The organism is Zoogloea sp., from assembly GCF_023150065.1.
GTDB lineage: Bacteria > Pseudomonadota > Gammaproteobacteria > Burkholderiales > Rhodocyclaceae > Zoogloea.
Window position 1 is genome coordinate 1 of the sequence record NZ_JAKLLN010000011.1, and the last position, 54,260, is coordinate 54,260.

At 67.1% G+C, this 54,260-nt stretch carries 56 protein-coding genes, 2 tRNA genes and 1 riboswitch (1 of these 59 running past the window's edge); of the genes, 32 read left to right on the forward strand and 26 right to left on the reverse strand.

Annotation, left to right across the window (positions count from 1 at the left end):
• Positions 1 to 156 precede the first annotated feature (156 nt).
• Positions 157 to 363 (reverse strand): cold-shock protein, encoded by a 207-nt coding sequence (locus L6Q67_RS13240; RefSeq protein WP_296570061.1) that lies wholly within the window; start codon positions 361 to 363, stop codon positions 157 to 159.
• Positions 364 to 797: 434 nt separating this feature from the next.
• Here L6Q67_RS13240 and L6Q67_RS13245 point away from each other — a divergent pair, with 434 nt between their 5' ends.
• Genes L6Q67_RS13245 through L6Q67_RS13255 form a run of 3 tightly spaced genes read left to right on the forward strand, consistent with a single transcriptional unit; the run spans position 798 to position 3,000 of the window.
• Positions 798 to 2,060: an ATP-binding protein gene (locus L6Q67_RS13245; protein ID WP_296570063.1), complete on the forward strand. Its 1,263-nt coding sequence runs from the start codon at positions 798 to 800 to the stop codon at positions 2,058 to 2,060.
• Entirely contained in the window at positions 2,057 to 2,602 is a 546-nt protein-coding gene (locus tag L6Q67_RS13250) for a response regulator transcription factor (protein ID WP_296570065.1), read from the forward strand. The genes L6Q67_RS13245 and L6Q67_RS13250 overlap by 4 nt, the downstream gene beginning before the upstream one ends.
• Positions 2,599 to 3,000: an RNA-binding S4 domain-containing protein gene (locus tag L6Q67_RS13255; RefSeq protein WP_296570066.1), complete on the forward strand. Its 402-nt coding sequence runs from the start codon at positions 2,599 to 2,601 to the stop codon at positions 2,998 to 3,000. The genes L6Q67_RS13250 and L6Q67_RS13255 overlap by 4 nt, the downstream gene beginning before the upstream one ends.
• 19 nt (positions 3,001 to 3,019) lie before the next feature.
• On the opposite strand, the gene L6Q67_RS13260 is transcribed toward L6Q67_RS13255, so the two are convergent.
• The 12 genes from L6Q67_RS13260 to dksA form a co-directional block, all read right to left on the reverse strand.
• Positions 3,020 to 4,303, reverse strand: coding sequence for an OmpA family protein (locus L6Q67_RS13260; protein ID WP_296570068.1), 1,284 nt, complete (start codon positions 4,301 to 4,303; stop codon positions 3,020 to 3,022).
• Between the two features lie 129 nt (positions 4,304 to 4,432).
• Positions 4,433 to 5,305: an AEC family transporter gene (locus tag L6Q67_RS13265; RefSeq protein ID WP_296570071.1), complete on the reverse strand. Its 873-nt coding sequence runs from the start codon at positions 5,303 to 5,305 to the stop codon at positions 4,433 to 4,435.
• Between the two features lie 93 nt (positions 5,306 to 5,398).
• Positions 5,399 to 6,736, reverse strand: a complete 1,338-nt coding sequence (gene hslU / locus L6Q67_RS13270; protein WP_296570074.1) for an ATP-dependent protease ATPase subunit HslU — start codon at positions 6,734 to 6,736, stop codon at positions 5,399 to 5,401.
• Positions 6,733 to 7,272 carry an ATP-dependent protease subunit HslV gene (gene hslV / locus L6Q67_RS13275; protein ID WP_296570076.1) on the reverse strand — a complete coding sequence of 180 codons (540 nt, stop codon included), beginning with the start codon at positions 7,270 to 7,272 and terminating at the stop codon, positions 6,733 to 6,735. The genes hslU and hslV overlap by 4 nt, the downstream gene beginning before the upstream one ends.
• 74 nt (positions 7,273 to 7,346) lie before the next feature.
• Positions 7,347 to 8,582: an STAS domain-containing protein gene (locus tag L6Q67_RS13280; RefSeq protein ID WP_296570078.1), complete on the reverse strand. Its 1,236-nt coding sequence runs from the start codon at positions 8,580 to 8,582 to the stop codon at positions 7,347 to 7,349.
• 71 nt (positions 8,583 to 8,653) lie between these two features.
• Complete coding sequence (locus L6Q67_RS13285) at positions 8,654 to 9,445, reverse strand: metal ABC transporter permease (RefSeq protein WP_296570084.1); 792 nt, start codon at positions 9,443 to 9,445, stop codon at positions 8,654 to 8,656.
• Positions 9,442 to 10,029, reverse strand: coding sequence for an ATP-binding cassette domain-containing protein (locus tag L6Q67_RS13290; RefSeq protein WP_296570086.1), 588 nt, complete (start codon positions 10,027 to 10,029; stop codon positions 9,442 to 9,444). The genes L6Q67_RS13285 and L6Q67_RS13290 overlap by 4 nt, the downstream gene beginning before the upstream one ends.
• A 9-nt stretch (positions 10,030 to 10,038) precedes the next feature.
• Complete coding sequence (locus L6Q67_RS13295; protein WP_296570088.1) at positions 10,039 to 10,947, reverse strand: zinc ABC transporter substrate-binding protein; 909 nt, start codon at positions 10,945 to 10,947, stop codon at positions 10,039 to 10,041.
• A gap of 11 nt (positions 10,948 to 10,958) precedes the next feature.
• Positions 10,959 to 12,416 (reverse strand): TonB-dependent receptor, encoded by a 1,458-nt coding sequence (locus tag L6Q67_RS13300; protein ID WP_296570090.1) that lies wholly within the window; start codon positions 12,414 to 12,416, stop codon positions 10,959 to 10,961.
• An 84-nt stretch (positions 12,417 to 12,500) separates the two neighbouring features.
• A complete protein-coding gene (locus tag L6Q67_RS13305; protein ID WP_296570091.1) occupies positions 12,501 to 12,860 on the reverse strand; it encodes a hypothetical protein in 360 nt (119 codons plus the stop codon).
• Positions 12,857 to 13,924, reverse strand: coding sequence for a GTP-binding protein (locus L6Q67_RS13310; protein WP_296570092.1), 1,068 nt, complete (start codon positions 13,922 to 13,924; stop codon positions 12,857 to 12,859). The genes L6Q67_RS13305 and L6Q67_RS13310 overlap by 4 nt, the downstream gene beginning before the upstream one ends.
• A 37-nt stretch (positions 13,925 to 13,961) precedes the next feature.
• Entirely contained in the window at positions 13,962 to 14,396 is a 435-nt protein-coding gene (gene dksA / locus L6Q67_RS13315) for an RNA polymerase-binding protein DksA (RefSeq protein WP_296570094.1), read from the reverse strand.
• A gap of 309 nt (positions 14,397 to 14,705) precedes the next feature.
• On the opposite strand from dksA, the gene ybgC reads away from it, so the two are divergent.
• The 13 genes from ybgC to infA all read left to right on the forward strand — a co-directional run bounded on the left by ybgC (position 14,706) and on the right by infA (position 23,188).
• Positions 14,706 to 15,146, forward strand: a complete 441-nt coding sequence (ybgC, locus tag L6Q67_RS13320) for a tol-pal system-associated acyl-CoA thioesterase (protein WP_296570096.1) — start codon at positions 14,706 to 14,708, stop codon at positions 15,144 to 15,146.
• Between the two features lie 4 nt (positions 15,147 to 15,150).
• The gene (gene tolQ / locus L6Q67_RS13325; protein ID WP_296409038.1) at positions 15,151 to 15,825 is read left to right on the forward strand and encodes a protein TolQ; all 675 of its coding nucleotides are present in this window, start codon (positions 15,151 to 15,153) and stop codon (positions 15,823 to 15,825) included.
• 19 nt (positions 15,826 to 15,844) lie between these two features.
• Positions 15,845 to 16,258 carry a protein TolR gene (gene tolR, locus L6Q67_RS13330; protein WP_296570097.1) on the forward strand — a complete coding sequence of 138 codons (414 nt, stop codon included), beginning with the start codon at positions 15,845 to 15,847 and terminating at the stop codon, positions 16,256 to 16,258.
• Positions 16,259 to 16,266: 8 nt separating this feature from the next.
• Complete coding sequence (locus tag L6Q67_RS13335) at positions 16,267 to 17,160, forward strand: energy transducer TonB (protein WP_296570098.1); 894 nt, start codon at positions 16,267 to 16,269, stop codon at positions 17,158 to 17,160.
• A gap of 21 nt (positions 17,161 to 17,181) precedes the next feature.
• Positions 17,182 to 18,465: a Tol-Pal system beta propeller repeat protein TolB gene (gene tolB / locus L6Q67_RS13340; RefSeq protein ID WP_296570100.1), complete on the forward strand. Its 1,284-nt coding sequence runs from the start codon at positions 17,182 to 17,184 to the stop codon at positions 18,463 to 18,465.
• Positions 18,466 to 18,526: 61 nt separating this feature from the next.
• Complete coding sequence (pal, locus tag L6Q67_RS13345) at positions 18,527 to 19,084, forward strand: peptidoglycan-associated lipoprotein Pal (RefSeq protein ID WP_296570101.1); 558 nt, start codon at positions 18,527 to 18,529, stop codon at positions 19,082 to 19,084.
• Entirely contained in the window at positions 19,084 to 19,836 is a 753-nt protein-coding gene (gene ybgF / locus L6Q67_RS13350; protein ID WP_296570103.1) for a tol-pal system protein YbgF, read from the forward strand. Before pal ends, ybgF begins: the two co-directional genes overlap by 1 nt.
• Positions 19,837 to 19,889: 53 nt before the next feature.
• The gene (gene queE / locus L6Q67_RS13355; protein ID WP_296570104.1) at positions 19,890 to 20,549 is read left to right on the forward strand and encodes a 7-carboxy-7-deazaguanine synthase QueE; all 660 of its coding nucleotides are present in this window, start codon (positions 19,890 to 19,892) and stop codon (positions 20,547 to 20,549) included.
• 69 nt (positions 20,550 to 20,618) lie between these two features.
• Complete coding sequence (gene queC, locus L6Q67_RS13360) at positions 20,619 to 21,302, forward strand: 7-cyano-7-deazaguanine synthase QueC (protein WP_296570106.1); 684 nt, start codon at positions 20,619 to 20,621, stop codon at positions 21,300 to 21,302.
• Between the two features lie 13 nt (positions 21,303 to 21,315).
• Positions 21,316 to 22,422 carry a YeeE/YedE family protein gene (locus L6Q67_RS13365; protein WP_296570107.1) on the forward strand — a complete coding sequence of 369 codons (1,107 nt, stop codon included), beginning with the start codon at positions 21,316 to 21,318 and terminating at the stop codon, positions 22,420 to 22,422.
• A 40-nt stretch (positions 22,423 to 22,462) separates the two neighbouring features.
• Positions 22,463 to 22,538: transfer RNA gene (locus L6Q67_RS13370), tRNA-Lys, on the forward strand.
• 38 nt (positions 22,539 to 22,576) lie between these two features.
• Positions 22,577 to 22,652 (forward strand) — tRNA-Lys (locus L6Q67_RS13375).
• Between the two features lie 272 nt (positions 22,653 to 22,924).
• Positions 22,925 to 23,188 (forward strand): translation initiation factor IF-1, encoded by a 264-nt coding sequence (gene infA, locus L6Q67_RS13380; RefSeq protein ID WP_296409047.1) that lies wholly within the window; start codon positions 22,925 to 22,927, stop codon positions 23,186 to 23,188.
• An 81-nt stretch (positions 23,189 to 23,269) separates the two neighbouring features.
• Here infA and L6Q67_RS13385 read toward each other — a convergent pair whose 3' ends face one another.
• Positions 23,270 to 24,832 carry an ATP-binding protein gene (locus tag L6Q67_RS13385; RefSeq protein ID WP_296570109.1) on the reverse strand — a complete coding sequence of 521 codons (1,563 nt, stop codon included), beginning with the start codon at positions 24,830 to 24,832 and terminating at the stop codon, positions 23,270 to 23,272.
• Between the two features lie 220 nt (positions 24,833 to 25,052).
• On the opposite strand from L6Q67_RS13385, the gene L6Q67_RS13390 reads away from it, so the two are divergent.
• Positions 25,053 to 25,559: a phasin family protein gene (locus L6Q67_RS13390; protein WP_296570110.1), complete on the forward strand. Its 507-nt coding sequence runs from the start codon at positions 25,053 to 25,055 to the stop codon at positions 25,557 to 25,559.
• A 51-nt stretch (positions 25,560 to 25,610) separates the two neighbouring features.
• On the opposite strand, the gene L6Q67_RS13395 is transcribed toward L6Q67_RS13390, so the two are convergent.
• Entirely contained in the window at positions 25,611 to 26,327 is a 717-nt protein-coding gene (locus L6Q67_RS13395) for a uracil-DNA glycosylase family protein (protein ID WP_296570112.1), read from the reverse strand.
• Positions 26,328 to 26,351: 24 nt separating this feature from the next.
• A complete protein-coding gene (locus tag L6Q67_RS13400; RefSeq protein ID WP_296570114.1) occupies positions 26,352 to 27,614 on the reverse strand; it encodes an AmpG family muropeptide MFS transporter in 1,263 nt (420 codons plus the stop codon).
• A gap of 113 nt (positions 27,615 to 27,727) precedes the next feature.
• On the opposite strand from L6Q67_RS13400, the gene L6Q67_RS13405 reads away from it, so the two are divergent.
• Together L6Q67_RS13405 and L6Q67_RS13410 are read left to right on the forward strand one after the other, a co-directional pair.
• Positions 27,728 to 28,042 carry a hypothetical protein gene (locus tag L6Q67_RS13405; RefSeq protein ID WP_296570116.1) on the forward strand — a complete coding sequence of 105 codons (315 nt, stop codon included), beginning with the start codon at positions 27,728 to 27,730 and terminating at the stop codon, positions 28,040 to 28,042.
• A gap of 24 nt (positions 28,043 to 28,066) precedes the next feature.
• On the forward strand, positions 28,067 to 28,555 hold the full coding sequence (locus tag L6Q67_RS13410; protein WP_296570118.1) for an isoprenylcysteine carboxylmethyltransferase family protein: 489 nt from the start codon (positions 28,067 to 28,069) through the stop codon (positions 28,553 to 28,555).
• Between the two features lie 9 nt (positions 28,556 to 28,564).
• Here the strand turns inward: L6Q67_RS13410 and L6Q67_RS13415 are convergent, their stop codons facing one another.
• Complete coding sequence (locus tag L6Q67_RS13415) at positions 28,565 to 29,503, reverse strand: diguanylate cyclase (RefSeq protein ID WP_296570119.1); 939 nt, start codon at positions 29,501 to 29,503, stop codon at positions 28,565 to 28,567.
• A gap of 144 nt (positions 29,504 to 29,647) precedes the next feature.
• On the opposite strand from L6Q67_RS13415, the gene L6Q67_RS13420 reads away from it, so the two are divergent.
• The 4 genes from L6Q67_RS13420 to L6Q67_RS13435 all read left to right on the forward strand — a co-directional run bounded on the left by L6Q67_RS13420 (position 29,648) and on the right by L6Q67_RS13435 (position 32,327).
• Complete coding sequence (locus L6Q67_RS13420) at positions 29,648 to 30,241, forward strand: cytochrome c oxidase subunit 3 family protein (protein ID WP_296570121.1); 594 nt, start codon at positions 29,648 to 29,650, stop codon at positions 30,239 to 30,241.
• Positions 30,238 to 30,510: a cytochrome C oxidase subunit IV family protein gene (locus L6Q67_RS13425; protein WP_296570123.1), complete on the forward strand. Its 273-nt coding sequence runs from the start codon at positions 30,238 to 30,240 to the stop codon at positions 30,508 to 30,510. The genes L6Q67_RS13420 and L6Q67_RS13425 overlap by 4 nt, the downstream gene beginning before the upstream one ends.
• 8 nt (positions 30,511 to 30,518) lie before the next feature.
• On the forward strand, positions 30,519 to 31,304 hold the full coding sequence (locus L6Q67_RS13430) for a CbbQ/NirQ/NorQ/GpvN family protein (RefSeq protein WP_296570125.1): 786 nt from the start codon (positions 30,519 to 30,521) through the stop codon (positions 31,302 to 31,304).
• A 171-nt stretch (positions 31,305 to 31,475) separates the two neighbouring features.
• Positions 31,476 to 32,327, forward strand: coding sequence for an L-type lectin-domain containing protein (locus tag L6Q67_RS13435; RefSeq protein WP_296570126.1), 852 nt, complete (start codon positions 31,476 to 31,478; stop codon positions 32,325 to 32,327).
• A gap of 96 nt (positions 32,328 to 32,423) precedes the next feature.
• Here L6Q67_RS13435 and L6Q67_RS13440 read toward each other — a convergent pair whose 3' ends face one another.
• Positions 32,424 to 33,086, reverse strand: coding sequence for a PEP-CTERM sorting domain-containing protein (locus L6Q67_RS13440; RefSeq protein WP_296570128.1), 663 nt, complete (start codon positions 33,084 to 33,086; stop codon positions 32,424 to 32,426).
• A gap of 572 nt (positions 33,087 to 33,658) precedes the next feature.
• Between L6Q67_RS13440 and L6Q67_RS13445 the strand changes: the two genes are divergently transcribed.
• Positions 33,659 to 34,450: a PEP-CTERM sorting domain-containing protein gene (locus L6Q67_RS13445; protein WP_296570130.1), complete on the forward strand. Its 792-nt coding sequence runs from the start codon at positions 33,659 to 33,661 to the stop codon at positions 34,448 to 34,450.
• A 75-nt stretch (positions 34,451 to 34,525) separates the two neighbouring features.
• Here L6Q67_RS13445 and metH read toward each other — a convergent pair whose 3' ends face one another.
• Positions 34,526 to 38,227, reverse strand: coding sequence for a methionine synthase (metH, locus tag L6Q67_RS13450; RefSeq protein ID WP_296570132.1), 3,702 nt, complete (start codon positions 38,225 to 38,227; stop codon positions 34,526 to 34,528).
• Positions 38,228 to 38,304: 77 nt separating this feature from the next.
• Positions 38,305 to 38,376: riboswitch (S-adenosyl-L-homocysteine riboswitch) on the reverse strand.
• A 38-nt stretch (positions 38,377 to 38,414) separates the two neighbouring features.
• Positions 38,415 to 38,666, reverse strand: coding sequence for an oxidoreductase-like domain-containing protein (locus tag L6Q67_RS13455; protein WP_296570134.1), 252 nt, complete (start codon positions 38,664 to 38,666; stop codon positions 38,415 to 38,417).
• Between the two features lie 145 nt (positions 38,667 to 38,811).
• Between L6Q67_RS13455 and L6Q67_RS13460 the strand changes: the two genes are divergently transcribed.
• From L6Q67_RS13460 to L6Q67_RS13495, 8 genes are read left to right on the forward strand one after another with little or no spacing between them, the layout of a single operon-like run.
• Positions 38,812 to 40,131, forward strand: coding sequence for a DUF805 domain-containing protein (locus tag L6Q67_RS13460; protein ID WP_296570136.1), 1,320 nt, complete (start codon positions 38,812 to 38,814; stop codon positions 40,129 to 40,131).
• 55 nt (positions 40,132 to 40,186) lie between these two features.
• The gene (locus tag L6Q67_RS13465; protein WP_296570137.1) at positions 40,187 to 40,801 is read left to right on the forward strand and encodes a CDP-alcohol phosphatidyltransferase family protein; all 615 of its coding nucleotides are present in this window, start codon (positions 40,187 to 40,189) and stop codon (positions 40,799 to 40,801) included.
• Positions 40,802 to 40,809: 8 nt separating this feature from the next.
• On the forward strand, positions 40,810 to 42,567 hold the full coding sequence (locus L6Q67_RS13470; protein WP_296570139.1) for a bifunctional alpha/beta hydrolase/class I SAM-dependent methyltransferase: 1,758 nt from the start codon (positions 40,810 to 40,812) through the stop codon (positions 42,565 to 42,567).
• Positions 42,564 to 43,901, forward strand: a complete 1,338-nt coding sequence (locus L6Q67_RS13475) for a phosphatase PAP2/dual specificity phosphatase family protein (RefSeq protein WP_296570141.1) — start codon at positions 42,564 to 42,566, stop codon at positions 43,899 to 43,901. Before L6Q67_RS13470 ends, L6Q67_RS13475 begins: the two co-directional genes overlap by 4 nt.
• Positions 43,891 to 44,364, forward strand: coding sequence for a hypothetical protein (locus tag L6Q67_RS13480; RefSeq protein WP_296570143.1), 474 nt, complete (start codon positions 43,891 to 43,893; stop codon positions 44,362 to 44,364). Before L6Q67_RS13475 ends, L6Q67_RS13480 begins: the two co-directional genes overlap by 11 nt.
• A 14-nt stretch (positions 44,365 to 44,378) precedes the next feature.
• On the forward strand, positions 44,379 to 45,002 hold the full coding sequence (locus tag L6Q67_RS13485) for a 1-acyl-sn-glycerol-3-phosphate acyltransferase (RefSeq protein ID WP_296570144.1): 624 nt from the start codon (positions 44,379 to 44,381) through the stop codon (positions 45,000 to 45,002).
• A gap of 15 nt (positions 45,003 to 45,017) precedes the next feature.
• Complete coding sequence (locus L6Q67_RS13490) at positions 45,018 to 45,962, forward strand: phosphatidate cytidylyltransferase (protein WP_296570146.1); 945 nt, start codon at positions 45,018 to 45,020, stop codon at positions 45,960 to 45,962.
• The gene (locus tag L6Q67_RS13495; protein ID WP_296570147.1) at positions 45,959 to 47,377 is read left to right on the forward strand and encodes an AAA family ATPase; all 1,419 of its coding nucleotides are present in this window, start codon (positions 45,959 to 45,961) and stop codon (positions 47,375 to 47,377) included. Before L6Q67_RS13490 ends, L6Q67_RS13495 begins: the two co-directional genes overlap by 4 nt.
• A gap of 113 nt (positions 47,378 to 47,490) precedes the next feature.
• Here L6Q67_RS13495 and L6Q67_RS13500 read toward each other — a convergent pair whose 3' ends face one another.
• From L6Q67_RS13500 to L6Q67_RS13525, 6 genes are all read right to left on the reverse strand, one after another.
• Entirely contained in the window at positions 47,491 to 47,814 is a 324-nt protein-coding gene (locus L6Q67_RS13500) for a hypothetical protein (RefSeq protein WP_296570149.1), read from the reverse strand.
• A 51-nt stretch (positions 47,815 to 47,865) separates the two neighbouring features.
• Entirely contained in the window at positions 47,866 to 49,155 is a 1,290-nt protein-coding gene (locus tag L6Q67_RS13505) for an ammonium transporter (RefSeq protein WP_296570151.1), read from the reverse strand.
• Between the two features lie 255 nt (positions 49,156 to 49,410).
• A complete protein-coding gene (locus L6Q67_RS13510) occupies positions 49,411 to 50,790 on the reverse strand; it encodes a cbb3-type cytochrome c oxidase subunit I (RefSeq protein WP_296570152.1) in 1,380 nt (459 codons plus the stop codon).
• A gap of 27 nt (positions 50,791 to 50,817) precedes the next feature.
• A complete protein-coding gene (locus L6Q67_RS13515; protein WP_296570154.1) occupies positions 50,818 to 51,243 on the reverse strand; it encodes a cytochrome c in 426 nt (141 codons plus the stop codon).
• Positions 51,244 to 51,371: 128 nt separating this feature from the next.
• Positions 51,372 to 53,411: a response regulator gene (locus tag L6Q67_RS13520; protein ID WP_296570156.1), complete on the reverse strand. Its 2,040-nt coding sequence runs from the start codon at positions 53,409 to 53,411 to the stop codon at positions 51,372 to 51,374.
• Positions 53,412 to 53,643: 232 nt separating this feature from the next.
• Positions 53,644 to 54,260, reverse strand: the 3' portion of a protein-coding gene (locus L6Q67_RS13525) for a NapC/NirT family cytochrome c (RefSeq protein WP_296570157.1). Its footprint extends 43 nt past the window's final position; the window shows 617 of its 660 coding nt (coding positions 44-660); the start codon falls outside the window, past its right edge; its stop codon occupies positions 53,644 to 53,646.

Below are 54,260 nucleotides of genomic sequence, written 5' to 3' on the forward strand. Positions count from 1 at the left end.
GCTTCACTTCGTTCGCTGTGATCAACTTACGGCGGGACTTCCACCCGCAGGAGGGCGCCCATGCTGGGCGCACAAAGCAAAAAGCCCGGCATATGCCGGGCTTTTTGTGGAGCTCCTTCCTGCCCGGCGAAACGCCAGGCAGGCATCGGACGGTGATTACTCAGCCGTGCGGATGTTGGAAGCTTGCTGACCCTTCGGGCCGGTGGTGACGTCGAAAGTCACGCGCTGACCTTCGGTCAGGGTCTTGAAGCCGGAGCCTTGGATAGCGGAGAAATGAGCGAAGAGGTCTTCACCGCCAGCTTCCGGGGTGATGAAACCGAAGCCCTTGGAATCATTGAACCACTTCACGGTACCAGTTGCCATTTTGAATATCCTTTAAAAGAAAAAGCAGGGACGTGCCCTGAGGGTAGGGCGAAGCTCAAGATGGCGGGGTGATGAAGGAAAGACTGCCGCAGGACTGCGGGTACTGAACCAGACAACAACAACACTACTTGAAGATCGCGATCCGTACTGTGCACTGTATTTACAGCCAACGCAAACACTATTTGGATGCCCAAAACAGGCAGACCCGCGCGCGTGCCTCATCGCCGGGCTTCAGGGCGCCCCGGACGCAGGCGAAATAATGACATTGGACTTACCCTGCTTGCGAATGGCAACCGGAATGGCCGCCCCGGTGCCTAGGAAGCCCCAGCTGCGACAATCCACCGCATTCCACCGCGGGGAGGGAGGCGCTAAATTCACGGATCAGTCGGCCGCTGCCGGCTCCTGTCGTCCCGCGCTGCGGGGATAATCACCCGATGCCCCTGCCCCTCGCCACCCACGCCCCGTCCAGCCCCGTCGATGCCCTGCGCCGCCTGATCAACCTGCGCTGGCTGTCCATCAGCAGCATGCTGCTGGTCGTGGTGCTGGTGCCCTGGCTGCTGGACATCCCCATCCCGGCCCGGGCGCTGCTGCCGGTGGCCGGGGCCCTGGTGCTGATCAACCTGCTGTCGCTGCTGCGGGTGGGTGGCCTGCGCGACGTTCATCCGGCCGAGCTGTTCCTGCAGCTGAGCGCCGACCTGGCCGCCTGGAGCGTATTCCTCTATTACACGGGCGGTGCCACCAACCCCCTCATCTCCCTGCTGCTGCCCCTGGTGGCCATCGGCGCGGCCACCCTCACCGCCCCCTTCGCCTGGGCCATGGCCGCCTTGGCCGTGGCTGCCTACTCGGTACTGTGGGATTTCAACGAGCAGCTCGACATCTACGACTCGGGCCTCGCCGTGCACTGGCACCTGGCCGGCATGTGGCTCACCTTCGCGCTCTCTGCCGGGGTGATCGTGTGGTACGTGGTGCGCATGACCGCCGCCATCCGCAGCCGCGACCTGGCCCTGGCCGAAGCCCGCGAGGCCCGCCTGCGCAACGAGCGCATTGTGGCCCTGGGCAATCTGGCCGCCGGCGCCGCCCATGAGCTGGGCACGCCCCTGGGCACCATGGCCATCCTGGCCGGCGAACTGGCGCGCAACCCGAGCCTGGATGACGAGGTGCGCGCCGACGCCGAACTCCTGCGCGAGCAGGTGGGAAACTGCAAGGCCATCCTGGCGGGCCTGACCCTGCGCGCCGGCAGCCTGCGCGCCGAAGGCGGTGAGGTGCTGGCCACCGACCAGTGGCTGCGCGGCATCATCGAACGTTGGCGCCGCCTGCGCCCCCATGTTCCGCTGACCACCACCTGCCAGTGTGGCGACCCGGCCCCGCGCCTGGTCGCCGATGCAACGCTAGAGCAGGCCATCCACAACATCATCAACAATGCCGCCGACGTGAGCCCCAACGGCGTCGAATGCGAGGTCGGAGTCGAAGAGGCACAGATCGTGGTCCGCGTGCTCGACCGCGGCCCCGGCCTGCCCCCCGGCTTTCGCCCGGGGCCGGAGCGCCCCCTGGACGGCAACAGCGACGGGCTGGGGATCGGCCTGCTGCTGGCCTTCGACGCCGTCGAGCGCTGCAGCGGCAGCATCGCCTTCTCCCCGCGCCCCGGTGGCGGCACCATCGCCACCCTCACCCTTCCCCTCTCAGCCCTTCGCCCATGAGCCCGCAGGACGCCCCCCACATCCTCGTCATCGATGACGACCCCGCCTTCAACCGCGTGCTCACCCGCGCCCTGGGCCAGCGCGGCTTTGCCGTCTTCGGTGCCCAGGAGCCCGAAACAGCCCTGAGCCTCGCCCGGGAACACGAGCCGGAATACGTGATCCTCGACCTCAACATCGCCGGCAGTTCCGGGCTGCGCCTGATCGCTCCGCTGCTGGCCGTCAATCCGGACTGCCGCATCCTGGTGCTGACCGGTTACGCCAGCATCGCCACCACTGTGGACGCCATCAAGCTGGGTGCCACCCAGTACCTGGCCAAGCCCGCCGACGTGGACGCCATCCTGAAAGCCCTCAACGCCACCGATGTGGTCATCGCCGACGACGAGATGGCGGCTGGCCCGATGTCGGTGGACCGCCTCGAGTGGGAGCACATCCAGCGCGTGCTGGCCGAGAACGAGGGAAACATCTCGGCCACCGCGCGAGCGCTTAAAATGCACCGTCGCACATTGCAACGGAAGCTGGCCAAGCGGCCGGTCAAGGAATGAAACCAACGGAAGACCACGACGCACGCGTCCGCCTCGACAAATGGCTGTGGGCAGCACGCTTCTACAAACATCGCACCCAGGCCACCGAAGCCGTGGACGGGGGAAAGATCCAGCTCAACGGCATCCGGGTGAAGCCGGCCCGGGACGTGAAGATCGGCGACCGCATCGACATCCAGATCGGTGACAGTCATTTTTGCGTCGAAGTGAAGGGCATCGCCGACAAGCGCGGCAGCGCCACCATCGCCCAGAGCCTCTACGAGGAGACGGCCGACAGCGTGGCCGCCCGGGAAGCCCAGCGGGAGCAGCGCAAGCTCGCCGCCACACCGGGCTCCGACATCCACGGCCGCCCCACCAAGCGTGACCGCCGCCAGATCGGGCGCATGATGGGCGGAGACTGAGCGCCCATCGGCACCGCGCTCAGCAACCGATCACCTTGAACTCGACGCGGCGGTCCAGCACATCACTGGCGTCGTCGCGCCCGTTGCCGATCATCATCTGCGTGGATCCCGCACCGCTGGCGATGATGCGCTTGCCCAGGCCCGTCGACGCAGCGTCCAGCCGGCTGCGCACGTACTCGGCCCGCAGCAGGGACAGGCGCTCATTCAAGGGCTCGGGGCCCGTCGCGCTGGTATGCCCTGCCACTTCGAGGCAGGTTCCGGCCGTACTCGCGGTCTGCGTGGCGATGGCCTTCAGCCACCCCGTGTAAGAAGCACTCAGCGGACCGCCCTGCACGAAGGCGGTCGAGCCGGGCCGGAACAGGAACTTGACCGCCAGACGGCGGTTTTCGAGGCCGAAGTCGACAATCCGGTCGAAGGCCGCCGAGGCCTGATCCTTGCGGCCCAGCTTTAGGTTGGCCAGGTAGATGCCATTGAGCACGCGGAATTGCTTGCCCGTGGGCGTCGCCGCCACCCTGGCGTAAAGATCGAGCGCGTCCCGATAACGGCCTGCATCGTAGGCTTCGATGGCCTCCGACACGAGCGCCGCTGACGTGATGCGCTCCAGGTAGGCCGGATTGATGGGGTCTCCCGCCTTCGTTCCCTGGCAGGTGCGGATATAACCGTTCGTCGCCGGGTCTTCGGACCAGGCTGGCGCGTCCCTGAAGAAGGGCAACGGCGTCGGATCGACCCCTTCGGGCAAGGCAAAGGCCAGCCCCTTGCTGACCAGCTTGCCACTGCGCAGATCCGCCAATGCCAGACAGATCCGGTACGCCTGACGCGGGCCCGAGGTCTGACGTTGAGCGTTGACGCCGGTGAAGGTGCCAATCAGCACCAGCGGGCCCTGGGCGACGGTGGCCGCCGAAAAGGGCTGCACCTCATACTGGGGATACTGCGTGCGCATCATCCGGGCAAGGCGCTCACCCATGGACTTTGTCGCCATCGTCTGGGCCCCTGTCATGCCATCGATCAGGGGGTCGATCACCACACGGTACCGCCCCCCGGGCGATGCACTCTCGGGCGGCAGCTTGGCATTGCTGAACAGCGCCGTCGCCGCACTGAGCACGGCCTTGTCGTAGGCCTGGATGGGAGGAGGTGCAGGGGGAGGAACTGCAGCGGCCGGAGGCGGCGGTGCAGTCCCCTGCTCACTACCGGGGGCGGCAGGGGCCGGATCCGGGCTGCGACAGCCCCCTGCCACCAGCACCGCCATCAACACCGTCACCCACAACACATCTCGGCCACGGGACGAACAGAAGCGCGTGCGCATTGCCGATGCTCCTTCTGGTTCGAACGACAGAATGGAATAGCAGACAGAGCCTGCTGCCGGCAGGCTCTCGCCGTCTGAAATTCACTCTAGCATGCAATCCGCGAGGGAGAAGGGCCGGATGCCTGCGTCCTAGAGGCCGATGGCCAGCGCCAGGGGCAGGAAGGCCAGGGCGGCCACATTGCCGATCAGCACGATGGAGGCCACCTTTTCGGGCTCCTGGTGGTAGCGCTCGGCAAAGATGTAGTTGAGCACCGCCGGCGGCAGGGCGCCGAAGACCAGCAGCAAGGCCCGCTCCCGTTCGGGCAGGGGCACCACCAGCATGACGGCGGCCGCCAGCAGCATGCCGATCACCGGCCGGGCCGCAGCCCCGATCAGGCCCAGGCGGATCTCGCCGATGCGCGACTCGGTGAGGCGTACGCCCAGGGCGAAAAGCATCAGGGGAATGGAGATCTCCCCGAGCATGCGGATGGCGATCATCGCCGGCTCCCACACCTCGAAGCCACTCAAGCCCACCGCCAGCCCCGCCATGGTGGCCAGCACGGACGGGACCTTCCAGATGCCGCCGAGCTTGATCTGATGATCCAGCAGCCAGGCGCCGAAGGAAAAGTGCAGCAGGTTGGAGACCATGAACATAACCACCGCCGGCGCCAGGGCCTGCTCACCAAAGGCCAGCACGGCCAGGGGCAGCCCCAGGTTGCCGCAGTTGTTGAACATGATGGGCGGCACCAGGGTCTTCGGGGCGATGCCGAGGAGCCGGGCGGCCAGCAGGCCTAGCAGCCCGGAGCCGACCACCACCGCCAGGGTGGCCGCCAGCAGGGGCAGGAACTCGGTGATATGGAAGGACTTGTTGGCCAGCGCCCCGAACACCAGGGCCGGCACGAACACGTCCATGTTCAGCTTGTTGGCGTGGGACAGATCGGGCTTGGCCCGCCGACCGACCAGAAAGCCGATGGCAGTGATGGCGAACAGCGGAAAGAGGATGGAGACGATGCGCAGCAACATGACCGGAAACCTTGGAGTCCGGACAGGCGCCGGTAGAGACCCGATTGTAGGGCCGACCCCGGGGGGCCGGCGTCGGGGTTTTCCCGAAAGGGCTTACAGCACGTAGCGGGCCAGATCCTCGCGCTGGGCCAGCATCTCGAGGCGGCCATCCACGTAGGCCGCGTCAATACGCACCGTTTCGGTACCGGCCTTGCCGGCCTCGAAGGCGAGCTCTTCGAGGAGCTTCTCCATCACCGTGTACAGCCGCCGGGCACCGATGTTCTCGGTCTTCTCGTTCACCTGGAAGGCGATCTCCGCCAGGCGGCGGATACCATCGGGCGCAAACTCCAGGCTCACGTCGTCGGTGGCGAGAAGCGCCTCGTATTGCCGCGTCAGGCAGGCATCGGTCTGGGTCAGGATGCACTCGAAGTCCTCCACCGACAGGGAGTCCAGCTCCACGCGGATGGGGAAACGACCCTGCAGTTCGGGAATCAGATCACTCGGGCGGGACAGATGGAAGGCACCGCTGGCGATGAACAGGATGTGATCGGTCTTGATCATCCCGTACTTGGTGCTGATTGTGGTGCCTTCCACCAGGGGCAGCAGATCCCGCTGCACGCCCTGGCGCGACACGTCGGCACCATGGGCATCGGAGCGGGTGGCGATCTTGTCGATCTCGTCGAGAAAGACGATGCCGTTCTGCTCCACCATGCGCAGGGCCTCGGCCTTCATCTCCTCCTCGTTGACCAGCTTGGCGGCCTCCTCGTCGGTGAGGAGCTTCATGGCCTCGCTGATCTTCAGCTTGCGGGACTTCTTCTTTCCGCCGCCAATGTTCTGGAACATGCTCTGGAGCTGGCCGGTGAGCTCTTCCATGCCCGGGGGGGCGAGGATCTCGGCGCTCATGCCGGGCACGGACACCTCGATGTCCACTTCCTTGTCGTCCAGGTCGCCCTCGCGCAGCTTCTTGCGGAATTTCTGGCGGGTGGCGTTTTCCTCGGCGCTGGCCGGCTCGGCCCCGAAGCCCACGGTGGAGCGGGCCGGCGGCAGCAGGATGTCGAGCACCCGGTCCTCGGCCGCATCCTGGGCCCGGTCGCGGACCTTCTTCATGGCCTGCTCGCGGTGGGACTTGATGGCGATTTCCACCAGATCGCGGATGATGGTGTCCACATCCCGGCCGACGTAGCCCACTTCGGTGAACTTGGTGGCCTCGATCTTGATGAAGGGGGCGTTGGCCAGGCGGGCCAGGCGACGGGCGATCTCAGTCTTGCCGACCCCGGTGGGGCCGATCATCAGGATGTTCTTGGGGGTGATCTCGCTCTTCAGCGGCTCGGCCACCTGGGCGCGCCGCCAGCGGTTGCGCAGGGCCACGGCCACCGCCTTCTTGGCCTTGCGCTGGCCGACGATGTGCTTGTCGAGTTCGGAGACGATCTCCGGAGGGGTCATCTGGGTCACGGCTTCAGCACCTCGATGGTGTGGCAATGATTAGTGTAGATGCACAGGTCGCCGGCGATGGTCAGGGACTTCTTGACCACGTCCTCCGGCGCCAGCTCGGTGTTTTCGATCAGGCCCCGGGCGGCGGCCTGGGCGTAGGCGCCACCACTGCCGATGGCCACGATGCCCTGCTCGGGCTCGAGCACGTCGCCGTTACCGGTGATGATCAGGGAATTGTCCAGGTCGGCCACCGCCAGCATGGCTTCCAGCCGGCGCAGGGCACGGTCGGTGCGCCAGTCCTTGGCCAGTTCGACGGCGCTGCGCACCAGGTTGCCCTGGTGCTTCTCGAGCTTGGCCTCGAAGCGTTCGAAGAGGGTGAAGGCATCGGCCGTGCCGCCGGCAAAACCCGCCAGGATGCGGTCCTGGTAGAGCTTGCGCACCTTGCGGGCGCTGGCCTTGATGACGATGTTGCCCAGGGTGACCTGGCCGTCGCCGCCAAGGGCAACGTGCCGGCCGCGCCGGACCGAGAGGATGGTAGTGCCGTGATATTGTTCCATGGGATGGATATGGGGATCGAAAAAGCAATTACAAGCCCCACCCGGCGCGCCTCCAGGCGGCCGCCACCGCCCACTCAACCGCGCAGTTCGATGCGCGCCACCTGGTGGAGTCCCATCACCTGCATCAGCGCGGCGACCATGGAATTGACGCCCTTCAGCACCACCAGACGCCCCTGGGCGTGGAGCTGGGAGACGATGTTGAAGAGGGTGCCGGCCGAGACGAAATCCATGCGCCGAAGCTGGCTGCAATCCACCTCCACCTTGGTGCGCCCGCTGGCAAAGGCGGTGATCTTGCGCAGCACTTCGGTATTGGGACCGACGACCTCGCCATCCAGGCGGTAGATATCGCTGATCTGCACGTCCAGCACCTCGGCCCCCGTCTGGCTGGCCGTGAGTTCGGGCGGTGGCTCCCAGGAGGGCGGCGACTCCTCGAAGGTCATGGCGAAATCGACCGCCAGCTCCTCGAAGCGGTCGTTCTGTTCGGTGTACTGCAGCACTTCGAGCAGCAGCAGCCAGACCGGCTTCTGCTCGGCCTTGCCGGGGGTGACCACGCCCCCCAGCACGGAGGCGAGATGTCCGGCCCCCACCAGGGACAGCCGGATCTTGGCCTTGCGCAGCCCGCGCACGGCCCGCAGCAGCAACTCCGCACCGGCGTTGTCCACGCCACGCAGGCGGCTCAGGTCGATGCGCAGGGCGCCGGTGCGCATACCGATCTGGATGAGCTGGGCAAACTGCCCTGCAGCCTGACCATTGAGGATGCCGGAAAGATTGACGGTCTGGACCTTGGCTTCGGTGCCCCTGGCCCCCTGGGGAGAAAGGTCGAGCCAGGCCGGAGGAGAGCGCTCGAACTCGGTGGCGTAGCTGAGGCTGAGCGCCTCGAAGCGCTCCCGGTGGCCGATCAGGCGCAGCAGATCGAGGAGCATGCCCCACAGGGTCAACCGGGCGTCGGCACCCTTGGTGGTGTCGAGGGCATGCTCGAGAACGGCGCGGGCTTCGTCGTAGCCGCCATTGGCGTAAAGGATGGCGGCCTCTTCGGCCGAGGGAGACATTTCATCGACACCCTCCTCCACGTGCACCTTGTCGGCACACTGGGCCATGACACGCTTCAGGTCGCCACCGGCAATGGTGAAATCGAGGGACGAGGTTTCGTTGCGCGCCTTGCCCGGCAGCCGTGACAGCGGCGCCTGGGAGAGGGGCGGGGGTGAAGCAGGCGGGCGGGCGCCACCCTGGACGGGGTCGGTGCCGACCCGGGGACGCGGTGCTGGACTTCCGGCAGGCGCAGGCTTCTTGCCGAAAAACGGTAGCGCCACTCCACTTCCTCCAGTTTGGTTTGATCAGGGATTAAACAGGATAACACTCAACAAAGCATGAGCAGCCTGATTTACAAGCGGTCGGATTTCACACCCAGCAGCAGGATCAGGGCAACCAGAAGCACTGCACAAACCGGGCCGAAAGGCTGATCGAAAGCCAGCGACAACGCAAAGGCAAGGCTGTATCCGCCCATGCCGATGAGCGCCGCCAGACCCAGTCCGAATCGCCAGCTGCGGCCAAAACGGTAGGCCACCAGCGGCGGAACGAACACCAGGGCAAAAGCCGCCATCACGCCGATGCTGACCGTAGCGAGGGCGATCACCACACCGGCCAGCAGATCGAAGAGCATCAGCCGCGGCCGCGCGTCCAGCCCCCGGGCCTGGTGAAACTCGGGGAAGAAGCGCGCCAGCAGCAGGGGCCGGTTGAGACGCAGCAGCACCGGGACGGCCCCGGCGCAGACCAGTCCGACGGCCAGCAGATGCCCTTCGCCGGTAAAGTACAGCTGACCATCGAACAGGGCATGCCCGGCCTGCTCGGCCAGCGGATGGTTGGCCACCAGCAGCACCCCGGCACCCCAGGCGAGGAGCATCATCAGGGCGTAGGCGTTGGCCCCTGCGGCGGCCGCGATACCCTTGGCCAGGGCCGCCAGCAAGGCCGCCAGGGCGCCACCGGCGAGCATCGGCCAGCCGAGCACCATGGCCAGCAAGGCCCCCGCCGAAGCCATCTGGGCGAAGGCCAGCGCAGCCAGCCACTCGCCGCGCAGGCGCAGGTACATGCCGATCAGGGGCAGCAGGCCAGCCAGCAGCAGGCCGGTGAAAAACGGTACCCGGAAGAGCGGGTCGAAAAGCAGTTCGAAACTCATTGCACCGGCACCACCTTGTCGACGCCCACCTCGATCACCCGGGTACACACCCGGTCGATCAGCGCCGGGTCGTGGGAGACGATGACGATGCCCTGGTCAGCATGGGCGCGGCCGAGCCAGTCGGCCAGGTAATCCACCCCGGCCCGGTCGAGATTGTTGCTGGGCTCATCGAGCAGCACGATGTCCGCCGGCGCCGCCAGACAGGCCCACAGCCGCAGAAACTGGAGCTGACCACCGGACAGGCGGTCGAGCCGCCAGTCGAGCCGCTCGGTCAGCCATGGCGGCAGCCCGGCCGGCGCAGCGCCGGTCAGGGCCAGCAGCTCCCTGCCAGTAAGGGGCACGCCGCGCAGGTCGTCAAAACCCTGGGCCTGGTGGGAAATGGCCAGCCCGGGCGCCTTCTCGACACGCCCGCCAAACACCTTCACGCCGCCCCACAGGGCCTTCAGCAGAGTGGACTTGCCGGCGCCATTGGGGCCGGCAAGTCCGAGGATCTCGCCGCGACGCAACTCGAAGGTCAGGGGGCCGGCCACCGGGGTCGCGTAGCCCGCCATCAGCCCGGTCACGCGAAGCAGGATCCCGTCCATCACATCTCCTTACTTGAGGCCGCCGAGCAGGCGCTGCACGGTATCGTCGAACAGCGCCGTCAGATCCCCCGCCGCCGGGTTTCCGCCAACGGTGAAGGGCAGCACCACCACCGGGATGCCGGCCCGCTCGGCAAGCCAATCCGAGGCGGTCGGGCGGGCGTAGGCCGCGCGCAGGATCATCCGTGCCGGCGTCTCCTTCTGGCGCGCCAGCAGGCTGGCCAGATGGGCACTGCCGGGCTCCACGCCGGGCTTGGGCTCCAGGGCGCCCAGCTCCTTCAGGCCGAGCCAGTCGGCCATGTAGGCAAAGGAGCGATGCTGGACCCACACCGGCACGCCGCGCAAGGGCGCGGCAGCCTGTGCCCAGCGGGCCATTGCCGCCTGCCAGCGCGCGCTGAAGCGGGCCAGGTTGGCAGCGTAGGCGCTGGCGCCGGCCGGATCAACCTGGCTCAGCCGGGCGCTCAGGGCTTCGGCAACCTTCAGGATGTTGCGCGGATCGGTCTGGACGTGAGGGTTGCCCCCCGGGTGCACATCGCCGTCGGCGCGATCGAGGCGGGCCGGCACTTCGATCAGCCGGACAGCGCCGGCGGCTTCGAAATAGCCGGGTTGGCCAGGCTGGATGGCGGCATTGCCGGCTTCCCGCAAGACCACCGGCAGCCAGCCGATCTCCAGATCGGCCCCGGTGGCCACCACCAGCTGGCTGCCCCGGGCGCGGGCAATCAGCGACGGTTTGGCCTCGATGCGATGGGGGTCCTGCAGGGCGTTGGTGGCGGCAAACACCTGGACCCGCTCACCACCGATCTCCTTCGCCAGGGCCGCCCATTCGGGCACCGTGGCGAAGACGTTGAGGGCGGCAAAGGCAGGCAGGGCCAGCGCCGCCAGGAAGACAGCGGCAAGATGAAGCATCAGTTTCGCAAACATGGCGGGGCTCCTCAAAACTTATGGGCGCCATGGGCGCCGAGGCTCATGATGTATTGCAGCCAGACCTGGTTGTCGGGCTCGTCCCGGCGGGACTTGTCGCGGGCCAGCTGCAGGCGCAGGCGGGAAAACTCCGACGGAGACCAATCCAGCATCGCCGACTGGCGGCTGGCGTTGTAACCCGCCAGGAGGGGCAGACCCGCCGGGTCGAGACTGCCGAGATTGGCCGTGCCGCTGTCGAGCCAGTCGCCACGCACCCCCACGCGCCAGCGCGGCATGAACTGATACACCGCCTGGAGATAGCTGCCGGACTGGCGGAAACGGGCCGCCGAACTGGCCTCGGCGAGGCCGCCGATGTCGTAGTTCAGATCGCCGCTTTCGCGCCGCTGGAAATACTCCCCCTGCACTTTCAGATTGGTCACGCTACTGTTGCCGTTGGGCGCCCATTTGTAGACGAAATCGGCAATCCAGGTCTGACTGCGCCCCGAGAAACTGTGGGCGAGGGCCGTACCGGCGGCATCGGCGCCATCCTCGAAACCCCGCTCCCGCGGATTGGTGCGCACATGGGACAGGCCCACCTGCCACGCGGACTCGGTGCCGATGTCACCGCCGAGGTGGGCGAAGGCGGTCCACAGGCCCGCCCCATTGCGATTGCGCTCGGCGCCGGGGAATTTCTGCCCGCTGGCCACTTCGGTGCCCAGCTCGAGGAGAAGATCCGTGGGCGCCACCCAGCGCAGTTGCACGCCGTCGTTCTGCAGGCGATAGCCGAAGAAGGCCTTGTAGGCCAGCGGCGCGTCGGCGAAGTCCCATTCGTGGGGGTGCTGCTGGTTGAGGTAACCCACCCCGGACAGGAAACGCCCGGCCTTGACCTTCAGGCCGGAGGACAGACCCAGGGTTTCCACGTTCACTTCCTCCACCTCGACCACCCCGGCACCGTCATCTTCAGCCAGGGCGAAACGGGCGTTGGCGCGGAACAGGTGGTCCACGTTGGCCGAGAAGGCCAGCTCCGACTCACCCAGCGAGAAGCCCTTGCGGGGAGGGCCGACTTCGCCACCCGAGGGGATGAAACCGTCGATGCGGTAGGCGCCCGGATCGCGCTGGAAACGGGTGAACTTGCTGTCGATGATCAGGGAAATGGAGGGATTGAAGGCGCTCTCGGCCACCGGCCGGCGTGCCACGCTGTCGGCGGCGGCCTGGGCCTCGGCGGCGCGGGCCTCGACCTTGGCCACGGACTGGACCGCGGTGCTGGCGGTGGAACCGGCCGCTGCCGCGGCGGTGGCCGCACCGGCGGCACGCTGCTCGGTTTCGGCCAGCCGGCGCTCGAGGGCCTCGATGCGCTGTTGGTAGGTATCGCGCAGCTCACGGATCTGCTGGCGGAGTTGTTTCAGATCGGCATCGGATGCCGCGGAGGCGACGGCCGGAAAGGCCGCGGCGAGGGCGACGCAAAGCGCGCCGGGACGAACGAAAGTCATGGCTCGGATCTCCTGGGATCGGTCCTGAAATGGGGGCTGCCGGCGCTGGCAGAGCCGGCACCGGTCATCACGAAAGGAACGGAGTCAGGAGAAAGTGGGCGGCCCCCGGGCGTGGGGCCGGGGCAGGCGCAGGGCGCCGGGGAGAAGATCAGGCGCAGCGGGAAGCGTAAGCGCCTGGACATCGACATCCAGCACCGGCACCGCGGGCGGCAGCGCCGCCACCAGGTCGGCCGCCGCCAGGCACAGCAGGCAGGCCTCATGGCGCTCGGCGGCAGGCACGCCACCGTCCCGGGTGGCCTGGGCGACCAGCGTGTCGCCCCGGGCCAGGCTTGCCAGATCGCCCACGTGACCGACGGCATGGGCGGCAGCAAAGATCTGCGCACAGACCAGCAGCAACGCTAGGGCGCTGCGCAGCAGGGCCGAGGAGCGGGCCGGCAACTTCATGCAGCACGCTCCGGCTCGGCCGGACAGAAGCAGGCGAAGGCCTGATCGACGATTTCCCGCGGCAGGTCGCGGACGATGAAGACCAGGCGGGTGGCACGCATCTCATCCGGCCAGGCAGGCAGGGCCGCCTCCGGGTAGCGCAGGTGATGCACGCACTGGATGACACGGGGCAACGCTTCACCCCGGACATGGACGATGCCCTTCACCCGCAGCAGCTGATCGCCCTTGAGCCCCTGCAGCATGTCCAGGGCGGTGGAGAAATCGCCCCAGGCCACCGGCGCGTCGATACGCACCACGAAGGCATGGACCGAGGCGTCGTGACGATTCGCATCGGCCACCGCCGTACGCGCCCGCGGCGCATAAGGGTGGGCTGCCGCACGCGCCGCCACGGCCTCGTCGGCCAGCCAGCGGGCAACATCGGTACTCTTGCGGGCCGGGTTCCACAGGCCGCAGTCGAGGACGGCCTCGGGGGCGACGACGCCCTCTTGCACGCGCAGTTGCGGCGCCCCGGGGTTGAGGCCGGCCAGGCGTGCTTCAAGGCTTTCCAGCACTGCGGGGGCAGCCTGGTCGCATTTGGTGATGAGCAGACGATCCGCCATGGCCACCTGCTTGACGGCTTCGGGCTGGCGCGCCAGTTGTTCCGCGCCGAACACGGCATCCACCGCCGTGATCACCCCATCCAGGCGGAAACGCTCGGCGATGAAGAAGTCCTGCATGAGGGTGAACAGCACCGGGGCCGGATCGGCCAGGCCGGTGGTTTCGATGACAATGCGCTCGAGGGCGGGCAGCTCACGGCGCAAGCGGCGCATGAACAGCGCCCGCAGGGTCCGCGTCAGGTCACCACGGACCGTGCAGCACAGGCAACCGGATTCGAGGAGAACGAGGTTTTCGTCGATGTGCTCGACGAGAAGATGATCAATCGGCACGGCGCCGAACTCGTTCATCACCACCACCGTACCCGCCAGCTCGGGCTGGCGCAGCAGGTGATTGAGGACGGTGGTCTTGCCTGCCCCGAGAAATCCGGTAAGCAGGGAGACAGGAATGCGATGCACCGGAACGGTCATGGATTGCGTTGCCGTCCCGGCAAAGCCAGGCCGGGGATTACTCCCCGTACAGCTTCTGGGTACGTTCGCGACGCTCCTGGGCGTCGATGGACAGGGTCGCGGTCGGACGGGCCAGCAGGCGGCCGATACCGATCGGATCACCGGTCTCCTCGCACCAGCCGTATTCGCCTTCGGCGATCCGACCCAGGGCTTCGTCGATCTTCTTGAGCAGCTTGCGCTCCCGGTCACGGACGCGCAGTTCCAGTGCATGCTCCTCTTCCACCGTGGCCCGGTCGGCCGGATCGGCGACGAGTTCGTTCTCGCGCAGATTGGCACCGGTGCTGGCAGCGTTCTCGAGCAGCTCGTCACGCATCCTGGAGAGACGGACCCGGAAGAACTCCAGCTGGGCCGGGTTCATGTAATCGTCTTCCGGCATGGCCAGCATTTCGGCCTCGGTCAGCAGCTTCTCATTGCTTGTCGTGGTTGCAACCATGTCTCATTCCTCCCATGAATCGAATGTCGGGCATCAAGGCCCGGGCCGGCCGGGACTGCAGCCGGTTTCTCGACTCTTACAAGTCCTGCGGGGCATTCTGCCGCAAACAGCTTCGCGATACCTGTGCATCTGTTGTCCGGAACAATGCACAAAACGCACCAGTTCGCGTTCAAGGCCGCGATTCTAGGCACAGGATTGCTGCAATTACAACGTCCCTCAGGCAAACCCGGGCATCGGAGCCAACATTCTGAAACAACGAATGAAGCCCTGCGCTTCGGAACAAGGGGGCTCATACTGTAAAATGTTGCGATGCACGCGCCGAAACACCCCGTAAACAACCCGCACAAACCCGGCTTCACGCTACCGGTGCGGGTTTACTACGAGGATACCGACGCTGCAGGCGTCGTGTACTACGCCAACTACCTCAAATTCTGCGAGCGGGCCCGGACCGACTGGTTGCGCGCCACCGGCTTCGGGCAGAAAGCCCTGGCTGCCGAGCAGCATATCGTATTTGTCGTCCGTACCGTGAAGGCCGATTACCTCCAGGCCGCCGTGCTCGACGACGAACTCGAGGTACGCACCACCATCGAGCGCCTCGGCGGCGCCAGCCTGGTGTTTGCCCAGAAGATCCTGCGCGACGGCCAGATCATCTTCAACGCCCTGATCACCATCGCCTGCATCGACCTCGACTCCCGCAAGGCCGCCCCGATCCCCCCTGCTGTGCGCGCACAGTTCGCCACCCTGGTTTAATCCGATGAACGTCACCGAAGATCTTTCCATCCTGTCCCTGATCGCCAACGCCAGCCTGCTGGTGAAGCTGGTGATGGCCCTGCTGGGCACCGTGTCCTTCATGTCCTGGTACTGGATCTTCCGCAAGTGGTTCGCCATCCGCGACGCCAAGAAGAAGACCGATCTCTTCGAACGCGACTTCTGGAGCGGCGGTGACCTCAACGCCCTGTACCAGAGCGCCGCCACCAGCCGCCACGAGGCCGCCGGCATGGAGCGCATCTTTGAAGCCGGCTACCGGGAATTCGCCAAGCTGCGCGGCAAGAGCCTCGACCACGGGGCGGTGATGGACGGCGCCCGCCGGGCCATGCGCGCCACCTACCAGCGCGAGGTGGACGACCTGGAAGCCCACCTGGCCTTCCTCGCCTCCGTCGGCTCGGTGTCCCCCTACGTCGGCCTGTTCGGCACCGTGTGGGGCATCATGAACGCCTTCCGCGGTCTCTCCAACGTCGGCTCCGCCACCCTCGCCCACGTCGCCCCCGGCATTGCCGAGGCCCTGGTGGCCACCGCCATCGGCCTGTTCGCCGCCATCCCCGCTGTCGTGGCCTACAACCGCTTCGCCCACGACATCGACCGCATCGCCATCCGCTTCGAGAGCTTCACCGAGGAGTTCCTGAACATCCTCCAGCGCCAGCTGCGCTGATCGCCGGAGCCCCGACGCCATGCGCCAACGCCGCCTGATGAACCAGATCAACGTCGTGCCCTACATCGACGTGATGCTGGTGCTGCTCGTGATCTTCATGGTCACCGCGCCGATGATCCAGTCCGGCTCGGTGAACCTGCCCAGCGTGGACAAGGTCCCCGCCCCGCCCACCGACGCCATGGTGGTGCAGGTCAAGCCCGACGGTGAGCTGGCCCTGCGCCAGACCAGCGGCTCCCCCGAGAAGGCCCTCAACCGCAAGGACCTGATCGGCGAGGTGCAGGCCGCCGTGTCCGCCAACCCGGGCCAGTCGGTGATCATCGCCGCCGACAAGAGCGTCAAGTACGAGCTGGTGATGAACACCCTCAACGACCTGCGCAACGCGGGTGTCAATAAAGTCGGCCTGCAGACGCAGGTCGGCAAGTCGTCCCGATGAATCCAGCAATGCCCGCCAACGAGCGGGGCAAGTGGTCGTCCCTGGCCCTGGCTGCGGGGGTGCACATCGCCCTCGGCATGTTCCTGTTCTACGGCGTGCGCTGGCAGAACCGCCTGCCCGACGCCGTGGAAGTGGAGCTGGTGAGCGCGCCCTTGCCCGCCGCCGTGGTGGCGCCTCCGCCCCCCCCTGCTCCGCCCCGCCCAGCCCCCCGGCCGGCGCCCCCCGAGCCCGACGACGAGCCGGAGCCCGCACCGCCGCCGCGCAAGCACCCGGACATCGCCATCAAGGCGCCGGAACCCAAGAAGACACCGCCCAAGCCGGTCAAAGAGGTCGAAAAGCCCCCCAAGCCGGACCCGAAGCCCGAGCCCAGGCCCAAACCGGAACCCAAACCGAAGCCTGAGCCGAAACCCGAACCGGCAAAGGTCGAGAAGCCGGTCAAGCCGGTGGAAAAGCCGGTCAAGACCGACAAGAATGCCAAGGCCGATGCCGAGAAGGCCCGGGAGCTGGAAGATCGCCGCATGCGCGAGCTGATGGCCCGGGACTCGGAAAAAGCTAAGCAAACGGGCGAAATCCAGAAGGAGCTCGCACGACTTGCCAATGAACAGGCCAAGGCGGCCAACAGCAAGGCACTGAGGGCTTACACGAATAAGATTGCTTCGAAAGTGAAGGGCAACATCGTCCTTCCGCCCGGAGTATCCGGCGATCCCTATGCAGTTTTTTACGTAGATCAGCTACCGGACGGCTCAGTAATCGAGGTCCGACTCAGGCGCTCTACAGGAAATCCGCAACTGGATGCAGCTATCGAACGTGCGATCCAGAAATCAAGCCCTCTGCCAAAGCCAGACAAACCGGAACTATTTGAACGAACTCTGAATTTCGAGTTCTACCCGCTCCGCGACTAAACCCACGGTGACCCCACACCCATGACCCAACGCATCCTGACCTTCCTGCGCGGCACGGCCACCGTCTGCGCGCTGGCCCTTGCGTCCCTGGCACAGGCCCAGCTTTCCATCGAGATCACCGGCGCCGGCGCCAACCGCATGCCGGTGGCCATCGCTAGCTTCGAGGGCGAAAGTACCCTGCCCCGCGCCGTCACCGACGTAGTGCGCGCCGACCTGGAGCGCAGCGGCCTGTTCAAGATGGTCGAGCTCGGCCCCTCGCCCATGGGCGCCGATACACCGCCCGACTTCGGCCGCGTGCGCTCCCGCGGTGCAGATGCCTTTGCCGTAGGCACCGTTGCCCCCTCGGGCAGCGGCCGCTACCAGGTGCAGTTCCGCCTCTTCGATGCCGCCAAGCAGGTCAGTCTGGGCAGCCAGGCCATGGTGATGGCCCCCAACCAGTACCGCACCACCGGCCATCGCATTGCCGACTTCATCTACGAGAAGCTCACCGGCGAGCCCGGCGTGTTCTCCACCCGCATCGCCTACGTGCTGAAATCCGGTCCGCGCTACGAGCTGCAGATCGCCGACGCCGACGGCAGCAACGCCCAGACCGCCCTGGCCTCCAAGGAACCGATCATCTCCCCGGCCTGGTCGCCCGACGGCACCCGCCTGGCCTATGTGTCCTTCGAGGCCAAGAAGCCGGTGGTGTACGTGCACTCCCTGGCCACCGGCCAGCGCAACGTGGCTGCCAACTTCAAGGGCTCCAATTCGGCCCCGGCCTGGTCGCCCGACGGCCGCCGCCTGGCGGTGGTCCTGACCAAGGACGGCCAGTCCCAGCTCTACTCGGTCAACGCCGACGGCTCCGGCGTGCAGCGCCTGGCCTCCTCCTCGGGCATCGACACCGAGCCGGCCTGGTCCACCGACGGCTGGATCTACTTCACCTCCGACCGGGGCGGCAGCCCGCAGATCTACCGGGTTCCGGCCGGCGGCGGCGACGCCCAGCGGGTCAGCTTCGAAGGCAGCTACAACGTCAGCCCGCGCCCGTCTCCCGATGGCAAGAGCCTGGTCTATGTGTCCCGTAACGGCGGCCGCTTCCAGGTCACCATGCTCGACCTGGGCTCCCGCCAGACCCAAATCCTGACCGACTCGGCCAAGGACGAATCCCCCAGCTTCGCCCCCAACGGGCGCATGGTGCTCTACGCCACCGAAGTCGGCGGCCGCGGCGTACTGGCCGCCGTGTCGTCCGACGGTCGTGTCAAGCAGCGTCTGTCGGTACAATCCGGCGACGTCCGCGAACCCGCCTGGGGTCCGCAGCCGCGCAACTGACACCTATAAAACCTACACTCCCTTCCCACCCCGCCCCTTGCTTGCTCCCGGAGCCCACACCATGAAGTACACCCGCGTTGCCCTGTCCCTGATCACCGTCGGCCTGCTGGCCGCCTGCACCTCTTCCCCCCCCACCGATGGCCAGAGCGCCGTCGCCGTCGAAGACCGCTCCAGCGGTGCTGCCAGCTCCGGCGTGGATAACAGCCGTGTTGTCCCCGTCGACGCCGGCTCCGCCAATGGCAAGAGCGCCTACCCCGAGCTCAAGGACCCCAAGAGCGTCCTGTCCAAGCGCAGCGTGCTGTTCGACTACGACAGCTACGTGATCAAAGACCAGTACCGCTCGCTGGTTGAAGCCCACGCCAAGTTCCTGACCAGCCACCCCAACGTCAAGATGCTGATCCAGGGCAACACCGACGAACGCGGCAGCCGCGAGTACAACCTGGCCCTCGGCCAGAAGCGTGCCGACGCCGTCAAGAAAGCCCTGACCCTGCTGGGCGTGTCCGAAGGCCAGCTCGAGTCCGTCAGCCTCGGCGAAGAAAAGCCCAGCTGCGGCGATGCCAGCGAGTCCTGCTGGTCCGCCAACCGTCGCGGCGACATGCTTTATTCGGGTGAATTCTGATGTTCCGGCGCCTTCTGCCCCGCCTGACGGCAGCACTGCTGGCGGGGCTGATCATCGCCCCGGCCCAGGCCGGCCTGTTTGACGACGATGAAGCCCGGGCGCGCATCAATGCCATGCGCACCGAGCTCAGCGGCCGTCTCGACAAGCTGGAAGCGAGCGCCCGGGCCCAGCTCGAGCTCGCCAACCAGATCGACCTGCTGAAAACCGAGATCGCCCGCCTGCGCGGTGAAAACGAGGTGCTCAGCAACGACCTGGCCAATGCCATCAAGCGGCAGAAGGACTTTTACCTCGATCTCGACAACCGCCTGCGCAAACTCGAGACCCCCGCCGCCAGCACCGACGCCGCCCCCCAGGCTGCGCCGGCGGCGGCGGCCGTCGACCCGGCAGCGGAGAGCCGCGACTACGAAGCGGCGCTGACCCAGCTGCGCGGCGGCAAGTACAAGGAAGCCGCAGGCAGCTTCATCGCCTTCACCAAGGCTTACCCGAACAGCAGCTTCCTGCCCAGCGCCCACTTCTGGGCTGCCAGCGCCCTGTATCAGCAGAAAGACAACATCGGCGCCGCCGAACACTACGGCAAGGTGGCCAACCAGTGGCCCGACGACAGCCGTGCGCCGGACGCCCTGCTCGGCCTGGCCAGCACCCAGCAGGCCCGCAACGACAACGTCGGCGCCACCCGCAGCCTCGAGAAGCTGGTCTCCCGCTACCCGAGCAGCTCGGCCGCGCAGATTGCCCGGCAACGCCTGAAGAAGTGAAAAACCCGCCAGCCCCGGGCCCGTCGGCCGGGGCTGTCACCGCACGCTCCGCCATGCCCTCTACCGGTCGCCCCGTCACCCTCCGCATCACCGAGATCTTCCACTCCCTCCAGGGTGAAACCTCCCGGGCCGGCCTGCCCACGGTCTTCGTGCGCCTCACCGGTTGCCCCCTGCGCTGCAGCTGGTGCGACACCGAGTATTCCTTCACCGGCGGCACTACCCGCAACCTCGACGACATCCTGGCCGACGTCGCTTCACACCACTGCCAGACGGTCTGCGTGACCGGCGGCGAGCCGCTCTCCCAGAAAAACTGCCTGCCCCTGCTGAGCGCCCTGTGCGATGCCGGCTATTCGGTCTCCCTGGAAACCAGCGGCGCCATCGACATCTCCGGGGTGGACCCGCGGGTGTCACGCATCATGGACCTCAAGGCCCCCGGCTCCGGCGAGGAGGCCCGCAACCTGTTGACCAACATTCCCCTGCTCACCCGGCACGACGAACTCAAGCTGGTGCTGGCCGGAGAGGCCGACTACGCATGGGCCAAGGCCCAGATCGCCGAATACGGCCTGACCGAACGCTGCCCGGTGCTGCTGGCGCCGGTGCAGGGCCAGTTGCAGCCGGCCGACCTGGCAGCCTGGATCCTGCGTGACCGGCTGCCGGTGCGCATGCAGGTCCAGCTCCACAAAATCATCTGGGGCAACGAACCCGGCCGCTGAATCCGTCCGGCGGTCGTGCCCCGTCGACCGCCGGTCGACGTTACTATTTTCCGAGACACCGGAGAAATCATGACTACCCCACGCCCCCGCGCCCTCGTCCTGCTCTCGGGCGGGCTTGATTCCGCCACCTGCCTGGCCATCGCCCGTGCCGAAGGCTTCGACGCCTATGCCCTGTCGGTCGAATACGGCCAGCGCCACGCCGCCGAGCTCGCCGCCGCCCAGCGCGTGGCCAAGGCTCTCGGCGCCAGCGCCCACCGGGTCGCCCACGTGGACCTGGGCCAGTTCGGCGGCTCCGCCCTCACCGACCCGGCCCTGGCCGTACCTACCGACGGCCTGGAAGGCGGCATCCCGATCACCTACGTCCCGGCCCGCAACACCATCATGCTGTCCATCGCCCTGGCCTGGGCCGAGGTGCTAGAGGCCGACCACATTTACGTCGGCGTCAATGCGGTAGACTACTCGGGCTACCCCGACTGCCGCCCGGCCTTCATCAACGCCTTCGAAGCCATGGCCAACCTCGCCACCAAGGCAGGCGTGGAGGGCCACAAGCTGCACATCCACGCCCCGCTGATCGACCTCTCCAAGGCCGACATCATTCGCCGTGGCACCGCCCTGGGGGTGGATTACGGCCTCACCGTGTCCTGCTACCAGGCGGACGACGAGGGCCGCGCCTGCGGCCTGTGCGACGCCTGCCGGCTGCGCCGGGCCGGCTTCGAAGCCGCCGGTGTAGCCGACCCGACCCCATACCGCTGACCCCTGCCCGGCCATGGACGCCAGCACGCCCCTCCCCCTCGCTCCGGCCACCCTGGCCTGGCTGGCGTTTGCCATCGGCGGCGTGTTCGGCCTGGCCGCCCAGCGCAGCAACTTCTGCACCATGGGGGCCATCGCCGACATCCTCATCATGGAGGACTGGACCCGTCTGCGCATGTGGGCCCTGGCCGCCGCCACCGCCATCGCCGGCACCACCGCCTTGCAGATGAACGGGCTGATCGACGTGCATGGCTCCATTTACACCGGCGCCCGCCTGCCCTGGCTGTCCCACATCGTCGGCGGCGCCCTCTTCGGCATCGGCATGACCCTGGCCTCCGGCTGCGGCGCCAAGACCCTGGTACGCCTTGGCGGCGGCAACCTCAAGTCACTGGTGGTCTTCGTCTTCCTCGGGCTTTCCGCCTACATGACGCTCCGCGGCCTTTTTGGCGGCTGGCGCAGCGCCTGGCTCGACCCCTTCGTCGTCCAGTTCGACACCCACCAGGACCTTCCCACCCTGATCGCGACCCGTTTCGCTCTCGACATCCGCAGCGCCTGGCTGGCCTGCGCCGTGGTGGCGGCCGGCGGCCTCGGCCTGTTCGCCCTGTCGAGCCGTGAGATGTGGCGCCCCGCCCCCCTGTTCGGCAGCCTCGCCATCGGCGCCACCATCGTGGCGGGCTGGACCCTGAGCGGCTACCTGGGCTACCTGCCTGAAGATCCGGAGACCCTCGAACCGGCCTTCCTGGCCACCAACAGCGGGCGCATGGAATCCCTCAGCTTCGTCGCCCCCCTCGCTTACTCCCTTGATCTGCTGATGCTGTGGACCGACAAGAGCCGCAGCGTCACTCTGGGTATCGCCCTGACGCTCGGCGTCATTGCCGGCTCCCTGCTGGCCGCGCTGCTCGGCCGCAGCTTCCGGATCGAGAGCTTTCGTGACGCCCCCGACCTGGCCCGCCACCTCGCCGGCGCCATGCTGATGGGCTTTGGCGGCGTCACCGCCCTGGGCTGCACCATCGGCCAGGGACTGAGCGGATTGTCCACCCTGGCCCTCGGCGCAGCCCTCACCGTGGCCGCAATTGTGGCGGGCGCCAGCCTGTCGATAAAAATTCAGCTACGAAACGCTTGACGTAATTTTTGGTAGGGCTATAATGCGCGTCTCTTCCGGGGGGTCGGTAGCTCAGTCGGTAGAGCAGCGGACTTTTAATCCGTTGGTCGCGAGTTCGAATCTCGCCCGACCCACCAACCGTTGGTGGGGCTATAATACCGGCTCCTGTAAGAATGGGTTGTTAGCTCAGTTGGTAGAGCAGCGGACTCTTAATCCGTAGGTCGAGTGTTCGAGCCACTCACAACCCACCAGATTGCAGAGACAAGGCCACCCAACGCGGTGGCCTTGTTTTTTGGTGCATCAGGAGGAAACTCCACGCATCGGGCAGCAGTACAACAGTGTTCATCTTCGCCTGCGATTCTGTTCGTGGGCACCCGTCGCCGGCCCGCCGAACAAAGAGCCGACATTCGATCGCCATCGCCCCTTCAGGCCTCGGCGCAAACTGGCCCACCACGGCGGTGGCGGGCCGCGGCCGACACGCCCCACACAGGGACGCCGCCCGGCCACCCACAAGGAGCCCGACATGGCCAAGGAAGAACTGATTGAAATGCATGGCAGCGTCACCGAAGTGCTGCCCGACGGTCGTTACCGCGTCACCCTCGACAACGGCCACACCCTGATCGCCTACTCCGGCGGCAAGCTGAAGAAGAACCACATCCGCATCATCGCCGGCGATGAAGTGACCCTCGAAATGTCGCCCTACGATCTGTCCAAGGGCCGCATCACCTTCCGCCACCTGCCGGCACGCCCCGGCGGTGCGCCGTCGCCGGCCCCGCGCCGCTACTGAGCGACATGCCCTGAAGCCCCTGCCGGAAACGCCAGGGGCTTTTTTGTATCCGTACGCGCCGGCCGAAAGGGGGCCAAGAGCTCAGCCCGGGGCCTGGCGCGGCAACCACACCCGGAAGGTGCTGCCACGCCCCGGCTCGCTGCGCACGTCGATGCGGCCACCGTGCTTGCTGACAATGTCGTAGGAGATGGACAAGCCCAGCCCCGTCCCCTTGCCGACCGGCTTGGTGGTGTAGAAGGGGTCAAAGATCCGCGCCAGCACTTCCGGGCGCATGCCCCTGCCGCTGTCCTCGACTTCAATCCAGACCTGCTCGGCGTCATGCCCGCTGCGCACGGTGATGACGCCCCGCGCCTCGATGGCCTGGGCGGCGTTGACCAGCAGGTTCATCACCACCTGGTTGATCTGGGCGGGCAGACAGGGCACCCGCGGCAGCGCGGCATCGTACTGGCGCACCACCTCGGCCTTGTACTTGATCTCGTTCCAGACCACGTTGAGGGTGCATTCGATGCCGGCATTGAGGTCGGCTTCCTGCCATTCGGCGCTGTCCAGGCGGGAGAATTCCTTCAGATCGGCAACGATCTTGCGCACCCGGTCGAGACCATCGCGGGATTCGCGGACGAGGTCGACGCTGTCGGCCTTGATGTAGTCGAAGTCCGCCGCAACGAAATCCGCCTCCGTGGCCGTACCGGCCCGGCACGCCTCCAGCAAGCGGACCATGGCCTCGTTGTAGCCCTTCAGGGCCCCCAGATTGGAATTGACGAAACCCACCGGGTTGTTGATCTCATGGGCGATGCCCGCCGCCAGCACGCCGATGGAGGCCATTTTCTCCGACTGGAGCAACTGCCCGTGGGCTTCCTCCAGTTCCCCGATCTTGCCTGCCAGTTCGAACCAGCGCCGACGCAGCAGCTCCAGCAGCCCCCAGCCCACCGCCGTCACCACCAGCAGGGCCACGCCGTGGGCCAGCACGGTCTGCCGGATGCCGTCGCGGGTGGCCGCCTCGATGGGGCCATAGCCCTGGGACACGCTGATACCCCCGCGCACGTCCCCGACCTTGTAGCCCTGCTTGGCATGGCAGGCCATGCAGCTTTCCTGCACGCGCAAGGGCGCCATGTAGCGCAGCATGGTGCCCCGCGGGCCATTCTCGGTGCCCATGGTCTCCGCCACACCCCGCTCGAAGGCCTCCAGGGAGCGGCGCTCCCAGTCATCGGCCAGATTGGCCGGCCGGATCGGCTTCAGGCTGGTCAGGCGAAACTCCACGCCCCCGTCCGATGCCGCCATGCCGGCGATCAGCCGGGTCATGTAGGCCGGGTTGATCATGGTCATGGCCACCCCGTCAGTGGTCATCACGTCCCGCCGGGCGTGCTCCAAATAGGGATTGGGCTGGGTGTCCGGTGTAACCGGCACATACACACCGCCATGGCTGGCGTTCCAGTTGCGGGTCAGCATGACCATGCGGAACATGTTGCGCGCCCCTTCGATGGCCACCCGCGTGGACTGCTCGCGGATCTCGGTGATCTGCAGTTCCAGGGAAGCCAGCACCACCACCGCCCACACTGCCAGGGGCAGCAGCCACCAGGCCCGCGAGCGGATGAGCTTGGGAATCGAACGAAGCCTGGCCGGGCCAAGCGGTGCTGAAGCGGACATGAGCGGATGATCGGAACGGAGTCCAGGCTTATAACGGCGCCACCGCCGTCAAACTGACCCCGGAAGAAACGATCATCCTGCTTTTCCCATCAAGCAGACTCTTGACGGCGGGCAACTACGCCCGATGGCGGAGCGTTTAAGGTACCTGTCTGGGCCGACCTCGGCCCCACCGATACCGGACAACGCGCCGGCGCAAGCTTCATCGAACAGGAGAGACCCCATGCTCACGCTCCAGCAACTGCTCGATTCGTCGGGCAAGGACAACATCGATGCCCTGCGGACGCTTTACGAAGGGACCTTCGTATGCGCCCAGCGCCTGATCGCATTGAACCTCAGGGCCACCCAGTCGATCATGGAGAGCAACGTCTCGGGCATCAAGGCGGTGATGAGCGCCAAGGGCGTGCCGGGTTTCTGCGAAACCCAGTCGGAGATCGCCCACAAGCTGATCCAGCAGACGGTGGGCTACGCCGTGGACTTCAACGAGGTGATCGCCGAAAACCAGAATGAGCTCTCCGGGCTGCTCAAGGCGCGCTCCAGCTCGCTGGAGAAGGTGATCACCAGCAACAGCGCACCGGAGGCCTACGCAGCCGCGGGCGGGACGATGATGGTGGACGTGGTGCGGACCATGCTCGACGCCGCCACCAACTCGCGCAACTACATGCTGGAGATGGCCCGGCAGGTGGATGCCTCGGTGGCAGGTGGCCTCGACAAGACCAGCGAAACCTGAACACACCTGGCGCGGGGAACGCGGGAGGCCGACCCCATGGTCAGCCTGCGGCTATGCCTCGGGCCAGACCCCCTGCTCGGCCAGCTGGCGACTGGCAGCCTCGCTCCAGCCCCGGTTGGCCGCCGGGCTCGCCGGGCTGGGGTGCAGCACCCGCCCCACCTGCACGGGCAAACCCGCCAGGGCCTGACGGGCCCGCTGCTCGGCCCAGGCCCCCACGCCGATCACCCACTCGGGCTGCAGGGTCTCGATGACCTGTCGCAGATGGCGATCACAGGCCGCCAGCAAGGGGCCCTGCTCCGCTGCCGGGAGCTTGTCGGGGGTGAGGTTGCGCCCCCCCTCGAAAAACGCCAGGGGGCAGTAATTGGCCACGAAATGCTCGGCAAAGAAGGCCTCCGCCGTACCGAAACGCTCGGCAAACAGGCCCCACAGGCGCCGGCCGCTCACCTCCGAGCGGGCACAGGCAAAGCCCTCGATGGGCCGCTTGGGGTTCTCGACGGCGGGCTTCAGCACCTCCGCCTCGATCCCCATCCAGTCCCTCACCACGGCAATCTCGCCAAAGGGCACGCCGGTCTGGACCATGCCGAAGGGGCCCGGGTTCATGCCCACAAACACCACCCGCTTGCGCCCCTGCCCGTAGCGCTGGAGATAGGCCGCGTTGGGCGCCCAGGCGTAGGTCAGGGGGTTGTAGACATGGGACACCGGCGGCGCGAAGCGCATGTCGTCGAGGGTGTCGGAAAGGGCGCGGGCGGCGGTTTCGAGGGAAGTCATGGACACAGGATGCAGGTGAGAGGATCAGGCACTGCCTTCCGGACGCTCGTTCCAGGGTGCCACCTTGAACAGCAGCAGCATGCCGGGAATGGCCAGCACACCGCACAGCAGGAAGAAGTTGTACCAGCCCATGGCCTCCACCAGCCAGCCGGCCGAGGCATTGATGAAGGTACGTGGCACGGCCATCAGGCTGGTGAACAGGGCCAGCTGGGTGGCGGTGTAGGCCGGATGGGTGGTGCGGGCCATGTAGGCCACGAAGGCCGTGGTGCCCAGCCCCACACCCAGCGCCTCCAGGCCGATGACCACCGCCAGCACGCCCAGGCGGGCCGTATCCGACTCGCCCGGCCCCAGCCAGGCCAGCCAGGCAAAGCCGTAGATGGCCACCCACTGCACCACCCCGAAGACCCACAGGGCCCGGTTGATGCCCAGCTTGACCATCCACAGTCCCCCCAGCAGCCCGCCGATCACGCTCGGCCACAACCCGGCGTTCTTGGCGATCAGGCCGATCTCGGTCTTGGAGTAGCCCATGTCCAGATAGAAGGGCGTGGCCAGGGCCGTACACAGGGAGTCACCAAGCTTGTAGAGGAAGATGAAGGCCAGCACCACCAGGGCCGACTGCACCCCGTGACGGCCGAAGAACTCGCGAAAGGGCTCGACCACCGCATCCCGCAGCGTGCGGGGAGCACCGGCCGCCGTGACCGGCTCCTTGACCATCAGGGTCATGGCCAGGCCGGGGGCCATGAACAGGGCCGTCACCAGGAAGACCTGCTGCCAGGGCAGATGGTCCGCCAGCACCAGGGACAGGGAGCCCGGTACCAGCCCGGCCAGCTTGTAGGCGTTCACATGGATGGCGTTGCCGATGCCCAGCTCGATCTCCGGCAGCAACTCGCGCCGATAGGCGTCCAGCACGATGTCCTGGGTGGCCGACAGGAAAGCAATCAGGGCCGTCAGGCCGACGACCATCCCCAGCTCGGCGGTGGGCGACAGGGTGCCAAGCCAAGCGATGGCGCCCAGCAGCACCAGCTGGGTGGCCCCCATCCAGCCTCGCCGCCGCCCCAGCAGGGGCAGGGCGTAGCGATCGAGGAAGGGCGACCAGATGAATTTCCAGGTGTAGGGAAACTGGATCAGCGCAAAGGCGCCGATGGCCTTCAGGGACAGCCCCTCGGTCTTCAGCCAGGCGGGCACCAGGTTGAGCAGCAGGTAGAGGGGCAGGCCCGAAGAGAAGCCGGTCAGCACGCAGATGAGCATGCGGCGGTTGGCGAGGGCGCGCCAGGGGGAGGCTGTCATGGGGAGGCGTCGTTGGAACAAGCGCCCGATGATAACAATCGGTTACTTGATTCCGGCCGCCGGGCACCGAAAAATGCGGGAATCAGGGTAAAAAATATAAGGAGGAGACACGCATGCACCACCTCACCGTCGTATTCCGGGCCGACCGGGAATACGAATTCAATGTCCACGCCACCGACATCGCCAACCTCTCCAGCGAAGCCGCCAGGGAATGGCTGCAGGAGGAATTCGACGAGCTTGAATGCACGCCCAGCAACCCGGTCGGCAAGGTGCTCATCCTCGACGTGATCCTCAACGTCGCCAAGTATGGCGGCGAGCAGCGCTTTGCCCAGGGCGGGGCATGGGCCACCCAGTTTGCCACCTGCGTCGCCGTGGTGCTGGACCGTCCCAGCGTGCGCATCGACGTTCCCGGCTTCGTGGTGGGCTGAGCCCCCACGGAAGCCTCCCACGGCATGAATCTCCCTCCCTGGTGGCAAGGCCGGCGCGGGGAGGGCTATGTGGCCGTACAGGCGGTGCTGTTCGGGCTGCTCCTGTTCGGACCGACCGGCAAAGCGGCCCTGCCCCCATGGCCGGCGGCGCTCGGCAAGGTAGCCCCAGGCTACGGGCTGGTGCTGCTGGTGGTCGGGGTGCTGATTGCCGTGTGCGCCGCCATCGGCCTGGGGCGTAACCTCACGCCCCTGCCCCATCCCCGGGACGACTGCCAGCTGGTGGAAACGGGCCTCTACGCCTGGGTGCGCCACCCGATCTACTGCGGGCTGATCCTTGCCGCCCTGGGCTGGGCCCTGTTCGTTCAGGGCTGGCTGACCCTGGCCTGGGCCGGCCTGCTGCTGGCGTTCTTCGATATCAAGTCACGACGCGAGGAAGCCTGGCTGATGGCCCGCTTTCCAGGCTACGCAGCCTACCGGCGGCGGGTGCGCAAGCTGATTCCCTACCTCTACTGAAACCGCGGCTCAGCCCAGCTCGGCCCGGTTGCGGCCGCCGCGTTTGGCCTGATAGAGATTGGCATCCGCGGTGCGGAACAGGGGTACCAGGGAACCCTCGGCGCGGGCCACGCGAACCCCGCCGACCGACAGGGTTACGACACCCCACCCGGCATTCTCGGCATGGGAGATCGCCGCACCGTGCACTGCCGTGACCACCGCCTGGGCAACCCTGGCATAGCCCTCGGCGGAGACGGCGGGCAGGATCAGCGAGAACTCCTCTCCACCGTAACGGGCCGCGAAGGCACCCCGGGCCAGGCCCGCGGCATTGGCCTTGTCTCCCACGTCGGCCAGGATGCGTGCAATCGCCCGCAGACAGTCGTCACCGGCCTGATGGCCGTAGTGATCGTTGTAGCGCTTGAAGTGGTCCACATCGAGCATCAGCAGGCCGAAGGGTGCCTCCAGGCGCGTCGCCTCGGCCCACTGGTTGTCGAGGCGCAAATCCATGTGGCGTCGGTTGAAGAGGCCGGTCAGGCCGTCATGGCTGGCCAGCGCCTCCAGCTTGCGGTTGGCCCGGGACAGCTCGGCACGCAGGGCCGCGATACGCGCCATGGCCTTCATCTTGGCCTCGAGCACGGCCTCGGGCATCGACTTGGCGATGAAGTCATCCCCCCCCGCCTCGATGGCCATCACCAGGTTTTCGTGGGTGTCGGAGGCGGTCAGGAAGATGATCGGGGTCCAGGCCCAGTCTTCGTTGGCTTCCAGGGCCCGGATCCGCTGGGCGGCCTCGAAACCGTTCATCACCGGCATCTCGATGTCCATCAGCACCAGATCCGGTGGTGCATCCCGGAAGCGGGACAGCGCCACCTCGCCGTTCTCGGCAAAGACCACTTCATGACCAATGGTCGTCAGGCGCGCGCCGATGACCGTTGCCACGGCCCGGGAGTCATCCACCAGCAGAATCCGCATTGCCCCGCCTGCCCATTGTTATAACTAAAGAGATAGTAACGCAGCAAAGCCCCAAAACTTGAGGGGACTTTCCACCCTCCACACATGCCCCGGAACTTGGGACAGATCAAGGCCGGCCGGCCCCACCCCGGCGACACTCCGGACATGGACCTTGCCCCCCCCTCCCCCCCTCCCCATGGCCCGGCCTCGGCACCGCCGGGCGACTTGGCGATCTGGTTCTTCATCCTGGCCGAACTGCTGGCCTTCGGCGTGTTTTTTGCCGCCTACGCCTTTGCCCGGGCCCGCAACGTCGAGCTCTTCGACACCATGCAGCAGACTCTCGACCGCCAGGCCGGCGCCCTCAACACCGTGCTGCTGATCAGCGGCAGCGCCTGCGTGGCCCGGGCCGTGGAAGCTGTCGGAAGAGCCCGCTCCGCCACCGGTGCCCGCTGGCTGCTGGCCGGCATCGCCTGCGGTGGCGGCTTTCTGGTGGTGAAGGGCATCGAATATGCCGACAAGTTCGGCGCCGGCATCAACCTGTCCACCAACACCTTCTACATGTTCTACCTGTCCCTCACCTTCTTTCACTTCATGCACGTCATCCTCGGCATGGTGATCCTGGTGGCCCTGTGGTTCAAAACCCGCCAGGGCGCCTACGGACCGGCGGACATGAACGGCATCGAAAGCGGCGCCGCCTACTGGCACATGGTGGATCTGGTGTGGATCGTCCTCTTTCCGCTGGTCTATGTAATGCGATGAACACCCGCCATCTCAACACCGTCTGGGTCGTGCTGTTGCTGGCCACCCTCGCCACCTTCGCAATCGGCGAGGCGGGCGACACGCTCGGCATCACCGGCCCGGTGGCCATGCTGCTGCTCCTGGCCATCAGCATCGTCAAGGGACGCCTCGTGGTGCTGGACTTCATGGGCCTGCGCGGCGTCAAATTCTTCTGGCGCAGCCTGCTCGTCGGCTGGCTGCTCCTCGTGTCGGCCCTCATCGCCGTCGCCTACTGGATCGCTCTCAAATGAATGCCCCCATGACCACCCACGCTCCCTTTTACGAACCGGCCGGCAACGAGATCGAAGTCTTCGAGCAGGCCTGGAAGAACCGCCTGCCCCTGCTCATCAAGGGCCCCACCGGTGTCGGCAAGACCCGCTTCGTGGCCCACATGGCCGCCCGCCTCGGCTTGCCGCTATACACCGTGGCCTGCCACGACGACCTCACCGCGGCCGACCTGGTGGGCCGCCACCTCCTCGGCGACGGGCAGACCGTGTGGAGCGACGGCCCCCTGACCCGCGCCGTGCGGGAGGGCGGGATCTGCTACCTGGACGAAGTGGTCGAGGCCCGCCGGGACACCACCGTGGTCATCCACCCCCTGGCCGATGACCGCCGCGTGCTGCCCATCGAGCGCACCGGCGAGCTTCTCCACGCCCCCGACAATTTCATGCTGGTGATGTCCTACAACCCGGGTTACCAGAACTTCCTGAAGGGCCTCAAGCCCTCCACCCGCCAGCGCTTCATCAGCCTGCGCTTCGACTTCCCCGCCGCTGCCCGGGAAGAATCCATCCTGCAGGGGGAAGCCGGCTGTGACCCGATGCTGGCAAAGCAGCTCGTCTCCATTGCCGGGCGCCTGCGCAGCCTGAAGGACGTGGACCTGGAGGAAGTCGTATCCACCCGCCTGCTGGTGTACGCCGCCAAGCTGGTGAAGGTCGGCCTCGACCCGGTGGAGGCCTGCCGTTCGGCGCTGGTGGAAAGCCTGACCGACGACATGGATGTGGCGGATGCGCTGCTGGAGGTGGTACGCGCAACGTTTGGACGCTGACGGCCGCGTCTGCAAACAAGGGTTACGTGCCCTTCGGGCAATAACCATGATACTAAAATGGAATTGACCTTCCGCAGTCCGTAAGCTGCGAAAAGCCCGGAGTTCCACCAGACTCCCGGGGCACGGGTGATCTGGCGGGACACCTTCCTCAGTATCCTGGAGACGCCCACCATGAATGTCCTGCCATCCTTCAAGCACAGCCTGCTTTCCACCACCGCCCTCGCCACGGCGCTGCTGGCCTCGCCCGCATCGGCGACCCTGCTCTTCGGGCAGGGGGGCGACATCGCCTGGACCTCGCCGGTGCTGGAGCTCAACGGCTCCGCCCACGCCTACGACCCGGGCAGCGGCATGGTGCTGCGCCTGACCGACAACGTCGGCAGCCAGGCCGGCACTGCCTTCTTCGACAATCCCTACGTGCTGGGTCACAACAGTGACTTCAGCACCAGCTTCACCTTCCAGATCACGTCCCCGGGCAACCCGCTCACCAATCGCTCGGACGGCCTGGCCTTCGTGATCGCCACCAGCCCGACCAGCCTGGGCGGCGGCGGGGGTGGCATGGGCTACGGCAGCACCAACCCCCTGTCCCCCAGCCTGGCCATCGAGTTCGACACCCACTGGAACGGCTTTGACCTTTCGGACAGCCATATCGGGGTGATGAAGAACGGCAACGAGACGCTGCATCTGGCCCAGACCAATGTGCCCGCAAGCATGGACAACGGCGACGTCTGGAAGGCCACCATCAACTACTTCGGCCAGGGCGACCTGCTGGTGGTGAAACTGGTGGACCTGAACAATCCCGCCGTCACCGCCTCCCTGAGCTACACCATCGACATCGCCAGTCTGATGGGCTGCGGCGCGGCCGGCTGCGTCAATTCCTACTTCGGTCTGTCGGCGGGCACGGGCGGCGGCTATGCCAATCACGACGTTCTCGCCTGGTCGCTGGCGGTGCCGGAGCCCGGGAGCCTGCTGCTGTCGGCCCTCGGACTGGGCATGCTGGGCGGCGTGATGCGGCGCCGTCGCTGAACTCGACTCCACGCCCGGCCGGATCACCACACGTAAAAAGGCCCGGACGGGGAATCCCCGTCCGGGCCACTCAAGCAGTACCGCTCGGGTCTGCGATCAGGCCTGCGTCTTGCGGCGCATCACGCCCAGGCCGGCAAGGCCGAGGGCAGCCAGGGCCATGCTGGCGGGTTCGGGCACCTGCTGGCGAGCGCGCATCTCGATGGCATCGATGGCCAGTGCATTATGGGAGCCATCATGCAGGGACAGGCCGGCAATACCATCGCGCAGCAGGATGGTGTCGAAGCCACCGCCTTCGAAACCGAGATAGTGGAAGCTGGTGGTCTGCGCAACCGAACCGGACAGCACCAGCGCACCGTCGTCCCACAGCTCGAAGTAGGCACGGGAGTGCGAGGAATTGCCACTGCCGATCACGAAGCCCACATCACCAAAATCCAGGCCGCTGGAGAGGCTCAGCGAGGTGTAGCCAAAGTCACCGCCGTTGGGGTACCAGGCGCGGTTGCCGTCCCTACCACCGGGGTTGTAGGTCACCCAGATACCGTAGGGGGACGGGTTGATCTGCTGCACGGTGATACCGCCTTCGGTGTAGGCACCGCTCCCGGTGTACATCGTCCCGTCGTTGGGCACGCTCTCGAAGCTGTTGAACTGGGTGCGTTCGGTGTTGTTGATGAAGTCGGTGGTATGCACCACGGGTGCGGCCTGAACGGCACCGGCAGCAAGAACGGCACACAGGGTAGCGAGTGAATGGCCAAGCAGTTTCATGAAGGTCCCCGGCAACATCAGGCACGATCGCTGATGCGCAGCAAATGTCAAAAAATGTAATGTGACGTAACGCTGCGCATTGTAGGGGGCGGTACCGGGCATCCGAAGCGGCCACCAGAAGCCCCCGCGACATCCATCACGGCAGTTTGGTGACGTCGTTCTCGAAGTACCCGAAACCCCTCGAATCCCCCCGGATCCGGCACATCAGGCCGCCCGCAAGCGCCAGGCGGTCACCCCGACGAGGGAGGGGACCAAAGGTGACATCCGTCGACTTTTCTTACACAGATGCGAAAAAATCACCACTCTTCGCCGGAAAACCGTTGATTTATAACGACTCTCAATCCGGGTTTGCAAATTGCTAGAGAGGAATCGAGCGGCACCGCGGAAGCCGGGAGCGAGGAAAAGATCGCCCGGGCAGCTGCGCCACCCGCTGCAATCGACGTGTCCCGGAGTCGTGGGCAGTCAGGCCGGAGTCGTGCAGCCCCACCAACTCCCGCCTGCGGATTGTGAAAGTGAGCCCAGGACGAGCCAGGACGATCCTAAATCGAGTCTGTCACCCAAAAAGGCGCCCCATGATCCGCAAACTCACCCTGCTGGCTCTGGCCAGCACCACGCTGCTTGCCGCCGTCAATGCCAGCGCTGCCGTCTACACCTTCGGGACCCCGACCCACGCCCTGCCGGCCGTCAGCGGCAATGGGCTTACCGGGCAACTGTGGACCAACGTCAACCCGAACACCGACACCCTGAGCCAGGCCCAGACCATCATCAACGGCGGGTTTGCGACGGCCAATTTCCGGGCGACGACCGTCGACTTCCCGAGCGGCCCGGCGGGTACCACATCCACCTCGGCCACCTACAGCTCGGTGCTCGACGCAGTCGCCCAGAGCACGCTGGACAACAGCAGCGTTCTGCCGGACGACGTGCTCAACACCGTCATGCGCTTCGCGGGCTTCTTCGGCGTCCAGAACGCCGGCGAGGTGTGGACCTTCCGGCTTCCGTCCGACGACGGCAGCGCGGTGGACATCCAGGGCACACGCATCCTCGATAACGACGGCATTCACAGTTTCGGCGGCCCCACCACCACGGTGGAGTTCACCACCCCCGGCCTGTACGCCATCAACGTACTGTTCTTCGAGTCCCAGGCCACCGAGTGGGGGCTGGAGTTCCAGGGCGGCCTGAACGGCGCCTCCCCCACCACGGCCTTGACTCCGCGCCTGTACACGCTGGTGGATTTCGCCACGCCCGACGACGAGCGCCTGGACAGCATCCAGCCCAACGCTGTCCCCGCTCCCGGCAGCCTGTCGCTGATCGGCGCCGGCCTGCTTGCCGCTCTCGGCTTCCGCAAGCGCAGTTCCCGGCGCTGAATCCGCAGCAAAGCCATCCGGGCGCGGCAAGGCGCGCGTCCGGATGCTTGTCTTAGGGGCCGGGTCTGATGTCGCTTACAGCAGCGGCGCCAGCCACCTCGACGCTTCGGCCACGCTCATGCCGGTGCGTGCGGCCCAGTCTTCCAGCTGGTCCTGACCGATCTTGCTGACCGCAAAGTAGTGGCTGTCCGGGTGCGCCAGGTAGAAGCCGCTCACCGCCGCCGCCGGCGTCATGGCGAAGCTCTCGGTGAGGTGCATGTCGGCCCGGGCGGGGGCGTCCAGCAGGGCAAACAGATCGCCCTTGACGGTGTGATCCGGGCAGGCCGGGTAGCCCGGTGCCGGGCGGATGCCCCGGTAGGCTTCCTTGATCAACTCGTCACAGCTCAGGGTCTCGGCCGGGGTGTAGGCCCAGAACTCCTTGCGCACCCGGGCGTGCAGCCATTCGGCGGCGGCCTCGGCGAAGCGGTCGGCGAGGGCCTTGAGCATGATGGCGTGGTAGTCGTCGTGGGTGCGCTCGTAGGCCGCCAGACGGCCTTCGATGCCCAGGCCGGCGGTGACGGCAAAGGCCCCCACGTAGTCGGCAACGCCACTGTCCTTGCCGGCCACGAAGTCGGACAGGCAATAGTTGGGCTTGCCCATCGGGCGCTCGTGCTGCTGGCGCAGGCCGTGCCAGCTCATCAGCACCTGCTCGCGGGATTCGTCGGCGTAGATCTCGATATCGTCGCCCACCGCATTGGCCGGGAAGAGGCCGAACACCGCCTTCGCCTTGATCCACGGGTGGGTGTCCTGCTCAGCCACCATGCGGGCCAGCATCACCTCGGCGTCGGACTTGAGCTCCCGGGCGGTCTCGCCGACGATCTCGTCGTGGAGGATCTTCGGGTAGCTGCCGGCCAGGTCCCAGGTCTGGAAGAAGGGGCCCCAGTCGATGTAATCCACCAGCTCGGCCAGGTCGATGTCGAAGGACTGGATGCCCAGCTGGGCGGGCACGGGCGGCACATAGGCTGGATCAGCATTCCACTTGAAAGCGTTGGCGCGGGCCTCGGCCAGCTTCACCATGGCCACGCCCTTCTTCTGGGCATGCTGGGCGCGCAGCTTTTCGTAGTCGGCCGCCACCTCGGCGGCGTAGGCCTCGCTCTGGCCTTCGGAGAGCAGGCTGGTGACCACGCCCACGGCGCGGGAGGCGTCGGGCACGTAGATCACCGGCTTGTCGTAGTGGGGCGCGATCTTGATCGCCGTGTGGGCGCGGCTGGTGGTGGCGCCGCCGATCAGCAGCGGCACCTCGAAGCCCTGGCGCTGCATCTCCGAGGCCACGTGGCTCATCTCCTCGAGCGACGGGGTGATCAGGCCGGACAGGCCGATGGCCTGGGCACCGTGCTCGCGGGCAGCGTTGAGGATCTTGTCGCAGGGCACCATCACGCCCAGGTCGACGATGTCGTAGCCGTTGCAGCCCAGCACCACGCCGACGATGTTCTTGCCGATGTCGTGCACGTCGCCCTTCACGGTGGCGACGACGATCTTGCCCTTGGAGGTGGCGCCGGTGCGGGCCTTCTCCTCTTCGATGTAGGGGATCAGGTGGGCCACGGCCTGCTTCATCACCCGTGCCGACTTGACCACCTGGGGCAGGAACATCTTGCCGGCGCCAAACAGGTCGCCCACCACGTTCATGCCGGCCATCAGCGGGCCTTCGATCACGGCCAGGGGCGGCTTGCCCTCGGCTTCCAGCTTGGCACGGACTTCCTCGGTGTCGGCCACCACGAAATCGGTGATGCCCTTGACCAGCGCGTGGGACAGGCGCGCCTCGACGGGCTGTTCGCGCCAGCTCAGGTCGGGCCCGGAATCCTTGGCTTTGCCCTCCTTCACGGTCTGGGCGAAGTCCACCAGGGCCTCGCCAGCCCCCGGGTGGGCGTTGAGCACCACGTCCTCGACCTTTGCGCGCAGTTCCGGCTCCAGGTCGTCATACACCCCGAGCATGCCGGCGTTGACGATGCCCATGCTCATGCCGGCCTTGATGGCGTGGAACAGGAAGACGGTGTGGATGGCCTCGCGCACCGCGTCGTTGCCGCGGAAGCTGAAGCTCACGTTGGAGACGCCGCCGCTGATCTTGGCGTAGGGCAGGTTGGCCTTGATCCACGCCACCGCGTTGATGAAGTCCACGGCGTAGTTGTCGTGTTCCTCGATGCCGGTGGCGATGGCAAAGATGTTCGGGTCGAAGATGATGTCTTCCGGCGGGAAGCCGATGCCCACCAGCAGGTCGTAGGCACGCTTGCAGATCTCGGTCTTGCGGGCAAAGGTGTCGGCCTGGCCCTTCTCGTCGAAGGCCATCACGATCACCGCCGCACCGTACTGGCGGCACAGGCGCGCCTGGCGCAGGAACTCGGCCTCGCCCTCCTTCATGGAGATCGAGTTGACCACGCCCTTGCCCTGGATGCACTTCAGGCCGGCCTCGATGACGCTCCACTTGGAGGAGTCGAGCATGATGGGCACCCGGGAGATGTCCGGCTCGGAGGCGATCAGCTTGAGGAACTTCTCCATGGCGGCCATGGAGTCCAGCATGGCCTCGTCCATGTTGATGTCGATGATCTGGGCGCCGTTCTCCACCTGCTGGCGGGCCACCGCCAGGGCGTCATCGAAGCGGCCTTCCAGGATCATCCGGGCGAAGGCCCGGGAGCCGGTGACGTTGGTACGCTCACCCACGTTCACGAACAGCGACTCGGGGCCGACATTGAAGGGCTCCAGGCCCGACAGGCGCAGCTTCTTGTCCACATGGGGCACGCTGCGCGGGGTCACCAGGCTCACCGCCTCGGCGATGGCCTTGATGTGGGCCGGCGAGGTGCCGCAGCAGCCGCCGACGATGTTCACCAGGCCGCTGCGGGCCCACTCGACGATCTCTGCCGCCAGTTGCTCCGGCGTCTCGTCGTAGCCGGTGGGCGACAGGGGGTTGGGCAGGCCGGCGTTGGGGTGGGCCGAGACGAAGGTGTCGCAGACATTCGACAGCTCGTCCACGTACTGGCGCAGCTCCTTCGCCCCCAGGGCGCAGTTGAGGCCGAAGCTGATCGGCTGCGAGTGGGACAGGGAGTTCCAGAAGGCTTCGGCGGTCTGCCCCGACAGGGTGCGGCCGGAAGCGTCGGTGATGGTGCCGGAGATCATCACCGGCAGGCGACGATCGAGGTCGGCAAACAGCTTCTCGACGGCAAACACCGCGGCCTTGGCGTTGAGGGTGTCGAAGATGGTCTCGATCAGGATGATGTCGGCGCCGCCCTCCATCAGGCCCTTCGCCGAATCGTAGTAGTCGTCCACCAGCGCATCGAAGCTGACGTTGCGGAAGCCCGGATCATTCACGTCCGGCGAGATCGACAGGGTGCGCGAGGTGGGCCCCAGCACACCGGCGCAGTAGCGCGGCTTGGCCGGGTTGGCGGCGGTGAACTCGTCGCACAACTCGCGCACCAGGCGGGCGCCTTCCACGTTGAGCTCGTAGGCCAGATCAGACAGGTTGTAGTCGGCCTGGGAAACCCGGGTGGCGTTGAAGGTGCAGGTTTCGATGATGTCGGCACCGGCCTCGAGATAGGCGCGGTGGATGCCACCCACCACGTCCGGGCGGGTCAGCACCAGCAGATCGTTATTGCCTTTGAGGTCCTTCGGGTGATCCGCGAAGCGGGCGCCACGGTAGTCGGCCTCACCCAGCTTGTGCTGCTGGATCATGGTGCCCATGGCGCCATCCAGGATCAGGATGCGGTGGGTCAGCTGGTTCTGGAGTTCGACGGTGCGGTCGGCTTGCATGGATCTACCTCGGGTGCGTAAGACACAGCCGGAGGCGACGGATGCAAAAGCAAACGGCGCGGCAAACCCGGCTGGAAGGTTTGCGAGCGCCGTTGTGGGTTGCCGAGCCTGGCCCGCTGGATCAGCAGGTCGCAACGCTCCTCGGCAAGGCCCGGATTTTACGGGGTTTTCGGGCCGCTTGCCAAGCTCAGGCGGCGGCCCGCAGGGCTCCCTCTGTCAGGGACTCCCGGGCGTCATCCTTCCACCAGCCCAGGGCCGCGTAGTAGCCCTCCCACACGCAACCATTGCAGCCCCGGCCGCAGCAGGTGGTGGGCGGCGGCGGCGGATTGCGGTGGGCCACCCCGGCACTCGCCAGCAGGGCGCGGATCGCGGCGATCTGGGCCTCGGCCTCGTTCAGGTCGGCGGGGCGGCGATCGAAGGGGCTGGCGGCAGTGGTCATGAACGGTCTCCGGCGGGGGTCGCGAAGATAGCACTCGGCGGCCCGCCCGGAAAGCCACTTCATCACACCGAACAAACGCCCTTGTCATTGCCCGGGCATGACATGGCGCTTAAAATCCGGCCCGATCACCCAACCGGAGTCCGCAGTGCCCCAAGTCCATTCGATCCTCTTCTTCGGCGACATCCTCCCCGGGCACGACGCCATCAGCTGCCGGCGTCAGCTCCAGGTGCTGCTCAAATGCCCGCCGGAAACCATGGACAGCGTGTTTTCGGGCGGACGGGTGTGCCTGCGCAAGGGGCTGGACGAGGCCGACGCCCGACGCTACCAGACGCGCCTGGAGGCCATCGGGCTGCGCATCGTGATCGATCCGCCGCTCACCCCCCCGGCCCCTGCCGCCGCCGAGCCTGAGCCCGCCCCTTCCCTTAGACCGCTTCCACAACAGACCCCGGAACTCGCCCCGCCGCCAGCCCCCCAACCGGCGCCGGAGCCCACCCCCAGGGCCACAGTGCCCGCCCCGGCGGCCGTCGAGCTCATCAACTGCCCGGCCTGCGGCGAGGAGCAGCCACGCCGCACCCTGTGCCGCGCCTGCTCCATCGACATGCCCCGTTTCGCCGCCTCCCGGGCCGCACCGCCGCCCGCCAAGGCGGACCGCCCTGCCGTCACCTACATGCTGACACCCGACGCCCCCTCGCCGGTGCTGGCCGACAGCGGCATTGTCGGCCTGGGCTTCCGGGGTCGCTTCGGGCGCCGCAACTTCGCGCTTACCGGGCTGCTGACCCTCGGCGGCACCCTGGTCCTGGCCCTCCTCGCCTTCACCCTGGGCATCCCGGGCATGCTGATCGGCGGCCTCGGGATGCTCCTGATGTTCATCTACGGCACCCGCAGCACCGTGTTCCGCCTCCACGACCTGGGCCTCAGCGGGTGGTGGACGCTGGTCACCTGGATCCCCTATCTGGGCGGGGTAGCCGCGCTGCTGCTGCTCGTGGTGCCCGGCCAGAAAGGCAGCAATGCCTGGGGCGAGCCGGCCCGCCCGGTGTCGGCGGTCGGGCTGCTGGGGGGAATGGCGCTGATCGGTGGCGCCCTCTTCCTCGCCATCAGCATCTTCGGCACCCAACTGCCGTCCATGCCGGAGCTGCCCGGTGTACCCGGCAACGAAACAGGCAAAGCGGCCTTCACCGAGCGCTACGACGCCAGCCGCGACCGGATCGTCATGTATTCCCTGAGCACCTGCGGCTTCTGCGCCGAAAAGCGCCAACAGTTCGACCGCATGGGCGTGCGCTATGTCGAGCTCATGATCGACGAAGACCCGGTCGCCGAGGCGCGCCTCAACAGCCGCCTGCGTGAGGCCGGTCTGGACAGCGGCGCCATCGGCACGCCGATCATCGAGGTCAATGGCACCCTGCTGCCCAACAACCCCGGCTTCAGCGAAATCGGACTGCACCTGAGTCGGGCAACGAAGATCTGAAGCATCAGCCCGGTTGCATGGCAGAATCGGCAGGTCAGCACCCCGGGTGACCAGGATGATCAGCATCTACCAGCTCAAGCCCCGCTTCCAGGCGCTGCTCCGGCCCATCGTCGGCCGGCTGGCCGCGGCCGGCATCACGGCCAATCAGGTCACCCTGGCGGCCATGCTGATCTCGCTGGTGCTGGGCCTGGGGCTGTTCCTCAACACCGACAGCAGCCGCGCCTTCCTGCTGCTGCCCCTGTGGATGTTCCTGCGCATGGCCTTCAACGCGGTGGATGGCATGCTGGCGCGGGAGTTCGGCCAGCAGTCCCCCCTCGGCGCCTACTTCAACGAGCTGTCCGACGTACTCTCCGATGCCGCCCTCTACCTGCCCTTCGTGGCGGTGGCACCCTTCGGCTGGGGCAGCGTCGGAGCGGTGATCTTCCTGTCGGCGGTCTCCGAGATGGCCGGCGCCCTCGGCCCCATGGTCGGCGCCCCGCGCCAGTACGACGGCCCCATGGGCAAGAGCGACCGGGCCTTCCTGTTCGGCGCCCTCGGCCTGTGGCTGGGCTTGGCCGGCAGCCTGCCCGACGCTGCCTTCTGGATCATGCCGGTGGCGGCTCTGGCCATCCTGCTCAACACCTTCAACCGCATCCGCAGCGGTGTCCGCCAGGCCCGCAATCCACACTGAGGTCAGCGATGAACACACCCCGCCCGGTCTCCGAACACCATTTCGAAACCCACGACGGGGTGCATCTGTTCTACCGCCACTGGCCCGCCACCGCTCCGCGCCGGGGTGCCGTGGTGATGTTCCACCGGGGCCACGAACACTCCGGCCGCATCGCCCACCTGGCCGACGAGCTGGACCTGCCCGGTTTCGACTTCTTCGCCTGGGACGCCCGCGGCCACGGCCACTCCCCGGGGGCCCGGGGCCACTCCCCCAGCTTCGGCACCTCGGTGCGCGACGTGCAGACCTTCGTCGATCACATCCACACGCACCACGGCATCGCCCACGCCGACATGGCCGTGCTGGCCCAGAGCGTCGGCGCGGTGCTGGTGGCCACCTGGGCCCACGACTACGCCCCGCGGGTGCGCTGCCTGGTGCTCGCCTCGCCGGCCTTCCAGGTCAAGCTCTACGTTCCCTTCGCCCGCCCGGGCCTGGCCCTGCTCGAAAAGCTGCGCGGCAACTTCTTCGTCAACAGCTACGTCAAGGCCAAGTTCCTGACCCACGACCCGGCCCGCCAGCGCAGCTACGACAAGGACCCGCTGATCGCCCGGGCCATCTCGGTGAACATCCTGCTCGGTCTTTACGAGGCCGCCGAGCGGGTCGTGGCCGACGCCCAGGCCATCACCCTGCCCACCCAGCTGCTCATCTCCGGCGCCGACTGGGTGGTGCATCACGGGCCCCAGCACCGCTTCTTCGACGGGTTGGGCTCGGCGGTCAAGGAGAAGCACGTCCTCGACGGCTTCTACCACGACACCCTCGGCGAGCAGGACCGAAAGCTCGCCACCGACAAGGCCCGGGACTTCATCCTGCGCCAGTTCGACCACCCGGCCGCTCCGGTGAGCCTGCTCGATGCCGACCAGCACGGCGCCACCCGGGACGAGTCCGACGCCCTGACCCGCCCCCTCTCCCCGCTCAGCCCCCGCGGCCTCTACTGGGCCGCCTACCGGGCCAGCATGAAGCTCGGCGGCCACCTGTCGGCGGGCATCGCCCTGGGCCACCGCACCGGCTTCGACTCGGGCAGCACCCTCGACTACGTCTATCGCGACACCGCCACCGGCAGCGGCCCCCTGGGCCGGGCCATGGACCGCAACTACCTCGACGCCATCGGCTGGCGCGGCATCCGCCAGCGCAAGCGCCACCTGGAAGAGCTCCTGCGCCTGGCCCTCGGCCAGCTGCACACCGAGGGGCGCCCCCTGCGGGTGCTGGACATCGCCGCCGGCCACGGCCGCTACGTGCTCGAAGCCCTGACCGAAGCCCCGCGCCGTCCCGACACCATCCTGCTGCGCGACTTCAGCGACATCAACGTGCGCGATGGCGCCGCCCTGATCCGCGAGAAGGGCCTGGAGGCCATCGCCCGCTTCGAGAAGGGCGACGCCTTCGACCGGGCCTCGGTGGCCGGCGTGTCGCCCCGCCCCACCATCGGCATCGTCTCCGGCCTCTACGAGCTGTTTCCCGACAACACCATGGTGAGCCGCTCCCTGGCCGGCATGGCCGACGCCATCGAGCCCGGCGGCCTGCTGATCTACACCGGCCAGCCCTGGCACCCCCAGCTCGAACTCATCGCCCGGGCCCTCACCAGCCACCGGGGGGGCCAGGCCTGGGTGATGCGCCGACGCAGCCAGGCCGAGATGGACCAGCTGGTGGACGCCGCCGGCTTCGACAAGCTCGAACAGCGCATCGACGAATGGGGCATCTTCACCGTGTCCCTGGCCCGGCGCCGCGCCCCATGAACAGCCGGGCCGCCCCCGCCACCGCCATTCCCTGGCAGCGGGGCGTCGCCTGGCTGCTCTTTCTGGGGCCCTTTTTCTTCCTCAGCTACGGCTTCGCCAACACCATGGCGGCCCGCTGGCAGGTGAGCGACAGCCTGGTGTATGGCTGGGAGCGGCACATCCCCTTTCTGCCCTGGACCATCCTGCCCTACTGGTCCATCGACCTGTTCTACGGCTTGTCCTTCCTGCTGTGCCGCACTGCCCTGCAGGTAGACCGCCACGCCCTGCGCCTGCTCACCGCCCAGCTCGTATCGGTGGCCTGCTTCCTGGCCTTTCCCCTGCGCTTCAGCTTCGCCCGCCCCGAATCCGACGGGCTTTTCGGCGCCCTCTTCGACGCCCTGGCCGGGTTCGATCTGCCCTACAACCAGGCGCCCTCCCTGCACATCAGCCTGCTCGTCATCCTGTGGGTGCGTTTTGCCGCCGCCACCCGCGGTCCCCTGCGCGGGCTGGTGGATGCCTGGGCCGCCCTGATCGCCGTATCGGTGCTCACCACCTACCAGCACCATTTCATCGATCTTCCCAGCGGCGCCCTGGTGGGCCTGCTGTGCCTGTGGCTGTGGCCGGATGAAGGCCCGACGCCCTTCTCTGCCGCCCGCTGGACGCACAGCCCCGAGCGGCGCCGGCTGGCCGGCCATTACCTGGTCGGCGCCCTGGCCGCGGCCGGCCTGGGCATCCTGCTCGGGGGTGGAGGGCTGGTGCTCATCTGGCTGGGCATCGCCCTGGCCCTGGTGGCCCTCAACTACGCCTTCATCGGCCCCGCCGGTTTCCAGAAGCACGCCGGCCGCCACAGCCTCGGCGCGGCCCTGCTGCTGGCTCCCTACACCCTCGGTGCCTGGCTCAATGCGCGCCTGTGGACCCGCCGCGCCCCCGCCCCCGGCCTGATCGCCGATGGCGTGTGGCTGGGCCGCCTGCCCGACAGCCAGGCGATGCAGGCCGGCGGCTTCCGCGCCCTCGTCGACCTCACCGCCGAACTGCCCGCCCCCTGGGGCGACTGGGCCTACACCCAGCTCGCCTGGCTCGATCTGGTGCCGCCCGACAGCAGCCAGCTGGAGCAAGCCGCCGCCGCCATCGAGCGCCTGCGCCGGCACGGACCGGTGCTGGTGTGCTGCGCCCTGGGCTACTCGCGCAGCGCCAGCGCAGTGGCCGCCTGGCTGCTGGCCACCGGCCGGGCAGCCTCGCCGGAGGCTGCGCTGGCCATCCTGCAGCGTTCCCGGCCCCGGGTGGTGCTGGGCCCGCGGCACCGCCAGGCCCTGGCCCGGGTCATCCCGCCGGCGGAGCTCAGCGGTGGCGCCTGATACCCCTGACATTCCCTGCACCCGCGCCGCAGCAGCCCGCGCGGCCCTCACCGCCGCCACCCTGGCCCAGGGACGCGACCTGCATCTGCTCAGCCTGTGCCTGCTGCTGCCCGCCCTCGCCGCCCTGTTGCTGGCCCCCGGCGGCCCGGCCCGCAGCGCCTGCCTCACCCTGAGCCTGGTGGCCGGCACCGTGCAGGTCTACCATGCCCTGCGCTGCGGCCTCGATGCAGCGCTGTTCGCCCACTGGGCCACGTGCTGGAGCCGGCCCACGGCAAGCGATGCCGACGTCGATGCCGACCTGCAGGCCTTCGACCATGCCCTAGCTGAGGACTTCGGGCGCGCCCCCCTGACGCCGCGCCCCCTGGCCGAGCGGGTCCGCGGCGCCCTCGGCCTGCTGCGCCGCCAGGCCCTTGCCCTGGGCATTCAGGGCCTCACCTTGCTCGCCGCCATGGCCGCGGGCTGAACCCGGACAACCCGATGTTTGTCGACCGCCTCCTCGCCTCCGCCCTGTGCGGCTTTGCCCGCGCCCTCACCGGCGTCCGTGCCCTGTGGCTGGGCAGCGAACCCGACGCCCGCCCCCGGGTGTACTTCGCCAACCACCGCAGCCACGGGGATTTCGTGCTGATCTGGGCGTCCCTGCCACCGCCCCTGCGCCGCCGCACCCGGCCGGTGGCCGGCGCCGATTACTGGCTCACCACAAGCCTGCGCCGCTTCCTGATCAACCGGGTCTTCCGCGGGGTGTGCATCGACCGCCGCCCCGGGCGCAACGGCCCCAACCCGGTTGAGCAGATGGGCGAAGCCCTGGGCGCCGGTGAATCCCTGATCCTCTTTCCCGAAGGCACCCGCAACATGGGCGACGGCCTGCTGCCCTTCAAGAGCGGCCTGCACCACCTGGCCAAGGCCCACCCGGAGGCCGAGCTGATCCCCGTGTGGATCGAGAACCTGGGCCGGGTGATGCCCAAGGGCAGCCTGATCCCGGTACCCCTGCTGTGCACCCTGAGCTTCGGCCCACCCCTGAGCCCGGTGGACGGGGAGAGCCGCGAGGCCTTCCTGACCCGCGCCCGTACCGCCCTCCTCGACCTCGCCCCCCCCGCCGACTGAACCCGGGTTGAACCCATGAACGCATCCCACGACCTCATCACCGTCTTCGGCGGCATCTTCGGCCTGCTGGCCGTGTTCAGCCTGATCGGCGCCGGGCTCAAATACCGGGTCGCCCGGGGTCAGCCCCACGGCGTCATCGACAACCTCAACGCCCGCATCAAGGCCTGGTGGGCCATGATCGCCCTCATCGGCGCGGCCATCTGGATCGGCCCCTGGGGCGTGATCGCCCTGTTCGCCTTCATCTCCTTCCAGTGCCTGCGGGAGTTCATCTCCCTCACCCACACCCGGCTCGGCGACCACCGGGCCCTGCTGTGGAGCTTCTTCGTCTTCCTGCCGGCCCAGTACTGGCTCATCGCCACCCACTGGTACGGCCTGTTCTCCATCCTGATCCCGGTCTATGCCTTCCTGCTGCTGCCCATCTCCTCGTCCCTGGGGGCCGACACCACGCGCTTCCTGGAGCGGGCGGCCAAGGTGCAATGGGGGCTGATGATCTGCGTGTACTGCCTGTCCCACGTGCCCGCCCTGCTCACCCTGGACATCGCCGGTTACGCCGGGCGCAACATGCTGCTGATCGTCTTCCTGATCCTCACCGTGCAGTCCAGCGACGTCTTCCAGTACGTGTGGGGCAAGCTCATCGGCAAGCGCAAGGTGTCGCCGGCCATCTCGCCCTCCAAGACCGTCGAGGGCCTGGTGGGCGGCGTGCTCACCTCCACCGCCGTCGGCGCCGCCCTGTGGTGGATCACCCCCTTCACGCCCCTGGAGGCCGGCCTGATCGCCCTGGTCATCAACGTGATGGGCTTCTTCGGCGGCTTCGTGCTGTCCGCCATCAAGCGCGACCGGGGGGTGAAGGACTGGGGCGCCATGATCGAAGGCCACGGCGGCATGCTCGACCGGGTGGATTCGATCAGCTTCTCCGCCCCCATCTTCTTCCACATCGTGCGCTACTGGTGGGTGGCATGAGCACGGCCCCACTGCCCGACTGGCTGGCGCGCTTCCAGGCCCGTCTCGGCGCCGAGCTCATCGAAACCCACATCTCCTGGCTGCTCCTCGCCGACGGCTTCGTCTGGAAGCTGAAGAAGCCCCTGAGCCTGCCCTTCCTCGATTACGCCACCGCCGAGCAGCGCCGCTTCTGCTGCCATGAAGAGCTGCGCCTCAATCGGCGTTTCGCCCCCGGACTCTACCTGGGCCTGGAAGAGGTGGACGACAGCGGCGAGTGCGCCGTGAAGATGCGGCGCTTTGCCGAGAGCCAGCGCCTGGATCACGTCTGCGACCGGGGCGGGCTCGGCCCCGACGCCCTCACCAGCCTGGCCCGCAGCCTCCACGCCTTCCACCGGGGCGCCGCCGTGGCCGATGCCCGCAGTTCCTGGGGCGAGCCCGATGCGGTCCTGGCCCCTGCCCTCGACAATTTCGCCACCCTGCTCACCCTGCAACCCGGCGAGGCCCGCCGCCTGGCGCGCCTGCAGGCCTGGACGCAGGCCGAATTCGACCGCCAGCGCAGCCTGTTTGCCGCCCGCAAGGCCGGTGGCCACATCCGCGAATGCCACGGTGATCTGCACCTGGGCAACCTGGTGCTCCTCGACGGGCAGGTGGTGCCCTTCGACTGCATCGAGTTCAACCCCGCCCTGCGCTGGATCGACGTGGCCTCCGAACTCGCCTTCACCTGGATGGACCTCCTCGACCACCACCGGCCCGACCTGGCGGCCTGGCTCCTGAGCGCCTGGCTGGAGGAATCGGGGGACGTGAGCGGCGTGCCGCTGCTGCGCTTCTATGCGGTGTACAAGGCCATGGTGCGGGCCAAGGTGGCCGCCCTGTCGGGCAACCCACAGGGCGTGGCAGACTACCTGGAGCTGGCCGAGCGCCTCACCACGCCCCCCGCAGCACGCCTGATCATCACCCACGGCCTGTCCGGCTCCGGCAAGACGGTGCGCAGCGCCGCCCTGCTGATGGCCGACCCTGCCGCAACCACCCTGCGCCTGCGCTCCGACGTGGAACGCAAGCGCCTCCACGGCCTGCCGGCCCTGGCCACCAGCCGGCGCGACACCCGGCGCGGCGGCATCTACACGCCTGAAGCCACCCGGCTCACCTTCGCCTACCTGGCAGAAGCGGCCGGGCACATGCTCGATGCCGGCTGGTCGGTGATCGTCGACGCGGCTTTCCTGAAGCGTACCGAGCGGGATGACTTCCGGGCCATCGCCCTCCGTCATGGCGCGGCCTTCGCCATCCTGGCCTGCTCCGCACCAGAAGACGAACTGCGCCGGCGCCTGGAGGCACGCCGCGGCGACGCATCCGAGGCCACGGTCGCGGTGCTCGAGCAGCAACTGGGCTGGATGGAGCCTCTGGCACCGGACGAGCTGAACTACGTGCTGCCGCCCTGAGAGCGCAATCGAGCGCCCGCAGGCACTGCATGAGGGTGGCGGAGCAGGAAAGCCGCGCCCCCCGAGAGCAGGATGCACCCGAAACTAGGTTACCAACACCTGTCCACGCACCCTCAACGCAGGGAGCCGACGTAGCGCTGGGTCGGGTGGGTGGCCTCCGGGCGGGCGGTGCGCAGGCGCTCCAGCAGGCCCGGCCCGCTACGCTCGGTAGCGGGGCTGGAGGTGGCCGCAGGCGTGTCCAGCTCCATTGCCAGGCGCAGGCGGGCACTCAGTTCGGCGAGCTCGGGGTTGCCGGTGGCCACGGCCAGGCGCACCACCTCGCGGGCGTAGTCCTTGTTCGCGCGCATGTATTCCACATCGGTGATGCGGTTGCTGACCCGCCGCATCAACAGGTGGATCCGGCCAAGCAGGCCGTAGATGACGGAATCAGATTCCATGGAGGCTCCCTTGATTTCAGATGACCGGGTTTGGTGTGGCGCCCAGGGCGCTCAGGCGATGGCCTCGCCGTGCTCGCTCAGATCAAGCCCGTCGCGCTCGGTGTGCTCGCCGACCCGCAGGCCCACCAGCCGGTCGATCACCATCAGCACGACCAGGGTCATGCCGCCGCTGTAGACGAGGGTGGCGCAGATGCCAGCGAGCTGCACCAGGATGTCGCCACGCAGGCCACCGATGGCCGGGGTGGCCAGCCAGCCGGTGAGCAGGGCTCCGATCATGCCGCCGACACCATGGATGCCGAAGGCGTCGAGCGCATCGTCGCAGCGCAATACGCGCTTCAACACGGTAGCACCGAGATAACAGCCCACCCCTGCCAGGGCGCCGATCAGCAGGGCGGAAGTGGGGGTGACGAAGCCCGAGGCGGGTGTCACTGCCACCAACCCTCCCACGGCGCCCGAGACCAGGCCGAGGGCACTGGGGCGGCCGCGGACCAGCCACTCTGCCCCCATCCACGCCACTGCCGCCGTGGCCGCCGCCAGCTGGGTGGCCAGCATCGCCATGCCTGCCCGGGCGTCGGCCGCCAGCCCTGAGCCGGCGTTGAAGCCGAACCAGCCCACCCACAGCAGGGCCGCCCCGGTGAGAGTCAGGGCCAGGTTGTAGGGCGTCATGGGCTGACGTCCGTAGCCGCTGCGGGGCCCGACGTAGAGGGCACACACCAGCCCGGCCACGCCCGCATTGACATGCACCACCGTGCCGCCGGCGTAGTCCAGTGCACCCAGCAGCGCCAGCCAGCCGTCCGGGGCCCATACCCAGTGGGCCACCGGGGCGTACACCAGCACCGACCACAGGGCTGCAAACAGCAGTACGGCCGGGAACTTCATGCGCTCGGCAAAGGCCCCCGGCACCAGCGCGGTGGTGATGATGGCAAAGCTGAGCTGGAACATCGCGAACACCGATTCGGGCACTCCACCGCTCAGGGAGTCCAGGCTCAGCCCGTCGAGAAACAGGCGGTCCAGCCCGCCCACGAAGGCCGAGCCCGGGCGCATCGCCAGGCTGTAGCCGGCGACGCACCAGGTGAGGGTCACCACCGCGGCGATGGCGATGGTCTGGGTCATGGTGGCGAGCACGTTCTTGCGTCTGACCATACCGCCGTAGAACAGGGCCAGGCCGGGCAGGGTCATCAACAGCACCAGGGCGGTGGCCACCAGCATCCAGGCGGTGTGGCCGGAGTCCGCCCGGACGGCGGCCACACCATCCGCCAGGGCTGCGACAGGCAGGCACAGAGCGCCCAGACACAGGGCGGGCGCGACGCGAAGGGAACCGGAACGGCGGCTTCCAGGCATGGGGGCTCTCTGAAAAAGGAACATCGCCTCTGAAGGGCGGATGTGCACCTGCAGCAAAACCTGTGCCGGGAGAAAACACCGGCAAACCCCTGCCCTCTGCGCAAAACGTGCCCAGGTCTGGCCCACCCTCGCCCTGTCGGGCACCAAGTCGGTGCTCCGATCAGGTCCTGCCGTTGATCGCCCGCATTCTCAGCCCCCATAAACAACAAGCCCGGCATTGCGCCGGGCTTGAGGGTGTTGCGACTAGCGGGTGTTTCAGGCGGCCTTGGCCTTGGTCTCGCCACTGACGAAGAAGCTGGTGATGTAGATCAGCAGGCCGATCAGGAACATCACGCCGGCGCCTTCACGCAGCCAGTAGAAGATCTCGACCTGCTCCTGGGCTGCCATGAAGGGGATCGGGGTGCTGCTGTAGCGTTGCAGCCACACCTGCAGGATGCCCGCGGCGGTCAGGAACAGGGTGATGAAGACCATGGCGATGGTCATCAGCCAGAAGGACCACATCTCCAGCACCTGGGCCTTTTCGCTGTTGGCTGCACGGCCGCGCAGGATGGGCATGGCGTAGCTGATGATGCACAGCACGACCATGGCATAGGCACCGTAGAAGGCCATGTGACCGTGGGCGGCGGTGATCTGCGTGCCGTGGGTGTAGTAGTTCACCGGGGCCAGGGTGTGCAGGAAGCCCCACACGCCAGCGCCCAGGAAGGACATCACACCGGTACCGAGGGCCCACAGGGTGGCGGCCTTGTTCGGATGCTCGCGACGGCGACGGTTCACCATGTTGAACGCGAAGACGGTCATGGCGAAGAAGGGAATCGGCTCCAGGGCGGAGAACACGGAACCCCACCACTGCCAGTACTCCGGCGTACCGATCCAGAAGTAGTGGTGGCCGGTACCGATGATGCCGGTGACCAGGGTCATGGTGATGATGACGTACAGCCACTTCTCGATCACTTCGCGGTCGACACCGGTCACCTTGATGAGCACGAAAGCCAGCAGGGAGCCGAGGATCAATTCCCACACGCCTTCGACCCAGAGGTGCACAACCCACCACCAGAAGTACTTGTCGAGCACCAGGTTGTGCGGGTTGTAGAAGGAGAACAGGAAGAACACCGCCAGGCCCCACAGACCGATCATCAGCACCAGCGAGATCGACGTCTTGCGGCCCTTGAGCATGGTCATGGTGAGGTTGAACAGGAACACCAGGGCCACCACCACGATGCCGATCTTGGTCAGCAGGGGTTGCTCGAGGAACTCCCGACCCATGGTCTCGAGGATGTCGTTACCGGTGAACTTGGCCAGGGTGGCGTAGGGCACCAGCAGGTAGCCGAGGATGGTGGCGGCACCGGCGACGAGGAAGACCCAGAACATGAGCAGCGCCAGCTTTGGCGAATACAGCTCGGTTTCGGTTTCCTCCGGAATCATGTAGTAGGCCGCACCCATGAAGCCGAAGAGCAGCCACACGATGAGGAGGTTGGTATGGACCATCCGCGCCACGTTGAACGGGATGGCGGGAAACAGGAAATCGCCGATCACGTACTGCAGGCCCATGATGAGCCCGAACAGCACCTGTCCGGTGAAGAGCCCGATGGCCGCGATGAAATAAGGCTTCGCGACCGCCTGAGAGGAATATTGCATGGTTTTAGCTCCCTTTCTGATCGGCGATCAGCCTTCGATGTTGGGCGGCCAGTTGGCTGTGTTGATCTCGGACGAGTACTTCAGGAACTCGACGAGGTCATTCAGCTGCTGCTCGGTCAGATGGAAGTTGGGCATCTGACGGCGACCCGGTGCGCCGGTGGGCTGGGACTGGATCCAGGCCTTGATGAACTCAGGCCCGCGCCGTTTGTAGACGTTGCCCAGTTCCGGGGCGAAGTAGGCGCCCTCACCCATCAGGGTGTGGCAGCCGATGCAGTTGTTGACCTCCCACACCTTCTTGCCGGCGATGACGGACGGCGTGAGGTTGGCGCGGTTGTCCCGCTTGGGAATGGCCTGCATCGAATCGAAGGTCAGCGCGAGGAACAGGAGCGCAAAGAAAACGGTGCCCCCATAGAAGATGTTTCGCGCCATGGATTTTGTGAATGTCCCGCTCATGGAACCTCCCTGGATGGCTTCGCTGCACGGCGCAGCTTGGGGCGGATGTTCCGGATCGGTGGGGGTGACGTCCTTGACTGTGGTCAAGGTGGCCGGACGGGGCCGATCGACGCGGGCCCGGCGGGCCCTCAAGCAGCGCTGGCGGCCTTCTTGAAGCAGTGCAGGAGCGTGGCGAAAAGCACTTCCGGATCAACGGGTTTGGCGACGAAATCGTTCATTCCCGCCTCGAGGCAGCGGGCCCGGTCCTCGACGAAGGCATTGGCGGTCATGGCAACGATGGGCACACGCTTGCCGCCTGGCAGCTCCCGGATCCGCCGGGTGGCCTCGAGACCATCCATGTTGGGCATCTGCACATCCATCAGGATCAGGTCGAAGGGCTGCCGGGCCAGCAGCGCCAGCGCCTGGACGCCATCCTCGGCGCACACCACGACCTGCCCGACATCCAGCAACATCATCGAGGCGATTTCCCGGTTGATGATCTCGTCCTCGACCAGCAGGATCCGACGCCCGGGATAGTCCCGGGCAAGGGTGTCCTCGGCCTGGCCGGGCGGTGATGAGGGGAGCTCAGGCCGGATGGCGGCCTGGCGCCGCAGCCGCGCGGTAAACCAGAAGGTGCTGCCCTGCCCCACCACGCTGTCTGCCCCGGCCGTCCCGCCCATGCGTTCGGCCAGTTTGTGGGTGATGGCCAGGCCCAGGCCGGTACCACCGTGCTTGCGGGTCAGGGTGTTGTCAGCCTGCTCGAAGGCCGTGAACAGCCGCGGCAGGACCTCCGTCGGAATGCCGCCCCCCGTGTCCCGCACCTCGAAGCGCAGCAGGGCGCTGTCGGCCGTCAGCTCTTCCAGGGCCACGCGCAGGCTCACCCTGCCGGCAGCGGTGAACTTGACGGCATTGGCGCCGTAGTTGAGCAATGCCTGCTGCACCGCGGTCGAGTCACCGAGGAGGTCGTCCGGCAGCGCATCCATCTCGGCCTCCAGCCGCAGCCCCTTGGCCTGGGCGCGGGCGTGCAGCATCGACAGGACATTGTTGAGGATGCTGCCCACCTGGATCGGGGCTTCCGCCAGCACGAACTTGCCGGCCTCGATCTTCGACAGTTCCAGCACCGCGTTGATGATGTTGAGCAGGTGCTCACCGGCATCTTCGAGCTTGTCGAGCTGTTCCCGCTGGCGCTCGCTCAGCCCGCCCCGGCGGATGAGATAGGCCATCCCGGTGATGGCATTGAGCGGGGTCCGGATCTCGTGGCTCATGTTGGCCAGGAAGGCGCTCTTGGCCACGCTGGCGGCCTCGGCGGCTTCCTTGGCCCGGGACAGCTCGGCGGTGCGTGCTTCGACCAGCTGCTCCAGGCTGTCCCGGTGGCGGGCCAGCTCATCCTGGGCGGCCTTGGAGGCGGTGATGTCGCGAGTGATGGAGAGCAGGCCGGGAACGCCGTTGATCATCATCGGTGAGACCGAGAAGGTGCCCCAGAAAATCTCCCCGCCCTTCTTGCGGAAACGCGCCTCCAGCTGCAGGCGGGTCTGGCTGTTGCGCAGCTTCTCACTGAACGCCTTGCGGTCTTCCGGATTGGCCCAGATGCCCAGCTCGAGGGAGCTGTGGCCGATGATCTCGTCCCGGGCATAGCCGGTGATATCGACGAAGGCCTGATTGACATCGATGTACACCCCGTCGGCCAGGGTGGTGATGGCAACCGCGTCGAGGGTGGTCTGGAAGGCCGTACGGTAGCGCTGCTCGCTGTCGGCCTGCGCACGCTGGGACTGGATGATGTCGGAGACGTCGCGGAAGTACCAGGCGCGCCCCCGGAAGGCACCGTCGGGGCCACCCAGGGCGGTGGTATGACGCCGCAGGGTGCGGCCATCACGCAACTGGATGTCGCTCACGTCGTCCAGCTGAAGGTCGGCATACAAGGCTGCCACCCGAGTGGCAAAGGCCTCCGGATCGGATACCCGGGCCAGGGCCTTGTCGATCAGGCTGGCCTCGTCGGTACCGTAAAGGGACGCCAGCGCCCCTTCTGGCCGGGGCAGGCCCCACACGGAGAAGAAGCGCTCATTCACCGAGACGAGCTTGCGCTCGCGGTCCACCACGAGAATGCCGTCGGGCACGCCGTTGAGGATGGCCCGCTGCAGCGAGGCCTGCAGGTCACCCCGCCCGTTCTCCTCGATATCCATCTCAACCATACGGGCTCCAGCGCCTCTCATCACGCAACCGACATAGACTTGGGAGTTTACTCCGGCCAACCTGAACCGCGCGCGCCTTCTCCTGAAAGCCCTCGTCACCGGCGCTTCGACAGGGGGCCCTGAACCCATGCGCCCATGCGGGGCACACAAGCGAACGGGCCGCACAGGCGGCCCGTCCACTCCCCACGCCAGGCCTGACGGCCCGGCGTTCTGCTCCCCCACTGCTCCGGGTTCAGCCCTTGGTCGCCTTGTCGGCGTCCTTCCCGGCTTCGCCGGGCTTCGGCGTCGTCGGGTGGAATTCCTCGGGGGTTGCGCCTTCCTTCGGCGCACCGATGGCCTGCTCGACTTCGGGCAGGGCGTGGGCGATGCCCTTGTGGCAGTCGATACAGGTCTTGCCTTCGTTCAGGCCGGTCTGGTGCATCCTGGACGAACGACGGCCCTGTTCGGCGTAGTCGAAGCTGTCGAAGTTGTGGCAGTTGCGGCACTCGCGGGAGTCGGTCTTCTTCATCCGTTCCCATTCATGCTTGGCCAGCTCCAGGCGCTTGGCATTGAACTTCTCCGGCGTGTCGATGGTGCCGAGGATCTTGTGCAGCACCTCGTTGGAGGCCTGGATCTTGCGGATGATCTTGGGGCCCCACTCCTTGGGCACGTGGCAGTCCGGGCAGGTGGCACGGACGCCCGAGCGGTTGGAGGCGTGGATGGTGTTGCGGTATTCCTGGTAAACGTTGTCCTTCATCTCGTGACACGAGATGCAGAACGCTTCCCGGTTGGTCCATTCCATGGCGGTGTTGAAGGCACCCCAGAAGAGGATGCCGCCGATGAACAGCATCGCGGCAAATCCCCAACCCA

What these genes read in the sequence shown, in the direction of transcription:
- L6Q67_RS13285 (WP_296570084.1), bottom strand. Translation starts at nt 9,445, where the DNA reads ATGAGTTTCGAACTGCTTTTCGACCCGCTCTTCCGGGTACCGTTTTTC.
- L6Q67_RS13255 (WP_296570066.1), top strand. Translation starts at nt 2,599, where the DNA reads ATGAAACCAACGGAAGACCACGACGCACGCGTCCGCCTCGACAAATGG.
- L6Q67_RS13470 (WP_296570139.1), top strand. Translation starts at nt 40,810, where the DNA reads ATGAACACACCCCGCCCGGTCTCCGAACACCATTTCGAAACCCACGAC.
- L6Q67_RS13505 (WP_296570151.1), bottom strand. Translation starts at nt 49,155, where the DNA reads ATGCCTGGAAGCCGCCGTTCCGGTTCCCTTCGCGTCGCGCCCGCCCTG.
- hslV (WP_296570076.1), bottom strand. Translation starts at nt 7,272, where the DNA reads ATGGAACAATATCACGGCACTACCATCCTCTCGGTCCGGCGCGGCCGG.
- L6Q67_RS13335 (WP_296570098.1), top strand. Translation starts at nt 16,267, where the DNA reads ATGCCCGCCAACGAGCGGGGCAAGTGGTCGTCCCTGGCCCTGGCTGCG.
- infA (WP_296409047.1), top strand. Translation starts at nt 22,925, where the DNA reads ATGGCCAAGGAAGAACTGATTGAAATGCATGGCAGCGTCACCGAAGTG.
- L6Q67_RS13485 (WP_296570144.1), top strand. Translation starts at nt 44,379, where the DNA reads ATGTTTGTCGACCGCCTCCTCGCCTCCGCCCTGTGCGGCTTTGCCCGC.
- pal (WP_296570101.1), top strand. Translation starts at nt 18,527, where the DNA reads ATGAAGTACACCCGCGTTGCCCTGTCCCTGATCACCGTCGGCCTGCTG.
- L6Q67_RS13415 (WP_296570119.1), bottom strand. Translation starts at nt 29,503, where the DNA reads ATGCGGATTCTGCTGGTGGATGACTCCCGGGCCGTGGCAACGGTCATC.
- L6Q67_RS13245 (WP_296570063.1), top strand. Translation starts at nt 798, where the DNA reads ATGCCCCTGCCCCTCGCCACCCACGCCCCGTCCAGCCCCGTCGATGCC.
- L6Q67_RS13440 (WP_296570128.1), bottom strand. Translation starts at nt 33,086, where the DNA reads ATGAAACTGCTTGGCCATTCACTCGCTACCCTGTGTGCCGTTCTTGCT.
- L6Q67_RS13420 (WP_296570121.1), top strand. Translation starts at nt 29,648, where the DNA reads ATGGACCTTGCCCCCCCCTCCCCCCCTCCCCATGGCCCGGCCTCGGCA.
- L6Q67_RS13445 (WP_296570130.1), top strand. Translation starts at nt 33,659, where the DNA reads ATGATCCGCAAACTCACCCTGCTGGCTCTGGCCAGCACCACGCTGCTT.
- L6Q67_RS13305 (WP_296570091.1), bottom strand. Translation starts at nt 12,860, where the DNA reads ATGAAGTTGCCGGCCCGCTCCTCGGCCCTGCTGCGCAGCGCCCTAGCG.
- L6Q67_RS13495 (WP_296570147.1), top strand. Translation starts at nt 45,959, where the DNA reads ATGAGCACGGCCCCACTGCCCGACTGGCTGGCGCGCTTCCAGGCCCGT.
- tolQ (WP_296409038.1), top strand. Translation starts at nt 15,151, where the DNA reads ATGAACGTCACCGAAGATCTTTCCATCCTGTCCCTGATCGCCAACGCC.
- tolR (WP_296570097.1), top strand. Translation starts at nt 15,845, where the DNA reads ATGCGCCAACGCCGCCTGATGAACCAGATCAACGTCGTGCCCTACATC.
- L6Q67_RS13510 (WP_296570152.1), bottom strand. Translation starts at nt 50,790, where the DNA reads ATGCAATATTCCTCTCAGGCGGTCGCGAAGCCTTATTTCATCGCGGCC.
- ybgF (WP_296570103.1), top strand. Translation starts at nt 19,084, where the DNA reads ATGTTCCGGCGCCTTCTGCCCCGCCTGACGGCAGCACTGCTGGCGGGG.
- L6Q67_RS13295 (WP_296570088.1), bottom strand. Translation starts at nt 10,947, where the DNA reads ATGTTTGCGAAACTGATGCTTCATCTTGCCGCTGTCTTCCTGGCGGCG.
- L6Q67_RS13520 (WP_296570156.1), bottom strand. Translation starts at nt 53,411, where the DNA reads ATGGTTGAGATGGATATCGAGGAGAACGGGCGGGGTGACCTGCAGGCC.
- queC (WP_296570106.1), top strand. Translation starts at nt 20,619, where the DNA reads ATGACTACCCCACGCCCCCGCGCCCTCGTCCTGCTCTCGGGCGGGCTT.
- L6Q67_RS13385 (WP_296570109.1), bottom strand. Translation starts at nt 24,832, where the DNA reads ATGTCCGCTTCAGCACCGCTTGGCCCGGCCAGGCTTCGTTCGATTCCC.
- L6Q67_RS13435 (WP_296570126.1), top strand. Translation starts at nt 31,476, where the DNA reads ATGAATGTCCTGCCATCCTTCAAGCACAGCCTGCTTTCCACCACCGCC.
- L6Q67_RS13260 (WP_296570068.1), bottom strand. Translation starts at nt 4,303, where the DNA reads ATGCGCACGCGCTTCTGTTCGTCCCGTGGCCGAGATGTGTTGTGGGTG.
- ybgC (WP_296570096.1), top strand. Translation starts at nt 14,706, where the DNA reads ATGCACGCGCCGAAACACCCCGTAAACAACCCGCACAAACCCGGCTTC.
- L6Q67_RS13410 (WP_296570118.1), top strand. Translation starts at nt 28,067, where the DNA reads ATGAATCTCCCTCCCTGGTGGCAAGGCCGGCGCGGGGAGGGCTATGTG.
- L6Q67_RS13300 (WP_296570090.1), bottom strand. Translation starts at nt 12,416, where the DNA reads ATGACTTTCGTTCGTCCCGGCGCGCTTTGCGTCGCCCTCGCCGCGGCC.
- L6Q67_RS13515 (WP_296570154.1), bottom strand. Translation starts at nt 51,243, where the DNA reads ATGAGCGGGACATTCACAAAATCCATGGCGCGAAACATCTTCTATGGG.
- L6Q67_RS13455 (WP_296570134.1), bottom strand. Translation starts at nt 38,666, where the DNA reads ATGACCACTGCCGCCAGCCCCTTCGATCGCCGCCCCGCCGACCTGAAC.
- L6Q67_RS13265 (WP_296570071.1), bottom strand. Translation starts at nt 5,305, where the DNA reads ATGTTGCTGCGCATCGTCTCCATCCTCTTTCCGCTGTTCGCCATCACT.
- dksA (WP_296570094.1), bottom strand. Translation starts at nt 14,396, where the DNA reads ATGGTTGCAACCACGACAAGCAATGAGAAGCTGCTGACCGAGGCCGAA.
- L6Q67_RS13290 (WP_296570086.1), bottom strand. Translation starts at nt 10,029, where the DNA reads ATGGACGGGATCCTGCTTCGCGTGACCGGGCTGATGGCGGGCTACGCG.
- L6Q67_RS13430 (WP_296570125.1), top strand. Translation starts at nt 30,519, where the DNA reads ATGACCACCCACGCTCCCTTTTACGAACCGGCCGGCAACGAGATCGAA.
- L6Q67_RS13250 (WP_296570065.1), top strand. Translation starts at nt 2,057, where the DNA reads ATGAGCCCGCAGGACGCCCCCCACATCCTCGTCATCGATGACGACCCC.
- L6Q67_RS13500 (WP_296570149.1), bottom strand. Translation starts at nt 47,814, where the DNA reads ATGGAATCTGATTCCGTCATCTACGGCCTGCTTGGCCGGATCCACCTG.
- L6Q67_RS13400 (WP_296570114.1), bottom strand. Translation starts at nt 27,614, where the DNA reads ATGACAGCCTCCCCCTGGCGCGCCCTCGCCAACCGCCGCATGCTCATC.
- metH (WP_296570132.1), bottom strand. Translation starts at nt 38,227, where the DNA reads ATGCAAGCCGACCGCACCGTCGAACTCCAGAACCAGCTGACCCACCGC.
- L6Q67_RS13365 (WP_296570107.1), top strand. Translation starts at nt 21,316, where the DNA reads ATGGACGCCAGCACGCCCCTCCCCCTCGCTCCGGCCACCCTGGCCTGG.
- L6Q67_RS13475 (WP_296570141.1), top strand. Translation starts at nt 42,564, where the DNA reads ATGAACAGCCGGGCCGCCCCCGCCACCGCCATTCCCTGGCAGCGGGGC.
- L6Q67_RS13405 (WP_296570116.1), top strand. Translation starts at nt 27,728, where the DNA reads ATGCACCACCTCACCGTCGTATTCCGGGCCGACCGGGAATACGAATTC.
- L6Q67_RS13240 (WP_296570061.1), bottom strand. Translation starts at nt 363, where the DNA reads ATGGCAACTGGTACCGTGAAGTGGTTCAATGATTCCAAGGGCTTCGGT.
- L6Q67_RS13390 (WP_296570110.1), top strand. Translation starts at nt 25,053, where the DNA reads ATGCTCACGCTCCAGCAACTGCTCGATTCGTCGGGCAAGGACAACATC.
- tolB (WP_296570100.1), top strand. Translation starts at nt 17,182, where the DNA reads ATGACCCAACGCATCCTGACCTTCCTGCGCGGCACGGCCACCGTCTGC.
- L6Q67_RS13465 (WP_296570137.1), top strand. Translation starts at nt 40,187, where the DNA reads ATGATCAGCATCTACCAGCTCAAGCCCCGCTTCCAGGCGCTGCTCCGG.
- L6Q67_RS13310 (WP_296570092.1), bottom strand. Translation starts at nt 13,924, where the DNA reads ATGACCGTTCCGGTGCATCGCATTCCTGTCTCCCTGCTTACCGGATTT.
- queE (WP_296570104.1), top strand. Translation starts at nt 19,890, where the DNA reads ATGCCCTCTACCGGTCGCCCCGTCACCCTCCGCATCACCGAGATCTTC.
- L6Q67_RS13425 (WP_296570123.1), top strand. Translation starts at nt 30,238, where the DNA reads ATGAACACCCGCCATCTCAACACCGTCTGGGTCGTGCTGTTGCTGGCC.
- L6Q67_RS13490 (WP_296570146.1), top strand. Translation starts at nt 45,018, where the DNA reads ATGAACGCATCCCACGACCTCATCACCGTCTTCGGCGGCATCTTCGGC.
- L6Q67_RS13395 (WP_296570112.1), bottom strand. Translation starts at nt 26,327, where the DNA reads ATGACTTCCCTCGAAACCGCCGCCCGCGCCCTTTCCGACACCCTCGAC.